Below are 56,371 nucleotides of genomic sequence, written 5' to 3'. Positions count from 1 at the left end.
CGTCACCGCCAGGGAGGACAGGAACTGCAGGTTGTAGCCCTGCGCGGCGACCGCGAGGGCGATCCCGACCGCGCCGACGGCCCCCACCGACCACCGCACCGCGCGCACCTCCGCGACCTGCGTCATCCGGCCCCGGCGCACCGCGCAGGCGGCCACGTCGTGGGCGAGCGCGGCCGCCGCCGCGAGCGTGATGCCCGCGACGACCGCCAGCACGGTGACGAACACCGCGCACGCGACGGCGGTGAACAGCGCGCCGCCCGCCGTCGTGCCCGTGCCGCCCTGCAGGTTGCCCGCGAGCAGCAGCAGGGCGGCCTGCCCGTTCGGGTCGACCGCCGAGATGAGCCGGCCGCCGAGCAGCGCGACGGCGCCCAGCCCGAGCACCACGACGGCCAGGCAGAACGCGCCGACCATGCCCACCGCGTGCCGGGTCGAGCGCCGGGCGGCGGCCCCGGTCGGCGAGGCGTTCACCCGCATGATCATGTGGGGCATGCAGGACGCGCCGAGGACCACGGTGAGGTGCAGGCCGACGAAGTTCAGCCAGCCCTCGGCGGAGTCGCCGAACCGCAGGCCCGGACGCAGGTAGGCGTCCGCTCGTCCGCTCCCCTTCGCGGCGGCGGCGAGCAGCGCGTCGACGTCCCAGTGGAAGCGCGCGAGCACCGACAGCACGACCACGAGGACGGTGCCGAGGGTCAGCACGACCTTGACGATCTGCACCAGGCTGGTGCCCTTCATGCCGCCGAGCACCGTGTAGCAGACCATCAGCATACCGACCAGCACGGTGCAGAACTGCTGCACGCCGCTGTGGGTGAGCCCGAGCATGAGCGCGGTGGCCGTGCCCGCGCTGGAGAGCTGCACGACCAGGAACGGCAGCGAGACGGCGAGCGTCACCACGGCCGCGGCGATCCTCGGCGCGGCGCCGTCCGCGCGCAGGGCGAGGACGTCGCCGAGGGTGTAGCGGCCGGCGTTGCGCAGCGGCTGGGCGAGCAGGAGCAGGACGCCCAGCGAGAGGGCGGTGCTGAGGGCGAGGGTGACCCCGTCGTAGCCGTTCACCGCGACGATCCCGGTGGTGCCGAGCAGGGTGGCGGCCGAGATGTAGTCGCCGGAGAGGGCGAGGCCGTTCTGGAACGGTGTCAGCGTGCGGTTGGCGGTGTAGAAGTCGGCCGTCTCGTCGCCCTCCGGGCCGACCAGCACGCACAGCAGCAGTGTCACGCCGACGAAGACCAGGAAGGCGATGAGCACCATCGTCTGGGTGCCGGCGCCCGGGGTGGCGGGGTTCATCGGGCCTCCGTCCGGTGGCCCGCGCGCAGGCGCTCGGCCTCCGCGTCGCACCGCGCGGCCGCGCGGCGGTCGAAGCGGGCGGCCGTCCACAGCAGCAGGGTGCCCTGCACGACGCCGAGCAGCATGCCCACGGTGAACTGCCCGAGCACCTTCGTCCCCAGCAACCCGCCGGCGGTGCACGCGAGCACCACCGTGAGCGCGAGGGGCACGCCGTTGAGCAGCGCGAAGCCGCGGGTGATCCGCAGGGTGCGGCGGCGCAGGACGGCCAGTTCCCGGGGGCTGACGGCCGGACGCGCGCCGGGCGGCGGGGTGCCGGCCGACCGGTGGCCGAAGAGTGAGGGCGACGAGGGCATGAGGGTGGTCCTGGCGTCCTTGCGTCGGTGTGTGGGCGGGCGGGCTTCTCTGCTGGTCTGGTCGGCTGCGGGCGGGTTTCTCTGCAGACGGGCTGCGCGTAGTCCTCCATGATGGGGGCGCACCGGCGAGGTGACTCCTGTGCCGAACACAGAGTTCCGGGTCGGGAGTTGTCACGGATCACAAGTCGGATCACCGAGCAGGTCGCAAGGCGGATCACAGGGCGGCGTGCTCCAGCCGCCGGGTGTCCAGGGCGGCGAGCGCGGCGCTGAGCTTGATGCGGTCGCCGTGCTCGGCGGGGTTCAGGCCGGTCAGGGCGGCGATGCGGCGGATGCGGTAGTCGACCGTGTTCGGGTGGACGTGCTGCTGCGCGGCGACCTCGCGGCGGTTGAGGTTGCTCTGGAGGTAGAGCCGCAGGGTCGGCAGCAGGTCGGGCTTGTCGGCGATCGGGACGAGCAGCTCGGCGAGGTGGTCGCGGGCCGCGCCCGGGCGGGTGAGCTGGTGCTCGATGAGCAGGTCGTCCAGCAGGTAGGCGCCGGGCGGGCGCTGGAAGACGACGGCGGTGTCGCGCACCTCGGTCGCCAGGCGGACGGCGTCCGGCACCCGGTCGGGTGCGCAGATCGCGGCCCCGGCGGTGAGCGGCGCCCGCGCGGCGCGGCCGAGGTCCTCCATCGCGGCGGCCAGCCAGGGGCGGTGATCGGCCTCCGGCTCGGTGCGGGGCAGCAGGGCGACGCCCTCGGTGGCGGTCAGCTGGGCGAGGACGGGTCGGCCGGTGCGCCGGTCGAGTTCGGCGCGGATCCGCCGGATCTTCCGGCGGGCGGCGACGGCGGTGTCGACGTCCTCGCGCAGCTCGTCGCGGTGCGTGCCGATCGCCAGCGCGAGCACCAGGTAGGCGGGCGGCAGGGCGGTGCCGCTGTGGCGGGCCGCGGTGTGGATGTCGGTCCCGGTGAGCAGCGCCGACAGCATCGTGTGCCGGGCCGCGTCGCTCTCGCCGGCCTGCGCCTGGCGCTCCTCCAGGTACCCGGCGGTGACCTCGGAGACGGTGACCCGCAGGCCGGTGAGCAGCGTCCGGTAGGCGATGCCCACCTCGGCGGGCGGCAGGTAGCGGGCCAGGAAGTCGACGCACACCTGCGCGCCCAGGTAGTAGGCGTCGACCACGGCCTCGATCGGCACGCCCTCCTCCGCCCGGCGGGCGGCCGAGGCGCGCTGGTAGGCCCGCCACTTCGGCTCCAGCGGCCGGCCCGTCCGCAGCGACTGGGCGATGCCGCGGATGCTCTGCTCGGTGACGCGGCTGACGTCGTGCTCCAACTGCTCGGCGGGCAGCCGCCCGTACACCGGTTGCTCGGCCAGCAACCGCGCGGTTATCTCCGCCTTCAGCCGCGGCAGGTCGGCCAGCAGCCCCTCCGCCATGACCTCCCCGGTCGCCGGGTCACACGCGCTGTCATCCGTCACAACCACGCCTTCCGCTCGCCCGTCACGCACACCCTCCCCCGCACCGGCGGGAGTTGGCCGACCTGCATGCTAGGCGCGCGGCCGGACATCGGACCGTGTGACGCGTGGCACGGTCACGAAATCGGCACTCTCGGAGGCGGCGAGTGCCGCTCCGGGCCGGCCGGCGCCATGACCCGTCACAATGCGTACCGCCGCTTCGGCCGCGTCCGGGGATCCGTGCGCCATGCTGGAGGCCGTGCTGCGACTCCTGATGACCTCGGACACCCACCTGCCCACGCGTGCCCGCCGGCTGCCGCCGGTGCTCCTCGACGCCATGGCGGACGCGGACGTCGTCTTCCACGCCGGCGACTGGGTGGACACGGACACGCTCGACCTCTTCGAGGCCCGCTCCGCCCGGCTGGTCGCCGTCCACGGCAACAACGACGGGGCCGCGCTGCGCGCGCGGCTGCCCGAGGTCGCCCGGGTCGAGCTGCAGGGCGTGCGCTTCGCCGTCGTCCACGAGACGGGGCCCGCCAAGGGCCGCGAGGAGCGGTGCGAGGCCCGGTTCCCGGATGCCGACGTGCTGGTCTTCGGGCACAGCCACATCCCGTGGGACAGCTCCGCCCCGGGCGGCCTGCGGCTGCTCAACCCCGGCTCCCCGACGGACCGGCGGCGGCAGCCCACGACGACGTACCTGACCGCTCTCGTGGGCGACGGCCGGTTGAGCGAGGTGCACCTGCACGACGTCCCGCGCCCTGTCTGAGGCGGTGCCTCAGTTCGGACAGTACGTCGTCGGCAGCTGCCACTCCGGCCCGACCAGCCGCCGCTCCAGGTCGTCGATCGTGATGCGGATGCCGACCGTCCCCGCGAGTCCGACCCGGAAGCGGCTGCGGGCCAACACGAGCAGCGCCGTCAGGCCGTACTTGTTGATCAGCGAGGTGCGGTAGCGCGCGGTGGCGTCCGCGTCGCAGACCCGCGCCCGGGCCGGGATCCGGCGGCCGGTCGGGCGCCCCTGGGCGTCGCAGGGGCCGACCAGCACCCTGGGGTGGCGCCGGATCCGCTCGGCTTCCCCGGATCGGGCGGGGGTCCAGATGCCGAGGGCCGGGCCGTCGGCGACCACCCAGATCTGCGACTCCAGGCGGCTGCCGTCGTCACCGAAGGTGGTGAGCAGGAGAAACCTGCTGTCGGAGAGCTGCTCGGTGCGGTCGTGCACGATGTCCTCCCTCTGGCCTCTAGCGCGACGGGCCGGGGCCGGGTCAGTGGCCGTGGCCGTGGCCGCTGGTGATCTCGTGGTGCTCCTCGGCGGTGGGCTTGGGGATCTGGCTGCCCTCGCCGTAGAAGCCGCGGGAGAGCTTGGCCCGGGTGCGGGTGAGGATGCCGACCTTGCGGGCCACGCCGTTCTCGTCCGTCCGGGCCGGCAGCCCGACCGGCCGGTTCTGCTCATGCGCGGTGAGCCGGTGCAGTTCCGTGGGCGTGAGCCCGGCGTGCACCTCGACGAACTCGCCGTGCGGCAGGCGCTTGATGACGCCGGTCTCGCGGCCGTGCAGCACCTTCTCCCGGTCCCGTCGCTGGAGGCCGAGGCACCAGCGCTTGGTGATGACGAACACGGCCACCGGGAGGACGAAGAAGCCGACGCGCACCGCGTAGGTGATCGCGTTCAGGGACAGGTGCAGGTGGGTCGCGATCAGGTCGTTGCCGCCGCCCGCGAGCATCACCAGGTAGACGCTGATCCAGGCGGCGCCGAGCGCGGTGCGGACGGGCGCGTTGCGCGGCCGGTCCAGCAGGTGGTGCTCCCGCCGGTCGTTCGTCACCCAGCCCTCGACGAACGGGTAGACCGCGATCGCGCCCAGGACCAGCGGGAAGAGCGTGAACGGGATGAGCACCCCGAGGTTGAGGGTGTGCCCCCAGAGCCCGACCTCCCAGCCGGGCATGACGCGGATCAGCCCCTCGGCGAAGCCCATGTACCAGTCCGGCTGGGCGTCGGTGGACACCTGGTCGGGCCGGTAGGGGCCGTACGACCAGATCGGGTTGATCGTGGCGACCGCCGACATCAGCGCGATGATGCCGAACACCAGGAAGAAGAAGCCACCGGCCTTCGCCATGTAGACCGGCATCAGCGGCATGCCGACGACGTTCTTCTCGTTCCTGCCGGGGCCCGCCCACTGGGTGTGCTTGTGGTAGAAGACCAGGATCAGGTGCGCCACCAGCAGGCCGAGCATGATGCCCGGGATCAGCAGCACGTGGATCGTGAAGAACCGCGGCACGATGTCGTGGCCGGGGAACTCCCCGCCGAACAGGAACATCTGGATGTACGTGCCCACCACCGGCACGGCCAGCAGCACACCCTCGATGAAGCGGATGCCGGTGCCCGACAGCAGGTCGTCCGGCAGCGAGTAGCCGAAGAAGCCGTCCAGCATGCCGAGGAAGAGCAGCAGGAAGCCGAAGACCCAGTTGATCTCACGCGGCTTGCGGAACGCGCCGGTGAAGAACACGCGCATCATGTGCACGAACATGGCCGCCACGAAGACCAGGGCCGCCCAGTGGTGGATCTGACGGATCAGCAGACCGCCGCGCACCTCGAAGCTGATGTTCACCGTCGACGCGTACGCCTCGGACATGCCGATGCCCTTGAGGGGCACGTACGAGCCGTTGTAGACGACCTCGGCCATCGACGGCTTGAAGAACAGCGTCAGGTACACGCCCGTCAGGATGATGATGACGAACGAGTAGAGGCAGATCTCGCCCAGCATGAAGGACCAGTGGTCCGGGAAGATCTTGCGCAGGTTGGCCCTGGCCAGGGTGTAGATCCCCAGCCGGCCGTCCGCCCAGTCGGCCGCCCGCTGCCCACGCCCCGGGCTCTGATTCCGCGTCATGTCCACGCACCTCGGTCGAAAGTGAAACGGGGACAACTCCCCGCATCAAGCCGAGGCCACAATAACCGGGGAGTGATCCCCGGTTCCAGGCGGGGTGGGCACGATCACAACGGTCGGCCACCCCGCCCGCGGACGGAGTGGCGCCCCTCACGCCTCCCAGAGGCGGTAGAAGGTGTCCTCCAGGTGCTCCGAGCCGACCGGCGCACCGGGCAGCGCGTGCGTCGCGCCGGCCGGACGGAAGGCGTCGATCAGGAGGGCGAGCGGCCGGCGCCAGCCGTCCGGGTGCTGCTCCGTCAGGGCGGGCATGGCGCGCACCAGCGGGCCCATGAGGATCAGCAGGTCCATGGTGGTCACGTCGCTGCGCACCGTGTGCTGCTCCTGGGCGCGGGCGACCAGGGTGGCGACCGTCGCGGCGTTGCTCTCGGAGAGCTCGGCGAGGAAGCGGGAGTCGCGGGCGGTCGCGGTGACCAGGTCGTTGAGGCCGCGGTCGCCGGCGACCAGGGTGAAGATCCGCTCGAAGTAGCCGTGCAGCGCCCGCCAGCCGTCCGGCTCCGCAAGGGCGTCGGCGGCGGCCTGATCGAACACGGTGCGCGTATCGGCGAAGATCTCCTCGATCAGGGCCTCGCGCGTGGGGAAGTGCCGGTAGAGGGTGGCGTTGCCGACGCCCGCGGCCTTGGCAATGCGGTCCAGCGGCACGTTCAGACCCTCCCGGGCGAACAGCTTGCGGGCGGCGGCGGCCAGGATCTCGCGATTGCGGGCGGCGTCCCGGCGGCGGGAGGCGGCCGGCACCGGGCCGGCGGGAGAGTCGTTCGGGGTGGCAGGCATGACGGCGGCCTCGGTGATCGTCGCGGGCGGGCGGAAGGCGGGACAACGGGAGGAAACGGGCGCCCATCAGCCTAACCGGGCCACAGCGCCGGCCCGGGTGCCACCGACGCGCCCCGCACCCCGGGCCGTGGTGGCCCGGGGCGCGGGGGTCAGTGGAGGGTCAACGGCCCTGGAGGGACTTGACGTTGTCGCCGAAGGTCCAGCCCTTCGAGCCGTCCCAGTTGAGGGACCACGTCATGAGGCCCTTCAGCGAGCCGCCGAAGGCGTTCCAGGACTGGCCGACGAGGCCCGGGTCCAGGTAGCCGCCGCCCGCACCCGGCTGGGCGGGGAGGCCGGGGACCTGCTTGTCGTAGGGGACCTTGACCGTGGTGCCCTGGATGGTCAGGCCGTTGTTCAGGCAGGTCGTCTGGGCGGTGAAGCCCTGGACGGTGCCGGCCTGGTAGGAGTCGCCGGAGCAGCCGTACATGCTGCCGTTGTAGTACTGCATGTTGAGCCACCACAACTGGCCGTTGTCGGCGTACTTCTTGACGATCGGCAGGTAGGCGCCCCAGATCGAGCCGTAGGTGACGCTGCCGCCGGTGACGTACGCGGTCTCGGGGGCCATCGTCAGGCCGAAGCCGACGGGCATCTGGGCGAGCACGCCGTCGATGATGCGCTCCAGGTTGGCCTGGGAGGCGGAGAGCGTGTTGATGTCGCCGCCGCCGGACAGGCCGGTCTCGATGTCGATGTCGATCCCGTCGAAGTTGTACTTCTTCAGGATCGGGACGACGGTCGCCACGAAGCGGTCGGCGACGGTGCTGGAGCTCAGGTCGATGCCCGCGGCCGCGCCGCCGATGGACATCAGGATCGTCGCCCCGGCCGCCTTGGCCTGGCACATCTCGGCGGGGGTCGCGACCTTGACGTTGGTGTCCATGCCGTCCTGCCACTGGACGGTGCCGTCCGAGAGGATCACCGGGAAGGCCGCGTTGATGACGTTGTAGCCGTGGGCGGCGATCCGGCTGTCGGTGATGGGCACCCAGCCCATGCCGGGGTGGACGCCGTTCGCGGCGCCGTCCCAGTTCTCCCAGTAGCCCTGGAGGACCTTGCCGGACGGCTTGGGCTTCGTCGGGCAGGTGTCGCCGGGCGGCGGGGTGGTGGGCGGCGTGCTCGTGGGCGGGGCGCTCGTGGGCGGCGTGCTCGTGGGCGGCGGGGTGGTCGGCGGCGCGGTGGTGGGCGGCGCGGACGTGGGCGGCGCGCTGGTCGGCGTCGTGGCGGTGGGCGACGGGCTGCTGCCGCCGGGGCCGGTGAGCGACACGTCGTCCGCGTAGTACGCGGGCTGCCCGTACCAGCCGTGCAGGTAGACCGTCACCGAGGTGGTTCCGGGCCCGGTCGTGAAGCCGACGCTGAGCTGGCCGTACGACGCGTTGCCCGGTGTCCAGGTGGACGGGTCGCTGCCGCCGGTGCCGGTGGCGCCCAGGTAGACGTAGCTGCCCTGGACGTAGGCACTCAGCGTGTACTGGGAGTTGGGCTGCACGCTGACGGTCTGGCTGCACTGGGCGGTGTCCTGGCCGGTCGGCGTGGCTTGGAGCGCCGCGGCGCCGGAGTGGACCGGGCTGCCGACGGTCGCCCCGGAGCCGCCGGTGCAGGTCCAGCCGGAGAGGCCGTTCTCGAAGCCGGGGTTGGCCACCAGGTTGGTCGTGGCGGCCCCGGCGGTGACGGAGCCGACCGCGGCGAGGCCGGCGCCGATGACGGCGGCGGCGCTCACCCCGGCGAGGGACCGCCTCAGGAGGGTCGGCCCGTGCTCGACGCGGCTCGTGCGGTTCACCTGCGGTGCGCGTGCCACGACCGCGCGCTGCGGGCGTGGGCCGTGCGGCCTCCGATGGAACATGCGGTGCTCCCTTCCCGCCGAGCGTCATGGACATGACCGACGCGTGGGGGTGTGACGCCCGGCTCTGGGTGAGGTGGGGGGACATGTGGGGCTGTGCCGGTCCGGATCGTAGGAGGGGCGGCAAGGCCCGTCAATAGGTCTGGACCACTTGCGGAGCGGTCCGGCCGAACACGCCCCGGACACCGGCCGAATGATCCCGGGACTTCGCGGTCGGCTGCCCGCTATCCGAGGAATGACCCGATATGGTCGATCTGCCCCGACCCCGACTCGAAAGGCTCCCGCGTTGAAGGTGACCGAGATCATCCCCGGCTCCCCCTGCTGGGCACAGCTGAGCGTCACGGACATGGACGGCGCCAAGCGGTTCTACGGGGAACTGTTCGGCTGGACCGCCGAGACCGACCCGGACCCCCAGTACGGCGGCTACACGACCTTCTCCCTCGACGGCTCCCCCGCCGCGGGCGCCGCCCCGCTGATGAACCCCCAGCAGCCGGTGATGTGGCTGCTGTCGTTCGCCACCACCGACACCGACGCCACCTGCGAGACCGCCAAGGCCGCGGGCGCCCAGGTGTGGATGGGCCCGATGGAGATCGGCGACCTCGGCCGCTGGGCACTGCTCAGCGACCCGACCGGCGCCCCGTTCGCGGTCTGGCGGGCCCGGGCCTTCCAGGGCTTCGGCGTGGTGAACGAGCCGAACGCCTTCGGCTGGGCGGACCTGTCCACCAGGGACCGCAACGCCGCCGTGGACTTCTACAAGTCCGCCTTCGACTGGCAGGTCTGGCCGAACGACGTCTACCCGATGGTCGGACTGGCCGGCGAGATGTTCGGCGGGGTGATGGAGATGGGCGACCAGTTCCCGCCCGAGATCCCGTCCCACTGGATCCCGCACTTCCTCGTCGCCGACGTGGACGCGTCCGCGGCGACGGCGGGCCGCCTCGGGGCCGAAGTCCTGCACGGGCCCGTCGACGTGGAGATGGAGAACGGCCCGAGGATCGCGGTGATCCGCGACCCGCAGGGCGCCGCCTTCGGCGTCTTCGCGCCCCGCACCGGCGGCTGACCACGCCGCTGCGGCTGTCGAACCACCCCGTGCAGGCCCCGGCTGTCGGACAGCCGGGGCCTGCGCGTTCCCGCAGCCGTTGCGGCCGCGCTTCGACGACGCCGGTCGTACGTTCACAAATCATCGGCCCCAAGGGCACATTTTCCTCACTTGCCGTCAGGACGGCGCTCCGGTTGAATAAATTCCGTTGAACCGGACTTCGTGCGCGACCCGTTGAGCATTGAGGGGACGCGCTCCGCCCGTCCGACGGCCATTCGAGGCCGGCCCGCCCGTGCCCGCACCGCTGCACGGAAGTCACCGAAAATCACCTGGAGTTCGTCGCCATGACGCTTCAATCCCTCTCCCGCCACGCCAACTGCCAGGTCAGACCTCAACAGCCCCCGCGCAATGACCACTTCTTAACCCTGGGGTTACTGTGACTTCAAAGCACGTCTCCATTGCCATCGTGGGCGGCGGCCCGCGCGGACTCAGCATTCTGGAGCGGATCTGCGGAATACCACAGATCCCCTGGGAAAGCCTGTCGATCCATCTGATCGACCCGAATCACCCGGGTTCAGGGACTCATTACCCGAGCCAGCCGAACCACCTGCTCATGAACACCATCGCCGGCCAGGTCACGGTGTTCCGCACCGGTGACTCCAGCGCTCCCGGGCAGCCGGTCTCCGGCCCCGGCCTGGCCGAATGGGCCGGCGTCCCCGAGAACACCTACCTGTCGCGCGGCGTCCTCGGCCGCTACCTGGCCCACTCCTACCGGCTCCTGCGCCGACAGGCGCCCGACACGATCAGAGTCCACGAGCACCGGGCGACCGCGCACACGCTGCGGGCCCTGCGGGACCGGTCCTGGGTCCTCAACCTGTCGGACGGCGCGATCGTCGCCGCGGACTTCGTCTTCCTCACCACCGGCCACGGGACGAACCACCCGACGGAGGAGGACCAGGCGGTCCAGCAGTTCGTCGCCGACCACCACCGGGCCAACCCCCGGTTGCGGTACGTCCGCAACTGCTACCCGCTGCAGAAACTCGACACCATCGAAGCCGGCGCGCGCGTCGCGGTGCGCGGCATGGGGCTGTCGGCGATCGACGCGGTCGCCAGTCTGACCGTCGGCCGCGGCGGACGGTTCGTCACGGGGGCGGACGGGGAGCCCGTCTACCGTCCGAGCGGCGACGAACCCCGGATCCACGTCTACTCGCGCAGTGGCCGGGTCTTCTCTCCCCGGGCCGTCAACCAGAAGACCCCGGCGGACGCGCACCGGCCCTCGGTCCTGAGGGCGGACGAGCTGCGGAACCTGCGCCGGACCCACGGTCAGCTCGACTTCGAGAGCCACCTGCTCCCCCTGCTGCGGGCCGAACTGCGAGCGGCCGCCGAAGCCGTGGGAGGACCGGCGGACCTCCCGGAGGTCGACTCCCTGCTCCGCCGCCCCGAGCCGGGCCCGCCCAGAACGCTCGGCGCGTACCAGTCGGACCTCGTCGACTTCCTCGCGACGGACGAGCGCCGCGCCGCCGAAGGGAACCTGAAGAACCCGGTCAAGGCCGCCGCCGACGCCCTGCGCGACCTGCGCGACGAGCTCCGGCTGGCCGTCGAGCACCGGGGGCTGACCCCGGCCTCGCACCAGCGGTTCTGCCAGGTGTACGCCCCGATGCTGAACGCCGTGGCGGCCGGGCCGCCCGCCTCCAGGTCGCGCGAGTGGCGCGCCCTGTTCGCCGCCGGGGTCCTGCACCTCGGCGCGGGCCCCGGGGCGACGGCCCGACTCGATCCGGAGAGCGCCGAGTTCGTCCTCGACAGCGCCCTGCAGTCCTCACCGCCCACCCGCTTCGACGTGCTCGTCGGGGCGAGCGTCGACCCGTTCCTGCCCGAGCACGACGCCTCGCCGCTGACGCGGTCGCTGCTGTCGGCCGGCCACGCCCGTCCCTTCGCGAACGGCTGGTTCCGGCCGGGCGGCTTCGACGTCGACACCGCCGGACGGCTGATCGACGCGGAGGGCTCGGTCGTGCCGAACATCTGCGCGCTCGGCCACATCACCGAAGGCGCGCACTACTTCACCAACATGCTGCCGGCCCCCGGCGTCGACTCCCGGATCACCGCGGACGCCGCCGCGGCCGTCCAGGCCATGGTCGACCACCTGCTCGCGCCGCAGCGGTCCCCGCAGCAGGCCTGACGGCCGGGACCCTTCCTCAAGACCCTTGGAGACGACGATGACCACCACCCAGCAACGAGCCCCCTGGATAACGCCGTTCACGGTCAAGGGCGACCACGTGACGCTGGTCCCGCTCGAAGCCGGCCACGAGGCCGAGCTCGTCGACGCCGTCGAGGACGGCAAGGTGTGGGACACCTGGTTCGCCGCCGTGCCCTCCCCCGACGGCATGCGGCAGGAGATCGAGTGGCGCCTCGGGCTCGCCGAGGAGGGGCGGATGGTGCCCTTCACCGTGCTCGACGCCCAGGGCCGGATCGCGGGCATGACCGCCTACATGAACGTCGACGCCGCCAACCGCCGGCTGGAGATCGGGCACACCTGGTACCGCGGGAGCGTGCAGCGCACCTCGCTCAACACCGAGGCGAAGCTGCTGCTGCTCCGGCACGCGTTCGAGCAGCAGGACTGCATCGCGGTCGGCTTCCGGACCGCCTTCTTCAACCAGCCCAGCCGACGCGCGATCGAGCGGCTCGGGGCGAAGCTGGAGGGCGTCTGGCGCAACCACCTCATCCTGCCGGACGGGACCCTGCGGGACACCTGCTACTACAGCGTCATCAACGGCGAATGGCCCGCCGTGCAGCGGCACTTGACCTGGCTGCTCGCCCGCGCCGGGTCCGCCTCCGAGTCCGCGTAGTGCCGACTGATCCCGACGCCGCCGGGCCACTGGCCCTGAAGGCCCGGACGGCCGTCTTCCTGCTCGGCCTGTGCGCGCTGCTCAACATCTACTCCACCCAGCCGCTGCTGCCCGAGCTCGCCCCGGACCTCAACGTGCCCGTCGGGCAGGCCGCCTGGACCATCACCGCGACGACGCTGGGCGTCGCGGTGATGGCCCCCTTCGCCGGCTCCGTCTCCGACTTCCTGGGCCGCAAGCGGGTGATGGTGGCGGCGATCGGCGCGTCGCTCGCCGCCACCCTCGCCTGCGCGCTGGCCCGGGACTTCACCGCGATGCTGGTGTGCCGCTTCACCCAGGGCCTGTTCATCCCGTTCGTGTTCGCGGTCGCCGTCTCGTACGTCGCGGAGGAGTGCACCGGCGCGGCGGCGCAGGGGGCGAACGCCCTGTACGTCTCCGGCACGGCGTTCGGCGGGTTCTGCGGGCGCTTCCTCTCGGGCGCGGCGGCCACGCACTTCGGCTGGCGGTCGTCCTTCGTCGCGATGGCCCTCGTGCTGCTCGTCACCCTGGCGGTGACGGCGGCCTGGCTGCCCAGGGAGCGGCGGTTCCGGCGCTCGGAGTCGCTGCTGGCCAGCCTGCAGGGCATCGGGCGGCACTTCGGCAACGCGCGGCTGCTCGGCACCTGCTTCATCGGGGCGGCGATCCTGTTCCTCCAGGTCGGATCCTTCACCTACGCGGGGATGGTCCTGGAAGCCCCGCCGTTCGAGCTGAGCAGCTTCGAGATCGGCGCGGTGTTCGCCGTCTTCCTGGTCGCGGTGGTCGTCACGCCGCTCACCGGCCGCCTGATCGGCCGCATCGGCAGGCTCAGGACCTTCGTCCTGGTCAGCGTCGTCTCCCTGGCCGGTCTCGGCCTCACCCTCGTCCCGTCCACCCCCGCCGTGATCGTCGGCCTGGCGGCGTCGTCCACCGGGGTCTTCTCCGGCCAGGCCTGCGCCATCGGCTACGCCGCCGAGGCCGGCGGGCCCGCCAAGTCCAGCGCCGTCGGGCTGTACCTGACCTCCTACTACGCCGGCGGCAGCATCGGCGCCGTCGCACCGTCCCCGCTCTACACCGCCGCCGGCTGGGGCGCGACCGTCGGCCTGCTGGCCGCCGTGGTCGGCGTCAGCGTCCTGGTGGCGCTCGCCGCCTGGTCGGCCGGGGCCGGCCGACCCCATCGAATCGAGGAACCCGTTTCATGACCGACACGACCGACCTGAACAGCCGGGACACGTTCTTCTGGCTCTGCCGGCTGGACAAGGCCTCGACGGTGATGACCGTCGAGGAGGGCATCGCACCGCGCGAGGTCGGCGCCCGGACGGCGGCCGCGATCGCCAAGGTCGTCTCCGACGCCGAGGCACCCGGGGCCGACCGGCCGACCGACTACCTGCAGGTCGAGCCACTGGTCCGCAACCTGGTGGGGCCGGACAGCTCCCGCATCCACTCCGGGCGCAGCCGTCAGGACATGCTGCCCACCGTCTACCGGCTGCTCCTGCGCGACCGCCTCGTCCTCGTCCACCGCGCACTCGGCGAGCTGCGCACCGGACTGCTCGCGCTCGCCGAGCGGTACGGGACGGCGATCGTGCCCGCGTACACCAACGGCGTCCAGGCCCAGCCGACCACCTTCGGACACCTCCTCCTCGGCTACGAGGCGACCCTCCGGCGCTCGGCCCTGCGCCTGGCCGAGGCCTATCCGCGCGTCAACCGGTGCCCGCTCGGGGCGGCGGCCCTCGCGACGTCGAGCTTCCCCGTCAACCGGGTGCGGCTGGCCGAACTGCTCGGCTTCGACGAGCCCGTGCAGAACTCCTTCGACGCGGCCCAGCTCTCGCCGATCGACATCGGGTTCGAGGTGGCGGCGAACGCCATGACGCTGGCGCTGTCCCTCGGCACCTTCGTCCAGGACGTGCACGCGCAGTACCACCACTCGCGGCCGTGGATCACCCTGGACAACACCGACCTCCTCAGCCCAAGCACCCTGATGCCCCAGAAGCGCAACCCCGTCGCGCTCAACCGGGCCCGGCTGCTGGCCAGCGAGGTGATCGGCGACGGCGTCTCGACGGCACTCGCCGCGCACAACGTGTGCTCGGGCCTCACCGACTACAAGCGGGCCGAGGCACAGCGGACCCTCGACCGCACGCTCGCCCTGCTCGGGGAGGTGCACGCCATCGTGGGCGGCATGCGGCTGGACGAGGAGGCCGCGCTCGCCGAGGTGCGGTCCGACTACTCGACGACCTCGGAGCTGGCGAACGTCCTGCAGCGCGACTGCGACGTCCCGTTCCACATCGGCCACCGGTTCGCCTCCGCCCTCGTCACGTACGGGCGCGGCGGCGGGCTGACGGTGGAGCGGCTCGACTTCGCCGAGGCGCGGCGGCTCTACCGGGAGATCGCGGTGGAGTTCGACGGCGTCGACGGCGAACTCCCGTTGACCGAGGCGCAGTTCCGTGCCGCGCTGGACCCGGTGGACATGGTCGCGTCCTACCGGGGGCTCGGCGGCCCGCAGCCGGCCGAGTTCCGGCGGATGCTCGCGGAGGCCCAGGAGGCGGTGCGGGCCGACGCGTCGTGGCTCGACGCGGTGGCCGGCCGCCTGAGCTCGGCGGAGGCCGCACTGGAGGCGAGCTTCGGCGAACTGGCCGGGTAACCGGCCGCCGACCCGACCGGACAGGCCCGGACAGGAGTGGACAGTCGCCGCTCCTGCCGGGCCTGGATAGTGGACAGCGGCCCGCACGAGTCTGTGCGGCATGAACCTCCACCGCACTCAGCCGGGGCCGCCGACGCCCGGCCCCCGGCCGGCGGCCGTGCTCACGGTGCTCGCCGCCGCGCAGTTCACCGTCATGGTCGCGACCTCGATCGTGAACGTCGCGCTGCCGCAGATCCGCGCCGGGGTCGGCCTGTCGGACGGCGGCACCACGTGGGTGGTCAACGCCTACGGCCTGGCGTTCGGCGCGCTCCTCCTGGCGGGCGGACGGGCGGCCGATCTGTTCGGCCGCCGCCGGGTGCTGACCGCCGGACTCGCGCTGTTCGCGGGCGCCTCCCTGGCAGCGGGCCTGGCCACCTCCCCCGGCGTGCTGATCGCGGCACGCGTCGTCCAGGGCCTGGGCGCCGCCGCCATCGCCCCGGCCGCGCTCGCCCTGGCCATGGACCTGTACCCGCCCGGGCCCGCACGCGGCCGGGCGCTGGGGGTCTGGGGCGCCGTCTCCGGCGCGGGCGGGGCGGGCGGCGTGCTGCTGGGCGGTGCGCTCACCCAGGCGTGGGGCTGGCCGTGGATCTTCCACGCCGTCGCGCTCGGGACGGTGCTCGTCCTCGTCGCCGTCGCGGCCCTCCTCCCCCGCGCCGCCGGCCGCGGCGGCGGCGCGTTCGACCTGCTTGGCACGACCACCGTCACCCTCGCCCTGACCTGCCTGGTCTGGGGACTCACCACCGCGCGGGGCGCCGGCTGGACGGACGGCCGGGTGCTGGCCGCCCTCGGCTCCGCCGCCGCGCTGCTCGCCGTCTTCGCCGTCATCGAGCCGCGCCGCCCGAACGCGCTGATCCCGCCGCGCCTGTTCGCCACCGGCCGCGTCGCCGCGGGCAACCTGCTGATGGCCCTGCTCGGGTCCGTCTGGATCGCCCTCTTCTTCTTCCTGCCGCTCTACCAGCAGCAGGTCCTCGGCTCCGGCCCCCTGGCCACCGGCGCGGGCCAACTCCCGCTCGCCGCCGCCAACATGCTCGGCTCCACGCTCGCCCCGCGCATCTCCCGGCGGATCGGCGCCACCGCGACCGTGACCGCGGCCCTCCTCACCGAAGCCACGGGCCTGCTCTGGCTATCCCGGATCAGCGCCGACGGGAGCTACCTCGCCGACGTCCTCGCGCCGAGCGTCCTGGTCGGCCTCGGCCTGAGCGTCGCCTTCGTCCAGCTCACCGCGTTCGCCGTGGACGGCCTCCCGCCGCAGGACGCGGGCCTGGCCGGTGGGTTGGTGAACACCACCCGCCAGGTCGGCGGCGCGATCGGCCTCGCCGCCCTGGCCACCCTCGCCGGCTCCGTCACCGGCCGCGCCTCCGCCCACGCCCCGCACCTGGAAGCCCTCACGGCCGGCTACCGGGCCGCCTTCACGGTCTCGGCCGCCGTCCTGGCCGCGACGGCCGTCCTCGCGCTGCTCCTCGCCCGCTGCACCGGACCGCGCATCGCCGTCGAGCCCGCACGTCCGGCCGCCGAACCGCGCACCCTGCGAACCTCCCGTCCCTACTGAACAACACCCGTCATCGAGGAAGGAAGCCCACCCATGGCCACCATCGACGAGACCGCCCCCGTCATCGTCCGCCTGAGCACCACGATCGACGCCCCGCTCGCGACGGTCTGGGACGTCCACACCGACATCGCGGCCTGGCCCGCCTGGAACGCGGACGTCGACCGGGCCGCACCCGACGGCCCGCTGGCGCCCGGCAGCACCTTCCGCTGGCGGACCCACGGCCTGGACATCACCTCCACCGTCCTCGAACTCACCCCCGGCGAAAGGATCGTGTGGGGCGGTCCCGCGAACGGCATCGACGGCATCCATGTCTGGACGTTCGAGCAGGACGGCGACCACGTCACCGTCCGCACCGAGGAGTCCTGGGGCGGCGCCCCGGTCGAGGCCGCCGCCGACCAGCTCCGCAACGCCCTCCACGACTCCCTCGTGGACTGGCTCTCCCGCCTCAAGGCCCGCGCCGAGCAGTCCGCCTGACAACGCCGCACACCCTGACAACGCACCACACCCTGACGAGAAAGGCCCCTTCCATGACCACCGACAAGCCCTACCTGCTCGGCCACTACACCCCCGTCGCCGACGAGATCACCGCCACCGAACTCACCGTCGAGGGCGCCCTGCCCCCCGAGCTGACCGGCCGGCTGCTGCGCAACAGCCACAACCCCAAGCCCGGCGTCACCCCCGCCCACTGGTTCAAGGGCAGCGGCATGGTCCACGGCGTCCGCCTGCGCGAGGGCCGCGCCGAGTGGTACCGCAACCGCTGGGTCCGCACCCCCGCGCTCGACGGCGCCCCGTACCTGACCGAGCACGGCCCCGACCTGGCCGCCAGCACCGCCGGCACGCACGTCATCGAGCACGCCGGCCGGCTGCTCGCCCTGTGCGAGGCGAACCTGCCCTTCGAGCTCACCCGGGAGCTGGAGACGGTCGGCGCCTTCGACTTCGACGGCAAGCTGCGCACCGCGATGACGGCCCACCCCAAGCAGGACCCGGTGACGGGCGAGCTCCACTTCTTCGGGTCCTCGCCGTTCCCGCCCTTCCTCGTCTACCACGTCGCCGATGCCAAGGGCCGGATCGTCCGCAGCACCGAGATCCCGGGCGCGACCGCCTCGCTCAAGCACGACTTCGCCGTCACCCGCCGGCACGTGGTCTTCATCGAGGGCAACGTCACCTTCGACCCGGACGAGCATTCCGGCATCCCCTACGGCTGGAGCGACACCCAGCCCGCCCGGATCGGCGTCATGCCGCGCGGGGAGGACGGCACGCGGCACATCCGCTGGTTCTCCATCGAGCCGGGCAACATGCTGCACGTCGCCAACGCCTACGAGGACGGCCAGGGCCGCATCGTCCTGGAGGGCCCGACCGTCGACCGCGAGGGCTTCCGGCTCTCCTGGAACTGGTGGGTCGGCGCCCCCGGGCGCGGCACCGAGCCCAACGCCCGCTCCTACACCCGCCGTTGGGTGATCGACCTGGCGGCGGGCAGCGTCGACGAGCGGATCGTCGACGACCTCCCGGTGGAGTTCCCGACCCTCAACGAGGACTACCTCGGGGTCGAGAACCGCTACCAGTACGCCGTCTCCTTCCCCGACGAGAAGGGCTACGGCGGCTACGGCGTGGTCAAGTACGACCGCACCACCGGCGCCCGCCGCATCCACCGGGTCGGCGACGCCCGCCTGCCCAGCGAGGCCGTCTTCGTCCCCGCGGCCGGCGCCGTCCACGAGGACGACGGCTACCTGCTCACCGTCGTCTCCGACCTCAAGCAGGACGCCTCGCAACTCCTCGTCCTCGACGCGGCCGGCCTGGACCGGGTCGCCGCCGTCCACCTCCCCCGCCGGGTGACCGCGGGCATCCACGGCTCCTGGATCCCCGACACCGCCCTCGACGGCTCGGACGCCTGAAACGCCGCCGGCGCGCCCTCCCCCACGGCAGGGGGCGGGCGCGCCGGCGGTGTCGGCGGGGCTACTGCGGCGTCACGTACGCGCCGGAGATGCCACCGTCGACGAGGAAGGTGTTGGCGGTCATGAAGGAGGAGTCGTCAGAGGCGAGGAAGGCCACCGCGGCGGCGATCTCCTCGGGCTCGGCGAAGCGGCCCAGCGGGATGTGGACCAGGCGGCGGGCGGCCCGCTCCGGGTCCTTGGCGAAGAGCTCCTGGAGCAGCGGGGTGTTCACCGGCCCGGGGCACAGGGCGTTGACGCGGATGCCCTCGCGGGCGAACTGCACGCCCAGCTCGCGGGACATGGCCAGCACGCCGCCCTTGGAGGCGCTGTAGGAGATCTGCGAGGTGGCCGCGCCCATCACGGCGACGAACGACGCCGTGTTGATGATCGAGCCCTTGCCCTGGCGCTGCATGTGCGGGATCGCGTACTTGCAGCACAGGTAGACGCTGGTGAGGTTGACCTCCTGGACGCGCTTCCAGGCCTCCAGGCCGGTGGTGAGGATGGAGTCGTCGTCCGGCGGGGAGATGCCCGCGTTGTTGAAGGTGATGTCGAGGCGGCCGTACTCGTCGACGGCCCGCTGGAAGAGGTCGCGCACCGCGGCCTCGTCGGTGACGTCGGCCTGGATGAACAGGCCGCCGACCTCGTTGGCGGCCTTGGCGCCGGTCTCGGGGTCGAGGTCGACGCAGACCACCTTCGCGCCCTCGGCGGCGAAGCGGCGGGCGGTCGCCAGGCCGATGCCGCTGCCGGCGCCGGTGATGACGGCCACGCGGCCGTCGAGTCGCTGGGTCATGCTGATCATTCCTCCGTGGAGATGAAGACGTTCTTGGTCTGGGTGAAGGCGTCGAGGGCGTCCGGGCCGAGCTCGCGGCCGAGGCCGGACTGCTTGAAGCCGCCGAACGGCGTGGTGTAGCGCACCGAGGAGTGCGAGTTGACGGAGAGGTTGCCGGCGTCGACGCCGCGCGAGACCCGCAGGGCGCGGCCGAGGTCCCGGGTCCAGATGGAGCCGGACAGGCCGTACTCGGTGGCGTTGGCGATGCGCAGGGCGTCCTCCTCGTCGCGGAACGGGACGACGGCGACGACCGGGCCGAAGATCTCCTCGGTGAAGGCGCGGTCGTCGTGCCGCACGGGCGCGAGGACGGTCGGCGGGTACCAGAAGCCGGGCCCGTCGGGGGCGCTGCCGCGGAAGGCGACGGCCGACGCGTCCGGGACGTACGAGGAGACCCGCTCGCGGTGGGCGGCCGAGATCAGCGGGCCCATCTCGGTCTTCTCGTCGGTCGGGTCGCCGACCCGGACCCCGCGGACGGCCGGCTCCAGGAGCGCCATGAAGTCGTCGAACACGGAGGCCTCGACGAGGATCCGGGAGCGGGCGCAGCAGTCCTGGCCGGCGTTGTCGAACACGGCGTAGGGCGCGGTCGCGGCGGCCTTGGCGAGGTCGGCGTCGGCGAAGACGATGTTGGCGCTCTTGCCGCCGAGTTCGAGGGTGACGGGCTTCACCTGGGCGGCGCAGCCCGCCATGATCTCCTTGCCGACCCTGGTCGAGCCGGTGAACACGACCTTGCGCACGTCGGGGTGGGTGACGAAGCGCTGTCCGACGACCGGGCCGCGGCCGGGCAGGACCTGGAGCACGCCCTCGGGGATCCCGGCCGCCAGGGCGAGTTCGCCGAGGCGCAGCGCGGTGAGCGGGGTGAGCTCGGCCGGTTTGACGATGACGGTGTTGCCGGCGGCGAGTGCCGGGGCGAGGGCCCAGGCGGCGATCGGCATGGGGAAGTTCCAGGGCACGATGACGCCGACGACGCCGATCGGCTCCTGGAAGGTGACGTCGATGCCGCCGGCGACGGGGATCTGCCGGCCGAACAGGCGCTCGGGGGCGGCGGCGTAGTACTCGATGACGTCCCGCGCGTTGCCCGCCTCCCAGCGGGCGTTGCCGATGGTGTGGCCGGCGTTGGCGACCTCCAGGGCGGCGAGGTGCTCGCGGTCGGCGTCGACGGCGGCGGCGAAGGCGCGCAGCAGCCGGGCGCGGTCGGCGGGGGCCACCCGGCGCCAGGTGTCGAAGGCGGCGCGGGCGCGGGCGACGGCGGCGTCGGTCTCGGCGAGGCCGGCCAGTTCGACGGTGGTGATCACCTCCTCGGTGGCGGGGTTGACGACCTCGAAGAGGTCAGGTTCGGTCATCGGGCGGTCTCCCTCTGGCTGGCGGTGATGAACGCGTGGAACAGGCGCAGGTCGTCGGGGTCGGTCTCGGGGTGCCACTGGACGCCCAGGGCGAAGCGGTGGCCGGTGAGTTCGAGCGCCTCGACTGTGCCATCGGCACTGTGCGCGGTGGCCTGAAGGCCGCTGCCGAGCCGGTCGACGGCCTGGTGGTGGTAACAGGAGACCTCGGTGGCGGGCCCGAGGACGGCGGCGAGCCGGCTGCCGTCCGCGAGGCCGACGCGGTGGCGGACGAAGCGGGCGGGGACGATCTGGTGGCTGTCGTCGGGCAGGTGCTGGACGAGGGTGCCGCCGAGTTCGACGTTGAGCAGCTGCATGCCGCGGCAGACGCCGAGCAGCGGCAGGTCCCGGGCGAGGGCGGCGCCGAGGAGCCGGCTCTCCCAGTCGTCGCGGGCGTGGTGGGGCGGGCCGGTGCGCGGGTCGGGGGTCGCCGCGTAGCGGGCCGGGTCGACGTCCGGTCCGCCGGCGAGGACGAGTCCGTCGAGGGCGTCGAGCAGGTGGCCGGCGCCGCCCGGCTGGGGCGGCAGGAGCACCGGGGTGCCGCCCGCGCGGACGACGGCGTCGACGTACGTCTGGGGCACGAGGGAGGCGCGCTGGTTCCAGACGGACCAGGCGGCGTCGTCCTGGTAGCTGCTGATGCCGATGAGCGGTCGACGGCGGTCGTCGTGGGTCACAGCCGCTCGAATCCGCGGCGCCGCTCCCAGTCGGTCACCGCCCGCTCGTAGGAGGCGAGTTCGGTGCGCCCGGCGTGGGTGTAGTGCCGGACGACGTCCTTGCCGAAGGCCTCGGTGGCGACGGCGCTGCGCTCGAAGGCGTCGACCGCGTCGCGCAGGGTGGCGGGCACCCGGGGCGCGTCGGAGGCGTACGCGTTGCCAGTGAACTCCGGCTGGAGTTCGAGCTGTTGCTCGACGCCGTGCAGTCCGGCGGCGATCAGGGCGGCGACCGCGAGGTAGGGGTTGACGTCGCCGCCGGGGACGCGGTTCTCGAAGCGCAGCGACGGGCCGTGGCCGACGACGCGCAGGGCGCAGGTGCGGTTGTCGCGACCCCAGGCGATGGCGGTGGGCGCGAAGCTGCCGGGGACGTAGCGCTTGTAGGAGTTGACGGTGGGGGCGAACAGCAGGGCGAAGTCGGCGAGGCAGGCGAGCTGGCCCGCGAGGAAGTGCTCCATGGTGCGGGAGAAGCCGTGCGGGCGGTCGCCGGCGAACACCGGGGCGCCCTGCTCGTCGCGCAGGCTCAGGTGGATGTGGCAGGAGTTGCCCTCGCGTTCGTCGTACTTCGCCATGAACGTGAGGCTGCAGCCCTCCTGGGCGGCGATCTCCTTGGCGCCGGTCTTGTAGACGGCGTGGTTGTCGCAGGTGGTGAGGGCGTCGGCGTACTTGAAGGCGATCTCGTGCTGGCCGAGGTTGCACTCGCCCTTGGCGGACTCGACGGTGAGGCCGGCGCCGGCCATGCCGTTGCGCAGGCGGCGCAGGAGGGGTTCGATGCGTCCGGTGCCGAGGATGGAGTAGTCGACGTTGTACTGGTTGGCCGGGGTGAGCCGGGTGTAGTCCTTGTCCCAGGCCTGTTCGTAGCTGTCCCGGAAGACGATGAACTCCAGCTCGGTGGCGGCCTGGGCCTGCCAGCCGTAGCCGGCCAGGCGGTCCAGCTGGCGCTGGAGGACCTGGCGCGGGGAGACGGCGACCGGGGTGCCGTCGTGGTGGACGACGTCGCACTGGACCATGACGGTGGCGGGGTGCCAGGGGACGGACCGCAGGGTGGCGAGGTCGGGGCGCAGCGTCAGGTCGCCGTAGCCGTTCTCCCAGGAGGAGATCTCGTACCCGTCGACGGTGTTCATGTCGACGTCGACGGCCAGCAGGTAGCCGCAGCCCTCGGCGGCGCCGGGCACGACGTCGTCGAGGAAGTACTCGGCGGCGACGCGTTTGCCCTGGAGGCGCCCCTGCATGTCGGTCATGGCGAGCACGACGGTGTCGACGGACCCGTCGGCGACGCGGGTGCGCAGCTCGTCGAGGGTGAGCCGGGGGGTGGTCATCGGGTCTCCAGTTCGGTGTCCGGGGCGTCGGGCGCGGACGGCGTGGACGGCGTGGACGGCGTGGACGGTGCGGTCGGGGCGGCGCCGACGTGGGGCCCGGTGAACCAGTGCCGGGCGGAGGCCAGCCACCAGAGGCCGGCGAAGCCGACCACGACGGCCACGGCGACGGGGGTGTAGTTGAAGCTCTCGGCGTCGATCGGGCTGGCGGTGGGCAGCATGAACAGGACGGTGATCACCGCCGTCCAGGCGACGGCGACGATGCCTATCGGCCGGCTCCAGCGGCCCAGGTGCCAGGGGCCGCGCGGGAAGTCCTCGCCCTGGCGCAGCCGCAGGTACACCGGGATGACGTAGGAGATGTAGAGGCCGATGACGGAGATCGAGGTCACGGCCGTGTAGGCGGTGTTGTTCCAGAGCGCGGGCAGTCCGAGCAGCAGGGCGCCGCCGGTGGCCAGCCAGACCGCGTTGGTCGGGGTCTGGGTGCGCGGGGAGATGCGGTGCCACAGGCGGGAGCCGGGCAGCGCGCCGTCGCGGGAGAAGGCGTAGATCATGCGGGAGTTGGCGGTGACCGAGGCCATGCCGCAGAAGAACTGGGCGCCGATGACGATGATCAGCAGGAACTGGGCGCCGCCGGAGCCGATCGCGTCGATGAAGATCTGCGCGGGCGGGACCTGGGTGTCGCTGTTGAGCGCGCCGTCGTAGTCGCGGATCGCGAAGGTGATGCCGAGCAGCAGGATCCAGCCGGCGACCAGGGAGACGGTGATGGCGTTGACGATGCCGCGCGGGCCGGAGCGGGCGGCGTCCTGGGTCTCCTCGGTCATGTGCGCGGAGGCGTCGTAGCCGGTGAGGGTGTACTGGGCCATCAGCAGGCCGAGCATCGCGACGTAGAACTGGTTGTGGAACCCGGTCTGGTTGACGAACTCGGTGAGGACGAAGGACACGGAGGCGTGCCGCTCGGGGAGGAACGCGAGCGCGCCGACGATGATCGCGACGCCGACCAGGTGCCACCACACGGACACGCTGTTGAGGAGGGCGACCAGGCGCACCCCGAAGGTGTTGAGCAGGCCGTGCACCACCAGGATGACCGCGAAGATCTCCATGGTGTGCGCGGGGGTGGCCGCGACGCCGAAGCGGAGGTCGAGGAACGCGTTGGTGAAGAAGGCGGCGCCGTAGTCGACGCTGGCGGTCACCGCGACCTGGCCGAGGAAGTTGAACCAGCCGGTGAACCAGCTCCAGGCCGGGCCGCTCGTTCGACTCAGCTTGGCGGACCAGTAGTAGAGCCCGCCGGCCGTCGGGTAGCTGGAGCAGATCTCGGCCATCGCGAGGCCGACGCAGAGGGTCAGCAGGCCGACCACCGGCCAGCCCCAGATGATCAGGGCCGGGCCGCCGGTCTTCATCCCCGTCCCGTACAGGGTGAGGCAGCCGGAGAGGATCGAGACGATGGAGAAGGAGACGGCGAAGTTGGAGAAGCCCGACATCGAGCGGGCCAGCTCCTGGGTGTAGCCCAGCTCGCGGAGGCGTTGTTCGTCGGCGGAAACGGGGGAGGAGTCCACCGGAAACACGGCGGGGCCAGGGTGGTCGGGTGAGCGTGCGTCGGTCATGGGCACCCCTGGGGGTTGAGGGTGTGCCGGGGTGCGCGCGGCCACGACGGCGTGGCGCGGTCGCCCCGGCGGGTTCGACGGTCGGACGGCTCTTCAATGGTCTGGAATCAGTCCATTGGGTGGGTGAGCAGCATCGTTCCGGCTGGACGGGGGCCGCGTCAAGAGTGGGAGGGGAACGAGTACGGGAATCCCGTTCGTAGGTACGATTCCGGCGTGGACGTGGACGAAACACGTGAGCGGGCGCGGCTCGACTGGCAGGCCGGGGCAATCTTCCGCCCGGTGCGGACCGGCAACGCCTTCGAGGAGACCGTCGAACGGCTGCTCCAGGCGATCAAGCTCGGCGTCTTCGGCCCCGGCGACCGGCTGCCCGCCGAACGCGACCTCGCCGCCCGGCTCGGCGTCAGCCGCGACACCCTGCGCGAGGCGCTCCGCACGCTCCAGCAGGCCGACTGCGTCGAACCCCGCCGCGGCCGCTACGGCGGCACCTTCGTCACCTACCGGATGCCCGAACCGGACGTCGACGACCTGCGCCGCGCGGCCCGTGACCTCGGCGGCGCGCTGGAGGACGCGCTGACCTACCGCCAGGTCCTGGAGGTCGGCGCCGCCGAGGCCGCCGCCCGGCGCCCCCTCTCCCCCGAGCAGCGGGCCCACCTGGAGAGCCGGCTGGAGGAGCTGGAGGGGGCGCCGGCGGAGCAGTACCGCCAGCTGGACTCGCGCTTCCACCTCGCCATCGGCGAGCTCACCGGCTCCCCCACCCTCGCCGCGGCCATCGCCGAGGCCCGGATGCGGCTCAACGACCTGCTCAACGCGATCCCCATGCTGGACCGCAACATCGAGCACGCCGCCGAGCAGCACCGGGCGATGGTGCGGGCGATCCTCGACGGCGACGGCGACGGCGCCCGCCGCGCCACCGAGGAGCACCTCGCCGCGACGGCGGCGCTGCTGCGCGGCTTCCTGGCCTGAGGCCGCTACGACGCCGCGGACCGGTGGTGCAGCGTGTCGTCCAGCCAGTCGTACCTCACGAGGTCGGGCCGTGCAACTCCCGCTGCCACAGGGCCTCGCCGAGCAGGTCCAGGCCCTGGCGCAGGTGGCGCCGGTAGGTGCCGAAGGGCAGGCCGAGGCGGCGGGCGGCGGCCTCCTGGGTGGGCGCGCCGGAGAAGTAGCCCGCCGTCAGGGCGTCCCGGGCCCGCACGCCGCGCGGGTCCCGCGCGAGGTCGTCGACGGACCGGCGCAGCAGCGCGCGCAACTCCGCGACGGGATCGGCGAGGTCGGCCGCGAGACGGGCCCGCATCAGCGCGCAGGCGGCGAAGGCGCCCGGGTCGCGCCAGTGCGTCAGCGCCTCGCGCACGGCCTGGTCGAACGCGGAGCGCGAGACGGGCGACGGTCCCGACGAGACGGGCTCGTCGGTGGCCGTGATGAAGCGCTGGAGCCAGGCCTCCACGGGCACCTGACGCCAGTCGACGCCGAACACCCCGTAGGTGTGCTCACCGACGCGCGGCCGCGCACCGGTGTCGGCGAGGGTCCCCCTGACGCGCTCGGCCCACGTCTCGGCGTCCCGCCAGACGGCGAAGCCGTACGCACGGCCGCGGGCGCGGGCGGACTCCGCCTGGGCGCGGGAACTGCTCAGGTCGATGACGCGCGACGGGACCTGGTAGCGCTCCGGGTAGACCGTGAAGCGGCTGATCCCGATGTGCTCGCCCGGGCGGACCGGCACGGCGGCCTCGGTGTGCGCCCACGCCGCGGCGACGACGGGATCGGTGGCCAGGTCCTCGGGGTCGGGCGGGGCTGGCAGCGCGAGCCGGGCCGTGAACGCCACGACGCGGCCCGTGCCGACGAGGCGGTAGACGCTGAAGGCCTCCGGCTGGCGCTGCGCCCAGTAGCGGACCAGGTCGGCGGAGGCGGTGCCCTCGGCCTCCTCCGCCATGCGCAGCACGACGGCCAGGTCCTCCGGGTGCAGCGGGCGGTCGTGCACCTCGTCCTCGCGGTCCCAGGTCCGCAGCCGCGCCAGGGCCTTGCCCTCCCGGAAGAGGTAGAAGAGCTCGTCGGTGACGGTCCACGCCCGCTCCTCGGGTTCCTCGCGCAGGATCCGCAGGTACTCGTCCGCGAGGCGCCGGCGCATCGTCGCGAAGGCGTTGGGCGCCCGCCAGCGCAGGTCGGCGGCCAGCGTCTCGCGTGCGGCGTCGTGGGGATGGAGCCCCTGGTGCGTGGACTCCATGAACGGCAGGTCCCTCAGCCAGGAGAAGAGGACGTGGGCGTCCTCCTCGGGCAGCACCGCGGTGAGGAGCTCCTCCGAAGTCGAGAAGGCCTGGGCCGCCACCTCCAGGGCGCGCCGGTGGGCGGCGGTGGGCACCTCGCCGATCAGGCCGGTCAGCAGGGTGCGCAGGACGTCCGCCGAGGGGGCCCAGATCTCCTCCCGGCCGCAGCCCGCCGATCCCGCGGCCGCCGCGAGGGACAGCGCCAGCGGGTTGCCCCCGGCGAAGCGCAGCACGCGGTCCCGCAGTTCCGGGTGGATCCGCGCCGCCACGAGCAGGCCGCGGGCCTGCTCCTCGGAGAACGGCTCCAGCTCGGTCACGTGCAGGAGCCCGGACCAGGCGGGGTCGGCGGCCCACTGCGGCTGCGGCGCGAGCCGGCCGGCCAGCACGACCAGGGCGTCGTCCGCGGCGCGCGGCAGGAAGTGGTGCCACAGCCAGCTCTCCAGCCACTGGCAGTGCTCGAAGGAGTCCACGAACAGCACCGTGCCGGGGACGTCCAGGAACGCGGCGGCCGCACGCTCGAAGTCGGCCGGGTCCCGGCTGACGAAGCGGCCGTCGAGCTCGACGAGCGGCCGTCCCTCCGCGCGGGCGTCGTCGGCCAGACGCCGCAGCAGCGTCGACTTCCCGATGCCGCCCGGTCCGACCACGTAGAAGGCGAACGGCGCCTGCGGCCGCCCGGCCAGGGCGTCGCCGAAGCGCTCCAGTTGCTCGTCCCGGCCTATGAACGCCCGGACGCGCGCGCTGCTGAGCCTCTCCCCCACGGACACCACGGCGGCTCCCCTTCCCTCCGGTTTCAGCCGCCCATCCAACCAGACGCAACTCCTTCGCGTTAGTCTGGACCGCATGAATGCCCGACCGACCACACGCCCCGGCGGGCGCAGCGCCCGCGTCCAGCAGTCCGTCCACCAGGCCGTCCGCGATCTCGAAGCGGAACTGGGCCGGGACGCCCTCACCGTGCCCCTGATCGCCGCCCGTGCGGGCGTCACGCCGTCCACCGTCTACCGCCGCTGGGGGGACCTGCGGGAACTCCTGTCGGACGTGGCCGTGGAGCGGCTGCGCCCCGACGCCCCGCCGGCCGACCACGGGAGCCTGCGGGCGGACCTGGAGGCGTGGACGGCGCAGTTCGCCGAGGAGATGTCCTCGACGGCGGGCCTCGCGTACATCCGCGACGCACTGCTGGGCGATCCCGGGCACGGCAACGCGGCGCGCTGCTCCGACTACGCCGCCGAGCAGTTGAAGGCGGTCGGGGTGCGCGCGGCCGGGCGCGGGGAGGCCGTGCCCGACCTGGAGGGCCTGCTGGACGCCGTCGTCGCCCCCCTGATGTACCGGATCCTGTTCCGCCCCTCGGACCTGTCGGCCGCCTACACGGACCACCTGGTGGCGACGGCGCTGGGCCGGATCGCGCCGCCTCCCGCCCTCACGTAAAAGCTAAGGGTTTGCGTTTGAGGGACTGTGAGCCTAGAGTGCTTAACGCAAAGCATTCGCCTTAAGGCTCAGAGGTGCTTCCATGTCCAGCGTCATCGCCTTACTGTCCCGTCCCCCTCGCCTTCCCGTCCTGGGCCGCCGCGTCGCCTTCCCGCTCCACGCCTCGGTCCTGGTCGGCCTGCTGGCCGCCTCCAGCGCGCCGACCCCCGTCTACGCGCTCTACCAGGCCGCCTGGCACTTCTCGGCCATGACGCTCACCGTCGTCTTCAGCACCTACGCACTCGCCCTGCTGGTGGCGCTCCTGACCGCGGGAACGCTCTCGGACCACCTCGGCCGCCGTCCGGTCCTCGCCGGGGCGCTGGTCGCCGAAGCCGTCGCCATGGCCCTCTTCGCCACCGCCCAGGGCGTGCCGGCGCTGATCGCCGCCCGGATCCTGCAGGGCCTGGCCACCGGCGTGGCCACCAGCGCCGCCGGAGCCGCCCTGCTCGACTTCGAGGACCCCGACCGCCCCGGCCGGGCCACGGCCGCCAACGGCATCACCCCCGTGGCCGGCATGGCGGCCGGCGTCCTGGCCGCGACCGCCCTCGTGCAGTACGCCCCCGCCCCGACCCGGACGGTCTACCTGCTGCTGCTCGTCCTGTTCACCGCCCAGGCCGCCGCCGTCCTGCTCACCCCCGAGACCGCCCGCCCCCACCCCGGCGCCTGGCGCTCCCTGCGCCCCGCGGTCACCGTCTCCCCCGCCTCCCGCCCGGCCTTCGCCCTCGCCGCGCCCGGCATCGTCGCCGCGTGGGCCCTGGGCGGCTTCTACTCCTCCCTCGGCCCCTCGCTCGCCCGGCTCATCGCCCCGCACGCCACCCGCGCCACCGGCGGCCTGGTCTTCTTCACCATGACGGCCGCAGCGGGCCTCGCCGCCCACGCCGCCCGGGCGCTGCCCGCCCGCACCGTCAACCTCGCGGGCACCGCACTCCTGATCCCGGGCGCCCTGCTCACCCTGAGCAGCCCCCAACTGCACAGCCTGACCGCCCTGTTCGCGGGCACCGCCCTCGCCGGCGCGGGCTTCGGCGCCGTCACCCAGGGAGCCCTGCGCCTGCTGCTCCCCCCGGCCGCCCCCGACGAACGCGCCGGCACCCTCGCCGCCTACTACGTCCTCAGCTACCTCGCCATGAGCATCCCCGCCGTCCTCGCCGGACTGCTCACCAACCTCTACGGCCTGCAGACCGCCGTCGCCGTCTACGCCGCGACCGTCGTCCTGCTGGCCGCCACCGGCCTCACCCACGCCGCGCGGCAGCACCGCCCGGCCCCGCACCCCTCCGGAAGGACCCCCCGATGAACACCGGCTGGAACCTCGGCGACATCACCGTCCGCCGCGTCGACGAGATCGAACTGCCCCGCCAGACCGGCCCCTGGCTGCTGCCCGCCGCCACCAAGGAGGTGCTGGACGAAGCACCGTGGCTGCGCCCCGACTTCGCCGACGCCGACGTCCCCCGTCTGGCGAGCCACGGCTTCGCCCTGGAGGCCGGCGGACTGCGGATCGTCGTGGACACCGGCATCGGCAACGGCAAGACCCGCGCCAACCCGGCCTGGAACGGCCTCGACACCGACTTCCTGGACCGCCTGACGGCCGCCGGCTTCCCGCCCGAGAGCGTCGACCTCGTGATCACCACCCACCTGCACACCGACCACGTCGGCTGGAACACCCGCCTCGACGGCGAGGACTGGGTCCCCACCTTCCCCAACGCCCGCTACCTCACCAGCCGCACCGAATGGGACCACTGGGCCGCCACCGAGCTGGACGAGGCCCGCGCCCAGATGTTCCGCGACTCCGTCCACCCCGTCCACGACGCCGGGCTGTACCACCCCGTCGACGTCCCCGAGCAGGGCCGCGAAGTGGCCCCCGGCGTCCGCCTGGTCCCGGCCCCCGGCCACACCCCGGGCCAGGTCGCCGTGGAACTGCGCGGAGCCGACCGCCGCGCCCTGATCACCGGCGACAGCATCCACCACCCCGTCCAGCTCTCCCACCCCCACGTGCACAGCTGCGTCGACATCGACTCCGCCCAGGCGATCCGCACCCGCGCCGGGATGCTCGAAGCCCTCGCCGACACCGACGCCCTGCTCCTGGGCACGCACTTCCCGCACCCCACGGGCGGCACCGTCCGCCGCGAGAACGGCCACTACCGCCTCCACGCCGAGCCGGCCGGCCAACTCCCGCCCACGGCGGCCTGATCCAGGCGCCGGCCGCGGCTCACTCGGTGCGCTCGACGCTCCACCCCGGCAGGTACTCGAAGAACGTGACGGCCTCCTCCCGCCACCGCGGACGCCACCCGGCGGCCTCGGTGGCGGCCTCGCGTGCGCGGCGCCGCATGTCCGCCGTCATCTTCTCGGGGACGCCGTGGCGCTCGGCGATGTCCCGGATGGCGGCGATGGTGCCCTCGGTGCAGGCTCCGTCGCCGAGTGCGGACTCCACCAGGGCCCGTTCGGAGCCGGTCGCCACCGCCAGGAGGGCGCGGACGGTGTAGTTGCGGCGCCCTTCCCGGATGTCCGCGCCGGTGGGCTTGCCCATGGCGGCCGCGTCGCCGAAGAGGTCCAGGTAGTCGTCGCGCATCTGCCCGCAGATCCCCACCAGCCGGGCGTAGCGCCGCAGTTCCTCGTCGTGGCGGCCCGGTTCGGCGCCGGCGGCGAGCAGTCCCAGCTGGAGCGGCGCGAGGACGGAGTAGCGGGCGGTCTTGTACTCGGCCACGTCGTGCAGCAGGTCCTCGGCCGGGTCCGCGGTGAAGTCCCGTTCCAGGTCGGCGATCTGGCCGGCGAATGTGGCCGACGCCGCTCGCGTCTGCACCTCCACCATGGCCTGCCGCACCGCGAGCGGGGCCCGGGAGTCGAGGAGGACCCGGAGGGACAGGGCGAGGGCGAGGTCGCCGGCGAGGAGGGCGAGCCCGAGCGCGGCCTGCGGCCGGTCGGGGAACCGGGCGCGGTAGGCGTAGTAGGTGGAGGGACCGCCCCGGCGGGTGGGGCTGTCGTCGATGATGTCGTCGTGGATCAGCCCGTGGGCCTGGAGCAGTTCGATGCTCAGCGCGGCGTCGTCGAGCCCCTCCACGGAGTCTGCGGTCACCAGGCGGGCGGCTTCGAAGAGGAGGGCCACCCGCATCCGCTTGCCGCCGCGCAGTGACAGGTCCCGCAGGAGGCCGAGGCACTCCGGGGTGAACCGGCTGGACGTCGGGGCGTCGAAGTCGGCGGCCAGGTCCCGGAAGTACTGCTCGAACCGCGCGCCGAACCGCCGCTCGTACCCGGCGAGGCGGGCCCGGATCTGCTCGGTGAGGACGGCGGCATCGGTCACGGGACGGTCTTCCGTTCTAGGAGGGAACGTGCATCCGGCTTGCGCGGAGCGGCACGGACCAGGGCAGCGGTTCTCATGGCGGTGGTTCGGACACCATGCTCCCCCATCCGCAGCGCGGTCCGAGCAGCCGGTGGCCGGCCGACCCTCACCGCCCCAACGCCAAGACTTGGCAATGATTTCCATCTCAAACTACAAGCCCCTGGTTGTGAAAATCGTTTCCATCTAACGTGGAGGTGTCCACCGGAGCTGGACCCCGCCCACCGGCAGGGCCAGCGGGTTCGAAGGAGCAAGTCCCCATGCGTGCCGCCCCGTCCAGCAAGGCTCGTCCCCGCCCCTTCAGAGTCGTCCTCGGCGCCACCGCCGTCGTCGCCCTCGCCGCCACCAGCGCGTGCTCCACCAGTTCATCGGCGAGGACCGCGGCCGCGGCGGCCGCGGGGTCGAGCAGCGCCGGCGGCGGCTCGAAGGTGATCCAGGTCGCCGCCGCGGAGAACTTCTGGGGCTCGATCGCCGCCCAACTCGGCGGGGACCACGTCAAGGTGACGAGCATCATCACCAACCCGGACACCGACCCGCACTCCTACGAGCCCACCGCCGCCGACGGCCGCACCGTCGCGGGCGCGGACTACGTGATCGCCAACGGGATCGGCTACGACGCGTGGTCCGACAAGCTGCTCTCCGCGAACCCGGGGCCGAACCGGATGACGCTGAAGGTCGGTGACCTGGTGGGGAAGAAGGAGGGCGACAACCCCCATCAGTGGTACTCGCACGACAGCGTGTACAAGGTGATCGACCGGATCACCGCCGACTACCAGAAGGCGGACCCGGCCGACGCGGCCTACTTCGACCAGCAGAAGCAGACCTTCACCACCCGGACGCTGGCCACGTACAACCAGCTGGAAGCCGACATCAAGGCGAAGTACGCGGACACCCCGATCGGCGCCTCCGAGTCGATCGTCACCCCGCTCGCCGAGAGCGTCGGCCTGAAGATGCTCACCCCGGAGACGTTCCTCGACGCGGAGAGCGAGGGCACCGACCCGACCGCCGCCGACAAGGCCGCCATCGACCGCCAGATCTCCGGCAAGCAGATCAAGATCTACGTCTACAACTCCCAGAACTCCAACCCCGACGTCGTGGCGCAGGTCAACGCCGCCAAGGCGCAGGGCATCCCGGTCGCCCAGGTCACCGAGACCCTCGCCCCGGCCGACGCCACCTTCCAGGACTGGCAGACCCAGCAGTTGCAGGGCATCGCCGACGCGCTGAAGGCGGCCACGGGCAAGTGAGCGGGCGGAACGAGCCGGGCAAGTGAACAAGCGGAGGGAGACGGGCACATGAGCATCCATCCGATCGAGAAGGTCCGTACGGACATCGGGCACACCGCTCCCGCCGGGGAGCCGGTGCTGTCGCTGCGCGGCGCGGCCGTGCGCGTGGGCGGGCGGACCCTCTGGTCGGGGGTCGACCTGACCGTCGGGGCCGGGGAGTTCACCGCCGTCCTCGGCCCCAACGGGGTCGGCAAGTCCACCCTCGTCAAGGTCCTGCTGGGGGTCCTCCCGGCGGCGGCCGGCGAGGTGCGCGTCCTCGGCGGCGCGCCCGGCGAGCGCAACGCGGCCGTCGGGTACCTGCCGCAGCGCCGCACCTTCGACGCGGGCGTGCGCATCCGCGGGGTGGACGTGGTGCGGCTGGGCCTGGACGGGGATCAGTGGGGGATCCCCGTCCCGGGCCTGGGCCGGGCCAAGCGCCGGGCCGCCCGGGAAAGGGTCGAGCAGGCCGTCGAGCTGGTCGGCGCAGGCAGGTACGCGCACCGGCCGATCGGGCAGTGCTCGGGCGGCGAGCAGCAGCGGCTGCTGATCGCCCAGGCGCTGGTGCGGCGCCCGCGCGTGCTGCTGCTGGACGAGCCGCTGGACAGCCTGGACCTGCCCAACCAAGGTGCGATCGCCGGGCTGTTGGGCCGGATCTGTCACGAGGAGGGGGTGTCGGTGGTGATGGTCGCCCATGACGTCAACCCGATCCTCCACCACCTGGACCGGGTGGTGTACATCGCCGAGGGCGGCGCCGTCGCGGGCAGGCCCGCCGAGGTGATCACCTCCGAGACGCTCACCCGGCTGTACGGCACGCCCGTCGAGGTGCTGCGCACGAGCGACGGCCGCCCGGTCGTGGTCGGGCAGCCGGAGGCGCCGGCGCTCCACACCGACCGGCACGGGAGGGGGGACGCCGATGCCGCTCGCGACTGATGCGTGGTCACCACGCTTCTCCTGGAACCTGGTCGCCGACTTCCAGGACATGTGGTCCTACCTGTCCATGGTGAACGCCTTCCGGGCCGGGCTGATCGTGGCCGTCGTGTGCGCCGTGGTGGGCTGGTTCGTGGTCCTGCGCCGGCAGACCTTCGCCGCGCACACGCTGTCCGTCGCGGCGTTCCCCGGCGCCTCGCTGGCCGTCCTGGCCGGCTTCTCCACCTCGCTCGGCTACCTCGGGTTCTGCACCGCCGCGGCCCTGGTGATCGCGGCGCTGCAGCGCGGGGGCCGAGAGGGCGGGGCGGAGGAGTCCGCCGTCACCGGGACGGTCCAGGCGTTCGCGCTGGCCTGCGGCTTCCTCTTCATCAGCCTGTACAAGGGCCTGCTGGAAGGGCCGATGGCGCTGCTGTTCGGCGACTTCCTGGGCATCACCACCGGGCAGGTGGTGACCCTCGCGGTGATCGGCGCGGTGGTGCTCGCCGTGCTCGCGGTGATCGGACGCCCGCTGCTGTTCGCCTCGGTGGATCCGGAAGTGGCGGCCGGCCGGGGCGTGCCGGTGCGGCTGCTGGGCACGCTGTTCCTGGTCCTGCTGGGCGCGGCCACGGCCGAGGCGAGCCAGATCACCGGCACGCTGCTGGTGTTCGCACTGATGGTGATCCCCGCCGCGACCGCCCAGCAGCTCACCGCCCGGCCGGGGCTCGGCCTGGTGCTGTCGGTGCTCCTCGGCCTGACCGCCTGCTGGGCCGGACTGATCGCGGCCTACTACCAGCCGTACCCGCTGGGCTTCTTCGTGACGGGCTTCGCGTTCGCCGCCTTCGTCCTCGCCCACCTGGTCCGCCACACCCGCGAGGCCGTCGGCCGCCGCGCGCGGACACCACTCGCGACCGGAGGTGCCGCATGACGTCCGTCGTCACCCAGGCGTTCTTCCAGCACGCCCTGCTCGCCGGGACGTTCATCGCGCTCGCCTGCGGCCTGGTGGGCTACTTCCTGGTGCTGCGCGCCCAGATCTTCACCGGTGACGCGCTCAGCCACGTCGCGTTCACCGGCGCGATGGCCGCCCTGGCCGGCGGCTACGACCTGCGCCTCGGGCTGTTCGCCGCGACCATCGGCGTCGGCCTGCTGATCGGCGGCCTGGGCCGGCACGGGCGCGCGGACGACGTGGTGATCGGCAGCGTCTTCGCCTGGATCCTCGGCCTGGGCGCCTTCTTCCTCACCATCTACACGACCTCGCGCAGCGGCGCCCGGGGCGGCGCCGGCACCAGCGTCCTGTTCGGCTCGATCTTCGGCCTGCACGGGAACCAGACCGCCGTCGCGGTCGCCATCGCGGGTGCGGTGTGCCTGACCGTGCTGCTGATCGCCCGGCCGCTGCTGTTCGCCACGCTGGACGAGGCCGTGGCCGCCGCCCGCGGCGTGCCCGTGCGGCTGCTGGGATTCGCGTTCCTCGCACTGGCCGGCGCGTGCGCCGGCGAGGCCACCCAGGCCGTCGGATCGCTCCTCCTGCTCGGGCTGCTCGCCGCCCCGGCAGGCGCGGCGATCCGGCTCACCGACCGCCCGTTCCGCGCCCTCGCGCTGTCGGCCGCGCTCGCCGTCGCCGACATGTGGGGCGGCCTGCTGCTCAGCGCGGCGGCGCCGAAACTGCCGCCGAGCTTCGCGATCATGGCCGTCGCCACCGCCGTGTACGCCGCCACCTTCCTGGTCCGCCCGGCCCGGACCACCGGTCCGGCAACGGTCCGAACCGGGCCGTGAGCACGGAGGGTGAGCCGATGACCTCGACGCCGATGACCGAGACGCCGATAGCCGAGACGGAGAACACCGCGCTGACGGAGGCCTTCCGCCGAGCCGCCGCCCGCCGCCGGACCACGCGCGAACAGACCCGGGACGACGGCGGGTTCGGCCGCCTCACCCCGCAGCGCGCCGAGGTGCTGCGCGCCCTCGCCACGTGCGAGGACTTCGTCAGCGCCCAGCTCCTGCACGCCGGACTGCTCGCCGCCGGATCCCGGGTGGGCCTGAGCACCGTCTACCGCACCCTCACCGCGCTCGCTGCCGTCGGCCGCGCCGACGTCATCCGCGACACCAACGGCGAACGGCTGTTCCGCCACCGGCCGGGCACCGCCCACCGGCACTACCTCGTCTGCCGCGCGTGCGGCCTGAGCCGGTCCGTCGAGTCCGCCGCCGTCGAGGCGTGGGCCGACCACGTCGCCCGGACATCGGGCTTCGCGGACGTGCGGCACACCGTCGAACTCACCGGCACCTGCGCCACCTGCCTCGCGGCCGGCTGACCGTCCGCGGCCGCGCGGACGACCCGCCACTCCCAGGCCCTCCGCTCCCAGGCCCTCCGCGCGACCGGCCCACCGGGACCTCTAGATGAAGATGATTATCAACGCTACTCTATCCCCGCTCCCCACTTGACGGTGAGCAGACAGTTCTCGCCGTCCATCGGCGGCGAGCGGGCTGAGGGGCGGTCACCTTGGTGAAGACGAGTCTCGGCAGCGCCCGGCACCTCCCGGCGGAACCGGCGGTCACCCCGCCCCGCCGGAGGCCCGCGCTGCCGTTCGGGGTACTGGCGGCAGCGGTGGCCACCGTCGTCCTGGTGCCGGCGTGGGACGCGGGCGTCGTGCGGACCTGGCGGACCGTCATGGTCGCCATCGTGGTGCAGGGCGTGCCGTTCCTGGTGCTCGGCACCGTGGTCTCGGCGGCGCTCGGGGCGTTCGTCCCCGAGCGGGTCTTCACCCGGGTGCTGCCGCGCAACCCCGCCCTGGCCGTACCGGTGGCCGGGGTCGCCGGCGCCGTCCTGCCGGGGTGCGAGTGCGCGTCCGTCCCGGTGGCCGGAAGCCTGATGAGACGGGGAGTCGCCCCGGCGGCGGCCCTGGCGTTCCTGCTCTCCGCGCCGGCCATCAACCCGGTGGTGCTCGTCGCCACCGCGATCGCCTTCCCCGGAATGCCGGAGATGGTGCTGGCGCGCCTGGCCGCCTCGCTCCTGACGGCGGTCGTGATGGGCTGGCTCTGGGTGGCGTTCGGCCGGCCGGAATGGCTACGGCTCCCGAAGGGCCCGGCCGGTGACGGCGACGGCTCGCGCAACCCGCTGGAGGAGTTCCGGCGCGGCTTCCAGCACGACTTCCTCCAGGCCGGCGGCTTCTGGTGGTCGGCGCCGCGGCCGCCGCCACCTTCAACGTCCTCGTCCCGCCGTCGGTGCTGCGCGTCTTCGCCGACGAACCCTGGCTGGGCGTCCCGGTCCTGGCGTTCCTCGCCGTGGTGCTGGCGGTCTGCTCCGAAGCGGACGCCTTCGTCGCCGCCTCGCTGACCGGCTTCTCACCGGTCGCCAGGCTCGCCTTCATGGTCGTCGGCCCGATGGTCGACCTCAAACTCGTCGCGCTCCAGTCCGGGGCCTTCGGCCGCGCGTTCGCCGCCCGCTTCTCCTCCGCGACCTTCGTCGTGGCCGTCGGCACCAGCATCGTGATCGGAGGGCTCGCGCTGTGAAGGCCACGCTCCGGGGCCTCGCCCCGTCCCTGCTCGTCGCGCTCGTGGGCGCGGCACTGCTGCGGATCACCCTCGCCGGGGACGTGTTCCTCCAGTACGTCAAGGAGGGCCTGCGCCTTCCGCTCATCGGCTCAGGACTCGTCCTGGTCGGACTGGGCATCGCGGGCGTCGCACGCCGGCTGGCCGAGCGGCACCGGGAACCCGTGCTTCGCTTCGGCCGGGACGCCGAGGGCAACGCCGTCTGGCACCGGCCCGCCACGCACGAAGGGCACGACTCCGGGCACGGACACGGACACGACCACGACCACGGCCCGCGGGTGGCGTGGCTGCTGACCGTCCCCGCCCTCCTGCTGCTCTGCCTCGCCCCTCCCCCACTGGGCTCGTTCAGCGCCTCCCGCGACGGCACGGACGCCGTCGTCGACCAGGCCGGCTACGCCCAGCTGGCCACACCCGTGCCCGCCGGAACGCCCGGAGCCACCGGTGACACGTGGACGGACGTGGTCACCCCGATGTCGCTCACCGAGTTCATCGGCCGCAGCCACGACCCGCAGCGGAGCCTGGAGCACCGCAAGGTCCGGCTCACCGGCTTCGTCGCCCCCGGCGCGCAGCCGGGCGAGTGGTACCTCAACCGGCTGGTCGTCAGCTGCTGCGCGGCGGACGCCCGCCGCCTGCGCGTCCTGGTGCACGCCGACGGCCCGACCCCGGCCACCGACAGCTGGGTGGACCTCACCGGCGTCTGGCACCCCGCCCCCGGTACGTCGGCCACCGCCGCCCCGCGGATCGACGTCTCCGAACAGCACGGCGTCCCCCAGCCCCGCGCCCCGTACCGGGACGTCCCGCCTTCGGACGGGTAGCCGGACACCGCGCAGCGGCGCCGGGCCGCCTTTCGGGTTCGCCCGCCGGACGCGATGATGTCCGGCGGTCCGACTCGTCCGCGTGGCCACGGCCCTTGAGGAGAACACCCGTGAAGATCTTCATCTCGTCCGACATGGAAGGCGCCGCGGGGATCGTCGACTGGGAGCAGTGCCGGCCGACGGGCTCCCAGTACGGCTACTACCGGGAGTTGCTCGAACAGGAGGTCAACGCGGCGATCGAGGGCGCCGCCGCCGCGGGAGCCACCGAGTTCCTGGTCAACGACTCGCACGCCGCGATGTCCAACCTCCGGCCGGACCGCCTCGCGCGCCGCGCCCGCTACCTGTCGGGCCGGCACAAGCCCCTCTACATGATGCAGGGTCTCGACCCGTCGTTCGACGCGGTCTTCTTCGTCTCCTACCACGGCTCGATGTCCGGCGCGGCGTCCGCGCTGTCCCACACGTACAACCCGCGCGCGATCGCCGAAGTGCGGCTGAACGGCATCGCGGCCGGGGAGGCGGGCATCAACGCGCTGGTCGCGCTCGGGCACCGGGTGCCGGTCGTGCTGATCACCGGCGACGACGTCACCGCCGGGCAGTTCGAACCGTTCTGCCCCGCCGTCGAGGCGGTCGTCGTCAAGACGTCGGTCTCCCGGTTCGCCGCCGACAGCCTGCACCCGGAGCAGGCGAGGGAGTTGATCCGGGACGGCGCCAACACCGCCGTACGGAACCTCGGGGACGCCGCACCGCCCGCGATCGCCCTGCCCGCCACCCTCGCCGTCCGCTTCCGCAACGCCGACCTCGCCGAGATGGCGACCTGGATCACCGGCGTGATCCGCGCCGACGACCTCACCGTGCACATCACCGATGACGACCCCGTCCGCCTCTACCGCGCCTTCGTCACCGTCGTGTTGCTCACCCGGGGAATCGCCGAGTAGCCGTGTCGCGCGCCGCCTGCTCGAAGGGGCCGAGCAGGGCACGCGCGGCCCGCCCCGGGTCGGAGTGCCGGAAAACCGTTGGACGGACCGGGCGGGGAGTCGTCATGATCCGCAGTCGTGACGACTCCCGAACAATTCCTGGTCCGGGCCGCCGCCCGCAACAACGCCGAGTGGTGCGCAGCGATGGGCCGATCCCACGGCGTGGCGGGCCAGTTCGGCCCCCACGCCTGGTCCGCGCCGTCCCGCACGCCGGTCTACTACCCGGACGCGGTGACGCTGGCGCCGGGCGCCGACGAGGCCGCGCTGGTGTCGCGGATCGACACCGCCGCACCCGGCGCCTCCGTCAAGGACAGCTTCGCCGACCTCGATCTGACGGCGGCCGGCTTCCGGGTCCTGTTCGAGGCGCAGTGGATCCACCGCCCGGCCGGCGCCCCCGCCGTGGCCCCGGATCTCGCCTGGGACGTGGTGGCCGACCCGGACGCGTTGCGCGCCTGGGCACTCGCGTGGGACGACGGGGGCGGCGACGCGGACCTCTTCCGCCCCGAGTTGCTGGACGACCCCGCCACCTCGGTGCTCGCCGCCCGTTCGACCGACGGCCGGGTGGTCGCCGGGGCGGTGGCGAGCCGCAGCGACGAGGTGGTCGGAGTCTCCAACGTCTTCGCACCGAACGGCGGCCCCGACGCGGCCTGGCCATTCGTCCTGGACGCAATGACCCGGTTGTTCCCCACCCTGCCGGTGGTCGGCTACGAGCACGGCGACGACCTGGCGGCAGCCCTCCGCCACGGCTTCGAGCCGCTGGGCCCCTTGCGGATCTGGCTGCACGAGCGGTAGCCGATCTTTCTGCGCGAACGCGACGCTCACGCCTCGGCTCCAGCGTGGCCCGAGGTCGCTCAGCGGGCGGCTTCCCGAGCCGGATCGCGGAGGAGGGCGAGGCGGCTGGCGGTGCGGTCGAGGTCGCGCATGAGGGTGGAGCCGGTGGAGAGGCCGGCGAGCGGGTCGGCTCCGATCAGGACCAGGCGGACGTCGCGGTCGCAGCAGACGTCGACCAGGTTGGCGAAGCGCCGACGGCCGTCGGGGGACGCCTCGGTGAGCGGGATGACGCCGTCGAGGACGACGGTGGGGAAGCGGTCGGCGAGCGCGAGGTAGTCGGCGACGGCGGTGAGGCCCTCGCACAGGTCCTCGAAGCCGAACCACACGTGGTCGTCGCGAACCGCCCGGGCCGGCAGCTCACGGTGGTGGGCGGCGACCGGACCCGCTTCCTCGGGCCGGGGCGGGGTGAGGCCGGCCGACGTCTCGTCACCGGGGTGGAGACGGGCGCCGAGGGCGAAGCCGTGGCCGCCGTCCGCCCGGGGCCGCTGCCGGAAGTCGACGGGTCCGGAGACGTCCAGCACGTCCATCCGCTCCTCGATCAGCCTGATCGTCGGCTCGAAGAGGTGGTGGTACAGCGGGTCGGGCATCAGGCCGGCGGGCGGGTAGTTGGAGGTGGTGACGAGCGTGATCCGCCGCTCCAGCAGGGTGCGGAGGAGACGGGCGACCAGCATCGCGTCACCCGCGTCGTGGGCGTGGAACTCGTCGAAGACGAGGATCCGGCAGTCGCCGAGGAGCTCGTCGACGGCCCGGTCCACCGCCGCGCCGTCCGCGGGCCGGTTCTCCGTGCCGTAGGCCACGCCCTCGTGCAGCCGGCGGAAGAAGTCGTGGAAGTGCAGCCGCCGCTTGCGCGGGGTCGCCAGCCCGTCGAGGAAGGTGTTCACCAGCCAGCTCTTGCCGCGGCCGACCGGGCCCCAGAGGTAGAGGTGCCGCGGACTGCGGCGCAGCCGCCAGGCCGGGTGGGCCAGTTCGCCGGCCAGTCGGCTGAGTCGTTCGACCGGGAGTTCCTGGGCGGGGTCGAGCGTGAATCCGTGCTGCCCGGCGGCCCGCTGGAAGTGCCCACGCATCGCCTCGTACTGCTTCTGCACCCTGTCCGTCACGGGTCCGGACCCTAGCAGGGCACCGGTATCAGCAAGATCGTCGGCCACACCCCCATGGTCGTGGGGCGCGCTGCATGGACCGGGGGTGGGGGCGCTCCCACGCAATGCGCCGGGGCGCTCCCACGCAGTGCGCTCGGACGAACACGCCCTCACACGAACGACACCCGACCCCCGCAGAAGTCTCGCGTCGGCCGGGTGTCGCAAAGCGGTCCGGTCTGCGTACGCTCGCATCCCGATCCGATCCGGTCCGGCCTGTGGGCGGCATGGCAGTCACCGCCGGGATCCCGGTCATGCCGCGCCTACGGAAAAGATCCCATGAGTTACTGCACCCCCTGCCGACGCCACCTCAACGGCGCGCTCTCCTGCCCCGGCTGCGGCCGGGCCGCCGAGGCCACGACCGGGGATGGTGCGGGCCGGGAACCCACCCGGCCGGTCGAGGCTCCGTCCACCGCGCCGTCGCGCCAGTCGGCACGACGGTCGGCCCGGCGGCGGGCCGGCCGGGCGCGGGGCCGGGTCCTGGCGGTGTCGGCGGCCGGGGTGGTGGTCTGCGGGCTGGCCACCGTGCTGCTGGCCGGCGGCAACTCGGACGGTGCGGTGACCCCGGCCTCCGCCGGCACCGGGTCACCGTCGCAGAACAACGCGCCGATCCCGGCCGCACCGGCCGCACCGGCATCGGCCACCACGGCCGCGGCCACCGCCCGCCCGCAGCCGTCGGCTTCCAGCACCCGGCCGAAGCCGTCCAGCAGCACCACGTCCGCCGCGGCGTCCCCGTCCGGCCCGCCCACGTCCGCCGCCGTGCCCCCTCCCCCGGCGGACCCGCCCGCGAAGCCGGCCCCCAGCACGACCACGCCGAACACCGGCCCCGCTCCCCAGCCCTCCCCCACCCAGCACCCGACCACCCCGCCGGCCACACCTGGCTGCAAACCGTTCCTGTTCTGGTGCACCTGAGCGTTCTGGTGCACCTGAACGACAGCACGCCCGGGAGGTGTTCAGGCCCGGTACGTGAACCGGCCGAGGTAGTGCAGAGCGGTGCCGTGCGGGGTGGTGACGACGTTGGGGGCGAAGACGCAGATCGCGGCGTCGGCCGGCTCGGTGGACTCCACCTGTGACAGCCACTGGTCGGCGTACGAGGCCCCGCGCAGGAGCACCTCGGGCACGACGGGCGCGCAGTGGCCCTCGTCCCGGGCGTGAACGGCTTCGACGCACATCGGTTCGAGTTCGGCGATGCCGGCCTCCGCCATGAAGGCGGACGGCGTCGCGCCCTCGTTCTCCGACCACTCCGGGTCGACGTACTCGCGGATGTCCTCGAACGACGGAAACCGACCGCGGGAGAGGAAGACGTGGACGACGCCGGCTTCAGTCACCCGACGATTGTCGCCCACCGCCGACGGGTTCGCCGCGGTCACTTCCGTGGGTCGCCTGCTCCCGCCAGCGGGCCCGGTGGAAGATCGGCTCGACGGCGACCACGCAGAACGCGTGCATGGGCCGGTTCGTGCCCTCGGGGTCGAAGAAGCCGACCATGTCGCCGAGGAGGCTCTCGCCGTGCTGGTGGACGCGGCTGTCCCGGGCCACGCGGTCGCCGACGGCGGTGAGCCAGTCGCCCATCCAGAACAGGAGTTCCGCACGGGCGGTGATGACGATCGTCGCGGCGTGCTCGGTGAAGCGGGCGGGGTGACGATCGGCCCGGCGGCGGACGTCGTCGGGGCGGTCTGGAGGTCGCGCCGCCGGGGCGGTCACGCTCAAGGGCACCGGGGCGCGACGCATCCGGCGCCGTAGATCGGGCCAGTCGGAGGGCCGCAGTTCGGTGTCATCACGAGCCAGGAGCACCGGCAGCGGACGGGTGTCGCGGTCCCCGAAGGTCATCGGTCGGGCATCCGGCGGGACCGGGACGTGCACCGCGCTGTGCGGACTCGTCGCGGCGACGCGGAACAGGGCGCCGAGCCGGAGCAGATCGGCGCGGCTCGCGTTCAGGTACCCGACCTGGTGGTCGGGCGGGTACACGCACGTGTTGCGGAGCATCGGACCGGCGCTCAGGATCCGGCTGAGCCGGGTTCCGGGAGCGGCGACGGGATGGCTCGTCACCCGCAAGCGCATCCGGCCGTCGTCACCCCCCATGCGCCAAGTACAACACGCGCGGCGAGTGGCCTCACACTCCTTTTGCGGGCCCCGGGGGTGCCGCCGGCCTCCTCGGGCCTCCTGGCGGCGACGTGCCTGCACCGGGCTCAGCGCGCGCTCACCGGCACGGCCCGGAGCGGCACCAGGGTCGACGTCCCGAGGCTGGAGTTGGCGCGGCGGAACTGTTCGGCGACCCGTCCGCAGCCGGGGCACTCGCGCAGGTGGCGGGCCAGCTCGCGGCCCCGGCGGCGGCCCGGCCGGCGGGCGTCGCCGGTCAGCACCGACGTGAAGTACCGGCACTCCTTCCCGGCCCCCTCGCCCTCGTGCGCGCTCAGGTAGGCCTCGCGCAGTCCCGCGCGGGCGCGGGCCGCGAGGGAGCGCACACCGCTCGGGGTCATGCTCATCCGCTGGGCGACGGTGGCGGCCGACTCGCCCTCCACGACGAAGAACCACAGCAGCACCTGCCACCGCTCGGGCAGGGCGCGGTAGGCGCCGGCTATCAGGGCCGTCTCCTCGGCCGCGAGCAGCGCGTCGTCGGTCCCGGCCTCGTCGGCCAGGCACTCCGCCCACGTGTGGAAGTCGGCGGCCAGGACGATGCGGTCCCGGGTCTGGGCGCTCCACTCCATGGCGGTGCGCCGGACGCAGGCCTGGAGGTAGGGGCGCCAGGCGTGGCGCGGGCCGCGGCCGCGGGCCACGGACTGGTAGGTGCTGGCGTAGGCCTCGGCGGCGAGGTCCTGGGCCGTCTGCTGGTCGCGGCAGAAGCGGCGGGCGTAGGCGAGCACGGCGCCGTGGTGCCGGGTGAACACCTCGGCCATGACTTCCCTGATGCGCGAACCGCCGGCCGGGGCCGGCGCGGTGAGCACCTCCGCGAGTTCGGCGTCGCTCAGGTCGCTCAGTCCCGGTTCGCGGGTGCTGGTCAGCAGGGTCACCTGGTCCTCCTCGGCTGTGGCCTTCGTCCGGCGGGGATTCCGCGGGCCCGGCCGGTGTGGCGGCAGCAGGGGCCCGCACGGGGGAACCGCCCGGACGAAGGACGCGACGGCGGTCCGGTGCCGGGGCCGTCGGGACGGTGTGGCGGGAAGGGCCACAGCACACCAGTCCCACGGGTTTCCGGGCAACTGTCCGAAAACCTCCGCGCGGCCGGTGATTCCGGATCCGAATGGGGGAAATCCGTGTGCGGGGCGACGGACGCGCCCGGGGTGGCGCCGGAGCCGCCCCGATGACGCGCGGCGGCGCTCCCCGGCACCGTGGCGAGGTCTCGTCAAGCGCGGCGGCCACGGATAACAGAAAAGGTCATACGGCATTCGCATGAGTGAACGGGCCTGCCCCGACGGATTCATGACACTGTGCCAGTTGTCGTGCGCCGACTTCGACTTGGCACACGTGTCGAACCGGTGAACAACGGGGCGAGGGTCCCCACCGGCCCGACACCGGTGGGAACCCTCGCCCTGTCGTTCGCTGTTGTCGTCGGTCACCCACCTCCCGTGTGTGCGTGCCCGGTGTGGTCGGCGCCGTCGACGACCGTACCGCCGAGCAGCCCGTGCAGGAGGTCCGCGGTGGTGTCGGACAGCACGACCACCCACGCGTCGCCCACGAGGTACGAACCCCCGTACGCCTTGGCCTCCTCGATCCAGGCGTCCTTGGCGCGCGGCGTCGGGAAGGTGGCGATCCAGATCTCCTCGTCACCGGAGGTGCACAGGCCCTGGCGCAGGTCCGCCGCATCGGTGGTGATCTCGGCCGTGCAGCCGATCCGCCGGGCCAGGGCCTCCACGGAGTTCCCGCCGGGGCCGGCCGTCGGCGCCGACGGCACCGTCTGCGCGGCTCCGGCCAACCCGCCGTTGCCCCAGAGGAGTTCGACGGACCCGAGCGCGAGCAGGAGGATCAGCGCGGCCCACTGGAGCGCGGTGCGCACGCGCCGGCTGTTCCCGGCCGGCCCGAGGGCGACGCCCGGGATCCTCACTTGCCCGTCGCCGGCTTGCCCTGCGGGTTGATGGCCGTCCAGAGGCCCCCGGCCATGCCGTTGCCGAGGGCGTCGCCGTAGCCCTTGTCGCCCGAGTAGACGTACGCGGGCGTGCAGTTGATGCTCAGCTGCCAGGTGCCGTCCGGGCGCTGCATCTTGCCGACGAGCTTCGGGTCCACACCCTGGATCTTGGCCGGGTCCACGGGCGCCGCGGGCATCCACGTCTTCAGGCAGTCACCCTCGCAGTTGGAGCGCATGGGCCAGGCGGTGTCCTTCCCGAAGTGGTACAGGGTACGGCCGTTGGCGTCCACCATGATCGGGCCGAGCTGCGGGTGGGCGAAGATCGAGAGCTGCAGTCCGGCCGGGGGCTGCTGGGTCGGCTGCGGCATCGGGGCGGCGGTGGCGGTGGGCGCCGTCGTGGCCGTGGCCGTCGCCGACGGGGTCGCCTGAGCACCCGCGCCGGTGGCCTTCGACCCGTCCGGCGCCAGGGCGTGCCACGTGCCGCCCACGCCCTCGCCCTTGGTGTCGCCGGGCGCGGTGTCCTGCGCGTAGCGGTAGGCCGGCCAGCCGCCGACCGTCAGCTGGTGCGTGCCGTCGGCCCGGACGATCTCACCCAGCTTGGCCGAGTCGATGCCGGTGCCGGCCATGGTGCTCCCGTCCTTGATGACGGGCGGCCAGGTGGTGGCACACCCCCCGGAGCAGTTCGACATCGGCGGCCTGGCCGAGTCCTTGTCGAACCGGTAGAGCGTGAAGCCCTGGCCGTCCGTCAGGACGGAGCCCAGCTTCTCGTCCACCCGGACGGCCAACTGCCCGCCGGGCGAGCCGCTGCCGGCCGACGAGGGCGAGGCGGAGGCGGACGCCCCGTAGTCGCCGTAGGAGCCGTAGGCCCCGGCCGGAGCCGGCGCCGTCGCACCGGCCAGCTGCCCGGGGTCGGTGGGCCCGGCGGACGGGTAGGCGTTGCCGCTGCCGTTCCCGAAGGCCGCCATGAGCACGAGGCCGGCCAGGAGGAGGCAGAGCGCCACCAGGCCGTACCGCTTCGTTGTCGTCGTCAAGGTATTCCTTGCCTTTCCATCGGTGGAGCCTGGTGTTTCGGGGAATTGCGAGCCCGGAGCGCATGGGTCCGGGAGTGGCGGAGGCGCACGCGGGCCTCGGGCCCGGCGGCGGCTCACTGGATCCGCAGCGCCAGCGCGGGACACCGGTCGACCGCCCTGGCCGCCTGCTGCAGCAGCTGCGGCGGGACGGGCATCACGCCGGCGGCGGGGAATCCGTCCGCCTCCAGGCTGATGACCTCGGGCAGGACACTCGTGCACAGCCCGTGGGCCTCGCAGAGCGTCCAGTCCACGACGATGCTTCCGGCGCTCTCCACGGCCGGCATCGGGAGCACACCCTGGACGGGGCGGCCGCAGCCGTACCGGTGTGTGTGCAGTTGGAGGTCCTCGTCGAAGACCTCCAGGGCCGAGGCCACGAACCGGGAGGCGGCGTCGGGGTGACTGCACGCCCCCCGTCCGGTGACCGCCCGCATCCGGGTCTCGACCGCGTCCAGGGCGGCCCGGCCGCCCCGCACCACCTCCTCCAGTGCTCTGACCAGCGCGGGCAGCCCGAGGTAGCACGGCCCGCACTGGCCGGCCGTCTCGTCGGCCAGCCAGCGGGCGACCCGGAGCGCCTCGCCCAGCGGGCAGGTCGTGTGCGGCAGCGGCAGGATCGCGCCGGCGCCCAGGGCCCCGCCGAGGCTCCGGAGCGACTCGCGCGACACCTCGGCCGCGGCGGCGGCCACCGGGGTCAGCCACGTGCCGTGGTAACCGCCGGTCAGGACGCCCTGCCCGACGTCCAGGCCGAACATCGCGAGCAGCTCGCCGAGCGGGACGCCGGTGGGCGTCTCCACCACCCGGGAGCCGGCGAGGGTCAGCAGGACCGTCCCGGGCTCCGACGGCATGCCGACCTCGCGGTACGGCAGCGCCCCGAGGCGGGCCGCGACCGCGAGCTGCGCGTAGGTCTCGGCGTTGGACAGCAGGGTCGGCACTCCCCTGACGCCGCTGTCGCTGGTCCGGACGCCGCCGCCGCGCGGGAGGGCGATCCCGCTGGTGATGCCGCGGGCCAGCGCGCTCCCCTCCCCCGAGACGAACCGCTCGGGGAGCCGGGCGACGGAGACCGGCAGCCGGGTGGTCCGCCGCTCGGCCAGCGCCCTGCGCAGCGACTGCTCGGTGTCGGGCCGGGTGACGCCGACCGTCACCTGCTCCGCGTCCAGGGCCTCGGCCGCCAGCAGCGCCCCGTCCAGGACGAGGTGGGGCGTGCGCAGCAGGAGCGCGGCGTCCTTCAGGCAACTCGGTTCTCCTTCCGTGCCGTTGACGACCACGACCGGACGGGTGCGGCGGCGGGCGGCGGCCTTGACGACGGCCCGGAGCTTGCGGGCGAACGGGAAGCCGGCCCCGCCCCGTCCGCGCAGGTCGACGTTCTCGGCGAGGTCGGCCAGCTCGTCGGCCGGCAGCGCGGGCATCCCGCCGTGGACGACCAGGTGGGCGCGGTGGTCCAGGCGCTCGTCCCGCTCCAGGCCCGCGAACAGGACCGGCCGGCCGAGCCAGGCGATCGGTGCGCCGCTCATCCGTCCCGCCACCGCCGTCCGGCGCCGGCGCCGCCCTGCGGTCGGCCCGCCGCCCCCTCCGTCCGGCCGGGGCCGCCCGGACGGAGGGGACCGAGCGGACGGACGGGTGCGCCGGGCCTGCGCTTGCTGCCGCCGTCCCGGAAGACCAGCCGCAGCCCGAGGGCGATGATCACGCCCACCACGGCCACCCCGTAGAGGACGGAGACCCACGAGGCGGGCAGCCGGCCCGCGTGCAGTCCGTGGTAGAGCGCGGCGCCCCACGCCGGGTAGGCGCACATGTGGACGATCCGCCACCGGCGCGCCGCACCGGTCCTGGCCAGCAGCCCGCGGGCGGCCCCGGCGAGGGCGACGGCCAGCAGCAGGTAGCCGGCCAGGGCCCCCAGGCCCAGGACCACCGGCCGGTGCGGGTCGGCGAACGGGACGAAGGCCGCGAGCGCGCCGATCCGGTCCTGGATCAGGTTCATCCACACGTGCAGGACGAGGAACACGACGCCGGCGACGCCCATCGCCCGGTGGATCGTCTGGGCGGCCAGCCGGTGGACCGGGTACAGCAGCAGCCGGTCCGTCGCCGTGAGCCCCCACAGGACGGCGGAGGTGAAGGACACCAGGGTGATGACCCCGGCGGCCACGCCGAGGAACGCCTGCAGCGCGCCGTTCACCATCACGGCCGTCAGGCCGAGCCCCACCGCCAGCAGCGGGAGGAACCGCCACGCCCGGTGCGTGACCGGGCCACCGGGCTCGGGCCGGCCTTCGGCGGTCCCGTCCGGCGTCCGCTCCCCGACGGCGGCGCGGCGCGCCTGGCGCGTCCGGTCGGCGCGGCCCGTGCGGCTCGCGTGGCCCGAGCGGCCCGCGTGCCCCGCCCGGCGCGGCCGGCCCACCGGCGCCGGTCCGGCGGCCGAGTGCCAGGCCAGGCGGCCGTCCTCCGTCGACATTGCTGAGCCCTCCGGGCTGGTGTGGGTCATCCGCAGCGACGCCCCTCGTTGATGCAGGTCGCCATCTGGTCCAGCAGGTCCCGGGACATCACGTTGATGAAGTCCCCGTGGTCCGTGATCGGGTTGTGGAGCTGCTCGGGGAAGGTGTCGACGGCGAAGCGCACGCCGGTCGGCACGTCGTAGGCGATGCGCTGGGTCAGCCGGGGGATCGCCCGGAAGTTCCGCGGGCAGCTGCCGTCCGCCCGCGAAAAGGCGGTGTGGGTGCGGTGGTTGGCGCTGTCGGTGTTCCGGCCGTCCCAGCAGTCGGGGAACTTCAGGGTCCGGACGACCCGGCTGCCGTCCGGGCAGATCGGGTACTTGTCGGCGAGCTGGCGGTCCTCGAAGCCGGTGCAGCTCCACGAGGCGTGGGCGTTGGCCGGGCCGTTGGTGAGCGCCTTGGCGTCGCCGGTGATGATCCGCAGGAAGCGGGTCATCGGCTGGACCCTGTTCCCGGCGGCGGAGTCGTACGTGATCCCGACCTCGGCGGGCTGGAGGATGCGTCCGACGTTGCGGTCCTTCCCGCCGCCCGGCGCCCTCGCGTCCTTCTCCGCCTGACCGTCGAGGACCCGCAGCACCGGCCAGTAGTAGGCCGACTGGTCCCCGTTGGAGCAGGTGGTGCCGGCGTTGGCGAGCCTGCCGTTGGTGGAGAACGCGTCCGTGACGAGGTTCCCGACGTAGTCGTGCATGTGGTGGGCGCCGTTGCTGACACCGGGGGCCACGATCACGTTGTCGGGGTTGAGGTGGCGGTTCTCGTTGAGCCCGCACTGCGAGGTGAAGGTGCCGGTGGCCGGCCCGGTGCGGGTGGGCCTGGCGGTGTTCGGGGTGACGGTCCTGATGTCGACGAAACCGCGCCCCAGGGCGGACCGTCCGCCGCTCGACAGGTTCCTCGGCCCGGCCGCGCCGTTCTGCCCGGTGACGCCGTTCTGTCCGGCCGCGCCGTTCTGCCCGGTGACGCCGTTCTGTCCGGCCGCGCCGTTCTGCCCGGTGACGCCGTTCTGTCCGGCCGCGCCGTTCTGCCCGCCGTCGCCGCTCCCGCCGTCGGGGGCGTAGTCCTGTGCGGAGGAATCGACCACCAGGTCGCGCCGGATCGCGCAGGTCGCCAGTCCGGAGACGTCCTCGGGCAGGCCGGAGTCCGGGCCCGCGCTCGCGACGAGCTTCTGCAGGGTCGCCGTCCGCTTCCCGGCCAGCTCGCCCATGACCTGCTGCTCACCGCCGCCGGAGCCCGGCTCGGCGAGGCTGCGGTACGCGTCCGCCACCTGGACGTCGAGGTCGGCGAGGTCCTGGTCGACGTCCTGCTGCGCGCTCTCCGGCACCGAGGCCAGGGCCGTGCCGACGTCCGCGCAGGCGACCGTGCCCGGCCGGGCCCCGGCCTGCTGGGCAGCGGCCCCCTGCGACCGCGACGGCCGCTGCCCGGCGAACGCGGCCGCCGCGAGCGCCGAGGCGCCGGTGACCGCCAATATCCCGGCCAGCAGGAGGGCGAACGCCTTCCGCCTGGCCTTGCCGCGTTTGTGAATCCTCATGTCGCATCCTCGAAACGGGATCGGGCCTGCCTGGCAGGCCGTGGAAAGCCTTGTGCTGCCGCGGTGTCCGGGCAGGGTTTCTAGTGCTGCGTCGCCGGCCCGGAACTCGGCGCCGGGCTCGGGCCCTGGCTCGGGCCCTGGCTCGGGCCCTGACTCGGAGCGGACGTGCCGGACGGCGGTCCGGAAAGGTCGCCGAATTTCACCAGCCCGGTGTTCTCCAGGACCGTCATGTGGTCGAGCACGGTGGAATTCGCCGTGGTCGCGAGATCGCGGACGGTGGAATTCTGGGTCCCGGCGCGCACCTGGGCGACCACCGCGAAGACCTGGCCGTGGGCGTTGCGCACGATGTTCGCGAACAGCCGGTCGAAATCGGGCCCCTGGGCGTCGTCCAGCTGTTTCAGCCACGCCTTCTGCTGGTCGGAGGGCTCGTCGGGCAGGCCCAGGCCGAGGGTCCTGGCGACGTCCACCACGGCCCGGTCCAGATCCGTGTGCCCGTCGATCAGGTGCTGTCCCGCGGTCCTGACCTCGGGCGTGCCGCCCTTGGCGACGGCCATCCGGCCTGCGGGGATCTCCCACAGCCCGGCCAGCCGGACCCGTTTGACGAAGTCCCGGTCGAGCGGTGTCAGCGGCCCGGACGCCGTCTGCAGGGTCGCCACCGCGACCGGGGACGGGTCCGCCCGCGCAGCGGTGCGGTACGAGCCCGCCGATCGCACGATCGGAACCGCCAGGGCCGTGCCCGTGAACAGCACGGCCACGATCACGAGCAGGGTGGCGAACCACCGCGGAAGTCTGGTCGCCCCGGGTATTCCGTAAACCGCCGTTCCGGGTTCGCGTTTCTTCCTCGAAGATGACATCGGCTTCCTCATCGCGCCGGGATTCCGTTCACCGTCACCGGGCGGACGGTTCGGCGGCGACCGCACCGCGGAACCTCCCGGGAACCACCGGCCGCTTGCGGGCCGGTCACCGTGGAAAGAGGCCGAACCCGGGGATCCGTCCCGCGACTTTGCTCATCCTTTACCCAGAGCGCGCCGGGACGCCGCACCGGAGCGCCATTCCCGACGCTTGTTCGACAATCCGTCAGCATGTGCGAACCATGTGCGGAAGGCCACTGTGGCGCGGGGCCCGGGAGGCGGTAGATTGCCGTACCGGTCGGTACCCCAGGGCGCCGCACCGGCCCTGGTGTCCCCCCTTTCCGTCCGGACGCGAGCGAGGCCATGTGCGACTGAACCTCAATCAACTGGCGGTGTTCGCCAAGGTCATCGAATGCGGCGGCTTCTCGGCGGCGAGCCAGGTCCTGTTCCTGAGCCAGTCGTCCGTCTCGAAACAGGTGCAGAACCTGGAAATAGCCCTGCGCACCCAGCTGGTCGACCGGTCCGGCCCGAAGATCCGCCCGACGCTGGCCGGTGAGGTCCTGCTCGCGCAGTCCAAGGAGGTGCTCGCGCTCGCCGACCAAGCCGTCGCGGCCGTCCAGGCCGCGGCACTCCTGTTGGAGGACCCGCTGGTGATCGGCAGCACGAGCACCATCGCCGCGCACTTCCTGCCGTCCGTCCTGCTCGAACTGCGGCACCGGGCGCCCGAGGTGCGCTTCGGCCTCGTCGTCGACGGCGCCGACCGGCTGGCGACCGCACTGGAGGAGGGCCGGATCGGCGTCGCGCTGAGCGGCGGCCCGCTGCCTCCCGGGCGCTACCGGTCGGAGCGCCTCGCCGACGACGACATGCTGCTCGCCTGCCCGGCCGGTCATCCGCTGGCCGGACGGGACGTCACGCCCGCCGACCTGGCGGACGAAACGTTCCTGCTGCGCGAGGCCGGCTCGGACACCCGCCGTCAGCTGACGGACCTCCTGCACGCCTGGGAACTGTCCGGCGCCCGGACGCTGGACCTCTGGGGCACCGAGGGCATCAAGGAGGCCGTACGGATCGGCCTGGGGGTCGGGCTGGTGGCGCGCCGGTCCGTCCGACTGGAGCTCCGGCACGGTGTCCTGGCCGAACTGCGGATCCACCCGGCGCCCGGGCACCGGACCGTGACGGCCGGCTCGACCCTGGCCCGGCCCCTCACCGCGTACGAGCAGATGCTGTTGCTGGTCCTGCGGGACAGCGCTGCTCGGGCGACCGCGGAGGCGTGATCCCCCTCGATCACACGCGCGGCGGATTCCGCTGCAGGTAGCGGAGGCCCTGCTTGAGGTAGGCCCGCGGGTTGGTGTCCAGATGCCGGGCCCAGGCGGGCTTGCTCTCGCCGCGCCGGTAGGCGTAGCAGGCCAGGGCGTAGCCGAGCATCCGCTCGCTCAGGTAGCCGAGCCGCGAGGACGACCAGCCCTGCTTGCCCTGCCGGAAGTCGAACGCGGAGTTGGCCGTGAAGACGCCGAGGCCGAAGTGCACCGTCAGCAGGTCGGTGAGCGGCTCGTGGTCGCGCCGTTCGGTGGAGACGCGCCGCTCGTCGAGGAGGCGGACGTGCCCCAGCTCGTGCGCGATGGTGGCGACCAGCGCGACCGGACGGGCGGCCTGGCGCTGCGCGACGGCGATCACCGGCCGCCCGTTCTCCCGCCGGTAGTGCCCGGCGGCCGAGCGCGACCTGTGGGCGAGCCCGAGGCCGGCGACCATGGCGCCCTCGCCGTCGTCCGGCTCGATCTCGATCGTCAGCCGGTTGGGCGCCACGTCCAGGTACCCGCAGAGCTGGGCGATCAGGCCCCGGATGTCGGCGTCGGAGCCCGCGTACGGCCCCGGGAAGTACTCGGCGGTCGGCAGCACCGGAGCACGCTCCAGCACCCCGCGCCCGAACTCGGCCGCCAGCCAGGCCATGGACTCCTCGATCCAGACCCGCTCGTCCGGCCCGACCGGGCACTTCTGCGGGAACAGCGCCATGACACCCCCCAGTGATCATGGCCATCATGCACCACGACGCGGGCGGCGTCGGCTACCGGGCCGCGGTGAAACGGACCGAGCCGACGCCGCCTCCGGCGCTGGCACCACCCGGCCCGACGGTGTCGACCGCGTCCTGGCAGCCGGCGTCGCCGAACACGGTCGCCTCCGCGTCGGTGTCGTTGTACAGCTCGGTGACGTCGCCGCCGAGCTCGTAGCACCGGCCGTTGCCCGGGTTGTCCAGGTAGTGCTCCTGGTTGTCGCTGATGTAGGTGAACGTCCCGTCCGTAGCTTGGGCGTTGGCCGGGAATCCGATGCACAGGGCCACCGCGGCGGCGCCGGTGGCCAGCACCCTTCGGAAGTTCTTCACAGGACTCGTCTCCTTCTGAACGGTGAGCCTGAACGGTGAGCTCCCCCGGCTTCCAGCGCTGCCAGTCTCACCGTTCGGCTGCGCGAAGACGTGGGACCTCACTCGAACGGCCCGTCTCCGGCGCTTCCCGTCCCCCGGAAGGCGGTACGCCGGCACTACCCTCCCAAGGTCACACCCAGGACGGCGCCGGCCATGTCGAGCGGTTTTCAGGTGTCGTACAGTCCGTTCCAGGGCGCGCCGAATCCGAGCATGTCGGGCTCCAGTTCGGCGTGCGGGAAGCCGTACGCCTCGGTCTTGTCGAACAGCCCCCAGCTGTGGCCGCCGTGTTCGACGGAGAACGGACGGACGGCGATGTCGCCGAAGCAGCGGCCGGGCAGTTCGTCGACCAGCTCCCTGAGGCGGGCCATCGCGGCGTCCGTGTCCTCCTGCCCCGCCTCCTCCTCGGCGACTCCGATCCGCGAGCGCAGGTGGCGGCCGTCCCGGTCGAAGAGGTGCAGATAGGTGACGTCGTAGAAGCCGGCCAGGAATTGGCCTCCGTCCCAGCTGCCGGCGAGGTCCGTCCGGAAGCCCGGCTCGTGGGCGATGGGGATGCGCTGCGGGACGGGGAACCGCTGCATCCACGAGAAGGCCCACTCCCAGGCGTTCGCGCGAACCGCCCAGGCATGGAGAGCCTGGCCCGCCTCGGCGCTGCTGCCGCGCTCGGTATCCCCGGACCGCCCCTGACCGTCGTCGTGCATGACGAAACACGCGCCGCTCGGCAGCGGGCAGGCGATCGCGTACTGCGCGGAGTCCGCGATGCGCTCCACGCGCACCGATCCGTCGAGCGGCAGCGCGCTGATCAGCTCACCGAGTGCCCCCGCGGACGTGGCCTCGACCTCTTGCTCCGGCACGCCCGCCGCCGGACCGTGGCTCACCACCACGCGGTAGTCCTGTGTCATGGCAGGAATGATGCCGGACGGGTCCGACAGACCCCTGTCCCGGCTAGGGCGAGGTCACGCACCGTCACTATTTCCGTCCACAGAAAGTGACCGGACGGCCTGCCGGCCCCGTGGATTCGCAGGGCGACTGTCGGACCGCCGCCGTCAGCGGTCGGAGCGGAAGGGCCCGACAAACGCAACGCGTTTGCTTTAAGGCAGCGGGAGGGTCTACAGTCACTAACGCAAAACATTAGCTTTTGATGTGGGAGCGCTTCGCCGCCCCACCCGGCCAGGAGGAGCGTCCGCCATGCCCGCAGCCGAACTCACACCACCGGAGGCGGCCCGCTGGGCCGATCGTGCCGGGCTGCCGCTGCCCGCCGACCGTCACGCCGCGGTCGCGGCCACCGCAAACCACATCCACTCCGTCGTCGCAACCCTCCGGGAGCTCGACTTCGGGGACACCCCGCCGGCAGGCGCCTACCGCGCGGAAGGAGGGCGGCCCGATGCAGCCGTATGAGCTCTCCCTCACCGCTGCCGCGGACGCCATCCGGTCGCGCCGGCTGTCCCCCGTAGAGCTGGTGGACTCGGTCCTCGACCGCATCGAGCAGGTGGAGCCCGACCTCGGCGCCTACGTCACGGTCGCCGCGGAGCAGGCTCGCCGGGCGGCGCGCGAGGCCGAGCGCGAAGCGGTCCAGGGCCGCTACCGGGGGCCGTTGCACGGCATCCCCATGGGGCTCAAGGACCTGATCGACGTCGCGGGCATGGCCACCACGGCCAGCTCCCGGGTCCGCGCCGACCATCGCGCGCCGGCCGACAGCACGGTCGCCGCCCGGTTGACGGCGGCCGGCGCGGTGCTGGTCGGCAAGACCCACACGCACGAGTTCGCGTTCGGCCTGACCACCCCGCAGACCCGCAACGCCCGGGACCACGGCCGGGTCGCCGGCGGCTCCAGCGGCGGGTCCGCCGTCGCCGTCGCGTCGGGCGCGGCGACCTTCGCCCTGGGGACCGACACCGGCGGGTCGATCCGGGTGCCCGCCGCACTCAACGGGGTCGTCGGCCTCAAGCCGACCTACGGTCTCGTTCCCCGTCACGGCGTCACGTCCCTGTCCTGGTCGCTGGACCACGTCGGCCCGATCACCCGCACCGTCGAGGACGCGGCCCTGGTCCTGACCGCCCTCGCCGGGCACGACCCGCGCGACCCCGCCTCCCTGTCCCTGCCCGCCGAGGACTACCGGCCCGGCACGGGCACGGATCTGACGGGACTGCGCGTCGGCGTGCCGCGCACCTACTACTTCGACCACGTCGACCCGCAGGTGGAGACCGCCGTCCGGCACGCCGTCGAGCACCTGGAGGGCCTCGGCGCACGGCTCGTCGAGGTCGACATCCCGATGACCCGCTACATCCAGGCCACCCAGTGGGGCCTGATGGTGCCGGAGGCCGCCGTCTACCACGAGCGCACCCTGCGCACCGCACCGGAGTTGTACGGGGCGGACGTCCGCATCCTGCTGGAGGCGGGCGAGTTGATGAGCGCCGGGGACTACCTGCGGGCCCAGCGCGCCCGGACCATGATGCGGGAGGAATGGGCCGGCCTGCTGGAGACGGTCGACGTGATCGCCGCCCCGACGGTCCCGACGACCGCGGTGCGGGCCGGCCAGGAGACGGTCACCTGGCCCGACGGCACGGTCGAGAGCGTCTCCGACGCCTACGTGCGCCTCTCCGCCCCCGCCAACATCACCGGGGTGCCCGCCCTGACCGTCCCGGCCGGCCAGGACGCCGAGGGCCTGCCGATCGGCCTGCAACTGCTCGGCCGGCCCCTCGGGGAGCGCACGCTCCTGCGCGTCGGTCACGCCTACGAGCAGACGCAGCCCGTCCGGGGGCTCACCACGGTGTCCTGAGGGCGGCGTCCGGACCGGGCGGAGCTCCGCTCGACGCCGAGGCACCCCTTAAACGCAATCACTGAGCCTTAAGGGGTGCCCACGCGCCGCCGGCCGACAGCGCGCTCGGGCCTCGGGCACTTGGGCTCAGGGGGATCAGGCAGGGACAGCGCGACGGGGGGGGGGGGCGCGGGGGGGGGGCGCCCGGGCCGCCCGCGCGCC

Annotated in this window: 51 protein-coding genes and 3 pseudogenes (1 of these 54 cut by a window edge); 25 read left to right on the top strand and 29 right to left on the bottom strand. The window is 73.3% G+C overall.

All coding sequences use genetic code 11. The features are described 5' to 3' along the window. The 3 genes from ACFV4F_RS03920 to ACFV4F_RS03910 form a co-directional block, all read right to left on the bottom strand. Window positions 1-1,278, bottom strand: partial view of a cation acetate symporter gene (locus ACFV4F_RS03920; RefSeq protein ID WP_380500326.1) — the 5' portion only. Its footprint begins 327 nt before the window's first position; only the first 1,278 of its 1,605 coding nucleotides appear in the window; its start codon is at window positions 1,276-1,278; its stop codon lies off the left edge, out of view. Then, entirely contained in the window at window positions 1,275-1,631 is a 357-nt protein-coding gene (locus ACFV4F_RS03915; RefSeq protein WP_380448447.1) for a DUF485 domain-containing protein, read from the bottom strand. Before ACFV4F_RS03915 ends, ACFV4F_RS03920 begins: the two co-directional genes overlap by 4 nt. A 214-nt stretch (window positions 1,632-1,845) precedes the next feature. Beyond that, window positions 1,846-3,081 carry a PucR family transcriptional regulator gene (locus ACFV4F_RS03910; protein ID WP_380500325.1) on the bottom strand — a complete coding sequence of 412 codons (1,236 nt, stop codon included), beginning with the start codon at window positions 3,079-3,081 and terminating at the stop codon, window positions 1,846-1,848. Window positions 3,082-3,319: 238 nt separating this feature from the next. Here ACFV4F_RS03910 and ACFV4F_RS03905 point away from each other — a divergent pair, with 238 nt between their 5' ends. Beyond that, complete coding sequence (locus tag ACFV4F_RS03905) at window positions 3,320-3,823, top strand: metallophosphoesterase family protein (RefSeq protein ID WP_380448451.1); 504 nt, start codon at window positions 3,320-3,322, stop codon at window positions 3,821-3,823. Window positions 3,824-3,832: 9 nt separating this feature from the next. Here ACFV4F_RS03905 and ACFV4F_RS03900 read toward each other — a convergent pair whose 3' ends face one another. From ACFV4F_RS03900 to ACFV4F_RS03880, 5 genes and pseudogenes are all read right to left on the bottom strand, one after another. Beyond that, window positions 3,833-4,273 (bottom strand): PPOX class F420-dependent oxidoreductase, encoded by a 441-nt coding sequence (locus ACFV4F_RS03900; protein ID WP_380500324.1) that lies wholly within the window; start codon window positions 4,271-4,273, stop codon window positions 3,833-3,835. A gap of 43 nt (window positions 4,274-4,316) precedes the next feature. Then, the gene (locus ACFV4F_RS03895; RefSeq protein WP_380500323.1) at window positions 4,317-5,933 is read right to left on the bottom strand and encodes a cytochrome bc complex cytochrome b subunit; all 1,617 of its coding nucleotides are present in this window, start codon (window positions 5,931-5,933) and stop codon (window positions 4,317-4,319) included. 147 nt (window positions 5,934-6,080) lie between these two features. After that, a complete protein-coding gene (locus tag ACFV4F_RS03890; protein WP_380500322.1) occupies window positions 6,081-6,758 on the bottom strand; it encodes a TetR/AcrR family transcriptional regulator in 678 nt (225 codons plus the stop codon). Between the two features lie 160 nt (window positions 6,759-6,918). Further along, window positions 6,919-7,872 (bottom strand): annotated as a pseudogene (locus tag ACFV4F_RS03885) (chitinase); the annotation flags it as partial. Between the two features lie 222 nt (window positions 7,873-8,094). Further along, window positions 8,095-8,625, bottom strand: a pseudogene (locus ACFV4F_RS03880) (carbohydrate binding domain-containing protein); the annotation flags it as partial. 289 nt (window positions 8,626-8,914) lie between these two features. On the opposite strand from ACFV4F_RS03880, the gene ACFV4F_RS03875 reads away from it, so the two are divergent. The 8 genes from ACFV4F_RS03875 (at window position 8,915) to ACFV4F_RS03840 (ending at window position 18,631) form a co-directional block, all read left to right on the top strand. Next, on the top strand, window positions 8,915-9,679 hold the full coding sequence (locus ACFV4F_RS03875) for a VOC family protein (protein WP_380437689.1): 765 nt from the start codon (window positions 8,915-8,917) through the stop codon (window positions 9,677-9,679). Between the two features lie 415 nt (window positions 9,680-10,094). Then, on the top strand, window positions 10,095-11,834 hold the full coding sequence (locus tag ACFV4F_RS03870; protein WP_380500321.1) for an FAD/NAD(P)-binding protein: 1,740 nt from the start codon (window positions 10,095-10,097) through the stop codon (window positions 11,832-11,834). 37 nt (window positions 11,835-11,871) lie between these two features. Then, complete coding sequence (locus ACFV4F_RS03865; RefSeq protein ID WP_380437691.1) at window positions 11,872-12,501, top strand: GNAT family N-acetyltransferase; 630 nt, start codon at window positions 11,872-11,874, stop codon at window positions 12,499-12,501. Then, on the top strand, window positions 12,501-13,715 hold the full coding sequence (locus ACFV4F_RS03860) for an MFS transporter (RefSeq protein ID WP_380500320.1): 1,215 nt from the start codon (window positions 12,501-12,503) through the stop codon (window positions 13,713-13,715). Before ACFV4F_RS03865 ends, ACFV4F_RS03860 begins: the two co-directional genes overlap by 1 nt. Continuing rightward, the gene (locus tag ACFV4F_RS03855) at window positions 13,712-15,151 is read left to right on the top strand and encodes a lyase family protein (protein ID WP_380500319.1); all 1,440 of its coding nucleotides are present in this window, start codon (window positions 13,712-13,714) and stop codon (window positions 15,149-15,151) included. The genes ACFV4F_RS03860 and ACFV4F_RS03855 overlap by 4 nt, the downstream gene beginning before the upstream one ends. A gap of 100 nt (window positions 15,152-15,251) precedes the next feature. Beyond that, a complete protein-coding gene (locus ACFV4F_RS03850; protein ID WP_380500318.1) occupies window positions 15,252-16,739 on the top strand; it encodes an MFS transporter in 1,488 nt (495 codons plus the stop codon). 33 nt (window positions 16,740-16,772) lie between these two features. Next, complete coding sequence (locus tag ACFV4F_RS03845; protein WP_380500317.1) at window positions 16,773-17,213, top strand: SRPBCC family protein; 441 nt, start codon at window positions 16,773-16,775, stop codon at window positions 17,211-17,213. Between the two features lie 53 nt (window positions 17,214-17,266). Further along, window positions 17,267-18,631, top strand: coding sequence for a carotenoid oxygenase family protein (locus ACFV4F_RS03840; RefSeq protein WP_380500316.1), 1,365 nt, complete (start codon window positions 17,267-17,269; stop codon window positions 18,629-18,631). A 61-nt stretch (window positions 18,632-18,692) separates the two neighbouring features. Here ACFV4F_RS03840 and ACFV4F_RS03835 read toward each other — a convergent pair whose 3' ends face one another. Genes ACFV4F_RS03835 through ACFV4F_RS03815 form a run of 5 tightly spaced genes read right to left on the bottom strand, consistent with a single transcriptional unit; the run spans window position 18,693 to window position 24,502 of the window. Beyond that, complete coding sequence (locus ACFV4F_RS03835) at window positions 18,693-19,460, bottom strand: 3-oxoacyl-ACP reductase (RefSeq protein ID WP_030557237.1); 768 nt, start codon at window positions 19,458-19,460, stop codon at window positions 18,693-18,695. Between the two features lie 5 nt (window positions 19,461-19,465). Next, window positions 19,466-20,839 carry an aldehyde dehydrogenase family protein gene (locus tag ACFV4F_RS03830; protein ID WP_380437700.1) on the bottom strand — a complete coding sequence of 458 codons (1,374 nt, stop codon included), beginning with the start codon at window positions 20,837-20,839 and terminating at the stop codon, window positions 19,466-19,468. Then, window positions 20,836-21,549, bottom strand: a complete 714-nt coding sequence (locus tag ACFV4F_RS03825; protein ID WP_380500315.1) for a gamma-glutamyl-gamma-aminobutyrate hydrolase family protein — start codon at window positions 21,547-21,549, stop codon at window positions 20,836-20,838. The genes ACFV4F_RS03830 and ACFV4F_RS03825 overlap by 4 nt, the downstream gene beginning before the upstream one ends. Beyond that, the gene (locus ACFV4F_RS03820) at window positions 21,546-22,904 is read right to left on the bottom strand and encodes a glutamine synthetase family protein (protein WP_380437704.1); all 1,359 of its coding nucleotides are present in this window, start codon (window positions 22,902-22,904) and stop codon (window positions 21,546-21,548) included. The genes ACFV4F_RS03825 and ACFV4F_RS03820 overlap by 4 nt, the downstream gene beginning before the upstream one ends. After that, window positions 22,901-24,502, bottom strand: a complete 1,602-nt coding sequence (locus ACFV4F_RS03815) for an amino acid permease (RefSeq protein WP_380500314.1) — start codon at window positions 24,500-24,502, stop codon at window positions 22,901-22,903. The genes ACFV4F_RS03820 and ACFV4F_RS03815 overlap by 4 nt, the downstream gene beginning before the upstream one ends. Window positions 24,503-24,721: 219 nt before the next feature. Between ACFV4F_RS03815 and ACFV4F_RS03810 the strand changes: the two genes are divergently transcribed. Then, on the top strand, window positions 24,722-25,465 hold the full coding sequence (locus ACFV4F_RS03810) for a FadR/GntR family transcriptional regulator (protein WP_380437767.1): 744 nt from the start codon (window positions 24,722-24,724) through the stop codon (window positions 25,463-25,465). Window positions 25,466-25,520: 55 nt separating this feature from the next. On the opposite strand, the gene ACFV4F_RS03805 is transcribed toward ACFV4F_RS03810, so the two are convergent. Next, on the bottom strand, window positions 25,521-27,521 hold the full coding sequence (locus ACFV4F_RS03805) for an AAA family ATPase (protein WP_380500313.1): 2,001 nt from the start codon (window positions 27,519-27,521) through the stop codon (window positions 25,521-25,523). 76 nt (window positions 27,522-27,597) lie between these two features. On the opposite strand from ACFV4F_RS03805, the gene ACFV4F_RS03800 reads away from it, so the two are divergent. The 3 genes from ACFV4F_RS03800 to ACFV4F_RS03790 all read left to right on the top strand — a co-directional run bounded on the left by ACFV4F_RS03800 (window position 27,598) and on the right by ACFV4F_RS03790 (window position 30,402). Next, the gene (locus tag ACFV4F_RS03800) at window positions 27,598-28,179 is read left to right on the top strand and encodes a TetR/AcrR family transcriptional regulator (protein ID WP_380500312.1); all 582 of its coding nucleotides are present in this window, start codon (window positions 27,598-27,600) and stop codon (window positions 28,177-28,179) included. 82 nt (window positions 28,180-28,261) lie between these two features. Beyond that, window positions 28,262-29,509: an MFS transporter gene (locus ACFV4F_RS03795; RefSeq protein WP_380500311.1), complete on the top strand. Its 1,248-nt coding sequence runs from the start codon at window positions 28,262-28,264 to the stop codon at window positions 29,507-29,509. Further along, the gene (locus tag ACFV4F_RS03790; protein WP_380500310.1) at window positions 29,506-30,402 is read left to right on the top strand and encodes an MBL fold metallo-hydrolase; all 897 of its coding nucleotides are present in this window, start codon (window positions 29,506-29,508) and stop codon (window positions 30,400-30,402) included. The genes ACFV4F_RS03795 and ACFV4F_RS03790 overlap by 4 nt, the downstream gene beginning before the upstream one ends. Window positions 30,403-30,421: 19 nt before the next feature. On the opposite strand, the gene ACFV4F_RS03785 is transcribed toward ACFV4F_RS03790, so the two are convergent. Next, the gene (locus ACFV4F_RS03785) at window positions 30,422-31,510 is read right to left on the bottom strand and encodes a polyprenyl synthetase family protein (RefSeq protein WP_380500309.1); all 1,089 of its coding nucleotides are present in this window, start codon (window positions 31,508-31,510) and stop codon (window positions 30,422-30,424) included. A 296-nt stretch (window positions 31,511-31,806) separates the two neighbouring features. Here ACFV4F_RS03785 and ACFV4F_RS03780 point away from each other — a divergent pair, with 296 nt between their 5' ends. The 9 genes and pseudogenes from ACFV4F_RS03780 to ACFV4F_RS03740 all read left to right on the top strand — a co-directional run bounded on the left by ACFV4F_RS03780 (window position 31,807) and on the right by ACFV4F_RS03740 (window position 39,835). Beyond that, complete coding sequence (locus ACFV4F_RS03780; protein WP_380500308.1) at window positions 31,807-32,790, top strand: metal ABC transporter solute-binding protein, Zn/Mn family; 984 nt, start codon at window positions 31,807-31,809, stop codon at window positions 32,788-32,790. 48 nt (window positions 32,791-32,838) lie between these two features. Beyond that, entirely contained in the window at window positions 32,839-33,738 is a 900-nt protein-coding gene (locus tag ACFV4F_RS03775) for a metal ABC transporter ATP-binding protein (protein WP_380500307.1), read from the top strand. Next, window positions 33,722-34,639 (top strand): metal ABC transporter permease, encoded by a 918-nt coding sequence (locus ACFV4F_RS03770; protein ID WP_380500306.1) that lies wholly within the window; start codon window positions 33,722-33,724, stop codon window positions 34,637-34,639. Before ACFV4F_RS03775 ends, ACFV4F_RS03770 begins: the two co-directional genes overlap by 17 nt. Further along, window positions 34,636-35,484 carry a metal ABC transporter permease gene (locus ACFV4F_RS03765; protein WP_380500305.1) on the top strand — a complete coding sequence of 283 codons (849 nt, stop codon included), beginning with the start codon at window positions 34,636-34,638 and terminating at the stop codon, window positions 35,482-35,484. The genes ACFV4F_RS03770 and ACFV4F_RS03765 overlap by 4 nt, the downstream gene beginning before the upstream one ends. Window positions 35,485-35,501: 17 nt before the next feature. Continuing rightward, window positions 35,502-36,017 carry a Fur family transcriptional regulator gene (locus ACFV4F_RS03760; protein ID WP_380500304.1) on the top strand — a complete coding sequence of 172 codons (516 nt, stop codon included), beginning with the start codon at window positions 35,502-35,504 and terminating at the stop codon, window positions 36,015-36,017. 188 nt (window positions 36,018-36,205) lie between these two features. Beyond that, a pseudogene (locus tag ACFV4F_RS03755) lies at window positions 36,206-37,215 on the top strand (permease). Beyond that, window positions 37,212-38,069 (top strand): TIGR03943 family putative permease subunit, encoded by an 858-nt coding sequence (locus ACFV4F_RS03750; protein ID WP_380500303.1) that lies wholly within the window; start codon window positions 37,212-37,214, stop codon window positions 38,067-38,069. The pseudogene ACFV4F_RS03755 and the gene ACFV4F_RS03750 overlap by 4 nt, the downstream one beginning before the upstream one ends. A gap of 110 nt (window positions 38,070-38,179) precedes the next feature. After that, window positions 38,180-39,004 carry a M55 family metallopeptidase gene (locus ACFV4F_RS03745; RefSeq protein WP_380500302.1) on the top strand — a complete coding sequence of 275 codons (825 nt, stop codon included), beginning with the start codon at window positions 38,180-38,182 and terminating at the stop codon, window positions 39,002-39,004. A 117-nt stretch (window positions 39,005-39,121) separates the two neighbouring features. After that, a complete protein-coding gene (locus ACFV4F_RS03740; protein WP_380500301.1) occupies window positions 39,122-39,835 on the top strand; it encodes a hypothetical protein in 714 nt (237 codons plus the stop codon). A 59-nt stretch (window positions 39,836-39,894) separates the two neighbouring features. On the opposite strand, the gene zapE is transcribed toward ACFV4F_RS03740, so the two are convergent. The 11 genes from zapE to ACFV4F_RS03685 form a co-directional block, all read right to left on the bottom strand. Beyond that, on the bottom strand, window positions 39,895-40,971 hold the full coding sequence (zapE, locus tag ACFV4F_RS03735) for a cell division protein ZapE (RefSeq protein ID WP_380500300.1): 1,077 nt from the start codon (window positions 40,969-40,971) through the stop codon (window positions 39,895-39,897). A 320-nt stretch (window positions 40,972-41,291) separates the two neighbouring features. Continuing rightward, a complete protein-coding gene (locus ACFV4F_RS03730; RefSeq protein WP_380500299.1) occupies window positions 41,292-41,915 on the bottom strand; it encodes a hypothetical protein in 624 nt (207 codons plus the stop codon). A gap of 45 nt (window positions 41,916-41,960) precedes the next feature. Further along, complete coding sequence (locus ACFV4F_RS03725) at window positions 41,961-42,335, bottom strand: hypothetical protein (protein WP_380500298.1); 375 nt, start codon at window positions 42,333-42,335, stop codon at window positions 41,961-41,963. Next, window positions 42,328-42,990, bottom strand: a complete 663-nt coding sequence (locus tag ACFV4F_RS03720; protein ID WP_380500297.1) for a hypothetical protein — start codon at window positions 42,988-42,990, stop codon at window positions 42,328-42,330. Before ACFV4F_RS03720 ends, ACFV4F_RS03725 begins: the two co-directional genes overlap by 8 nt. Window positions 42,991-43,193: 203 nt before the next feature. Further along, window positions 43,194-44,015, bottom strand: a complete 822-nt coding sequence (locus tag ACFV4F_RS03715) for an RNA polymerase sigma factor (protein WP_380437739.1) — start codon at window positions 44,013-44,015, stop codon at window positions 43,194-43,196. Between the two features lie 539 nt (window positions 44,016-44,554). Beyond that, on the bottom strand, window positions 44,555-44,995 hold the full coding sequence (locus ACFV4F_RS03710; RefSeq protein ID WP_380492984.1) for a hypothetical protein: 441 nt from the start codon (window positions 44,993-44,995) through the stop codon (window positions 44,555-44,557). Between the two features lie 44 nt (window positions 44,996-45,039). Further along, complete coding sequence (locus tag ACFV4F_RS03705) at window positions 45,040-46,095, bottom strand: SCO0930 family lipoprotein (protein WP_380500296.1); 1,056 nt, start codon at window positions 46,093-46,095, stop codon at window positions 45,040-45,042. 113 nt (window positions 46,096-46,208) lie between these two features. Then, window positions 46,209-47,642, bottom strand: a complete 1,434-nt coding sequence (locus tag ACFV4F_RS03700) for an NADH-ubiquinone oxidoreductase-F iron-sulfur binding region domain-containing protein (protein WP_380500295.1) — start codon at window positions 47,640-47,642, stop codon at window positions 46,209-46,211. After that, entirely contained in the window at window positions 47,639-48,574 is a 936-nt protein-coding gene (locus ACFV4F_RS03695; protein WP_380500294.1) for a hypothetical protein, read from the bottom strand. The genes ACFV4F_RS03700 and ACFV4F_RS03695 overlap by 4 nt, the downstream gene beginning before the upstream one ends. A 26-nt stretch (window positions 48,575-48,600) precedes the next feature. Continuing rightward, a complete protein-coding gene (locus tag ACFV4F_RS03690; protein WP_380500293.1) occupies window positions 48,601-50,133 on the bottom strand; it encodes a DUF1996 domain-containing protein in 1,533 nt (510 codons plus the stop codon). Window positions 50,134-50,213: 80 nt separating this feature from the next. Continuing rightward, a complete protein-coding gene (locus ACFV4F_RS03685; RefSeq protein ID WP_380500292.1) occupies window positions 50,214-50,888 on the bottom strand; it encodes a DUF4142 domain-containing protein in 675 nt (224 codons plus the stop codon). Between the two features lie 461 nt (window positions 50,889-51,349). Between ACFV4F_RS03685 and ACFV4F_RS03680 the strand changes: the two genes are divergently transcribed. Continuing rightward, window positions 51,350-52,255, top strand: a complete 906-nt coding sequence (locus ACFV4F_RS03680) for a LysR family transcriptional regulator (protein WP_380500291.1) — start codon at window positions 51,350-51,352, stop codon at window positions 52,253-52,255. Between the two features lie 10 nt (window positions 52,256-52,265). Here ACFV4F_RS03680 and ACFV4F_RS03675 read toward each other — a convergent pair whose 3' ends face one another. The 3 genes from ACFV4F_RS03675 to ACFV4F_RS03665 all read right to left on the bottom strand — a co-directional run bounded on the left by ACFV4F_RS03675 (window position 52,266) and on the right by ACFV4F_RS03665 (window position 54,296). Then, on the bottom strand, window positions 52,266-52,991 hold the full coding sequence (locus ACFV4F_RS03675; protein WP_380437753.1) for a hypothetical protein: 726 nt from the start codon (window positions 52,989-52,991) through the stop codon (window positions 52,266-52,268). Window positions 52,992-53,043: 52 nt separating this feature from the next. Continuing rightward, the gene (locus ACFV4F_RS03670) at window positions 53,044-53,358 is read right to left on the bottom strand and encodes a hypothetical protein (RefSeq protein WP_380437755.1); all 315 of its coding nucleotides are present in this window, start codon (window positions 53,356-53,358) and stop codon (window positions 53,044-53,046) included. A 206-nt stretch (window positions 53,359-53,564) separates the two neighbouring features. Next, window positions 53,565-54,296, bottom strand: coding sequence for a hypothetical protein (locus tag ACFV4F_RS03665; RefSeq protein WP_380500290.1), 732 nt, complete (start codon window positions 54,294-54,296; stop codon window positions 53,565-53,567). 286 nt (window positions 54,297-54,582) lie between these two features. Here ACFV4F_RS03665 and ACFV4F_RS03660 point away from each other — a divergent pair, with 286 nt between their 5' ends. Further along, a complete protein-coding gene (locus ACFV4F_RS03660) occupies window positions 54,583-54,792 on the top strand; it encodes a hypothetical protein (RefSeq protein ID WP_380437759.1) in 210 nt (69 codons plus the stop codon). Further along, window positions 54,779-56,170 carry an amidase gene (locus ACFV4F_RS03655; protein WP_380500289.1) on the top strand — a complete coding sequence of 464 codons (1,392 nt, stop codon included), beginning with the start codon at window positions 54,779-54,781 and terminating at the stop codon, window positions 56,168-56,170. Before ACFV4F_RS03660 ends, ACFV4F_RS03655 begins: the two co-directional genes overlap by 14 nt. Window positions 56,171-56,371 lie beyond the last annotated feature (201 nt).

It is taken from the genome of Kitasatospora sp. NPDC059722 (assembly GCF_042733235.1).
Taxonomy (GTDB): Bacteria; Actinomycetota; Actinomycetes; order Streptomycetales; family Streptomycetaceae; genus Kitasatospora.
The sequence above is the reverse complement of the archived record's forward strand: the minus strand, read 5'-3'. Positions and strand labels throughout refer to the sequence as shown.

Excerpts from the sequence above, each read along its gene's own strand:
- ACFV4F_RS03835 (WP_030557237.1), bottom strand. The coding sequence starts at position 19,460 with ATGACCCAGCGACTCGACGGCCGCGTGGCCGTCATCACCGGCGCCGGC.
- ACFV4F_RS03850 (WP_380500318.1), top strand. The coding sequence starts at position 15,252 with ATGAACCTCCACCGCACTCAGCCGGGGCCGCCGACGCCCGGCCCCCGG.
- ACFV4F_RS03845 (WP_380500317.1), top strand. The coding sequence starts at position 16,773 with ATGGCCACCATCGACGAGACCGCCCCCGTCATCGTCCGCCTGAGCACC.
- ACFV4F_RS03695 (WP_380500294.1), bottom strand. The coding sequence starts at position 48,574 with ATGTCGACGGAGGACGGCCGCCTGGCCTGGCACTCGGCCGCCGGACCG.
- ACFV4F_RS03720 (WP_380500297.1), bottom strand. The coding sequence starts at position 42,990 with ATGCTCCGCAACACGTGCGTGTACCCGCCCGACCACCAGGTCGGGTAC.
- ACFV4F_RS03660 (WP_380437759.1), top strand. The coding sequence starts at position 54,583 with ATGCCCGCAGCCGAACTCACACCACCGGAGGCGGCCCGCTGGGCCGAT.
- ACFV4F_RS03895 (WP_380500323.1), bottom strand. The coding sequence starts at position 5,933 with ATGACGCGGAATCAGAGCCCGGGGCGTGGGCAGCGGGCGGCCGACTGG.
- ACFV4F_RS03665 (WP_380500290.1), bottom strand. The coding sequence starts at position 54,296 with ATGACACAGGACTACCGCGTGGTGGTGAGCCACGGTCCGGCGGCGGGC.
- ACFV4F_RS03775 (WP_380500307.1), top strand. The coding sequence starts at position 32,839 with ATGAGCATCCATCCGATCGAGAAGGTCCGTACGGACATCGGGCACACC.
- ACFV4F_RS03830 (WP_380437700.1), bottom strand. The coding sequence starts at position 20,839 with ATGACCGAACCTGACCTCTTCGAGGTCGTCAACCCCGCCACCGAGGAG.
- ACFV4F_RS03790 (WP_380500310.1), top strand. The coding sequence starts at position 29,506 with ATGAACACCGGCTGGAACCTCGGCGACATCACCGTCCGCCGCGTCGAC.
- ACFV4F_RS03840 (WP_380500316.1), top strand. The coding sequence starts at position 17,267 with ATGACCACCGACAAGCCCTACCTGCTCGGCCACTACACCCCCGTCGCC.
- ACFV4F_RS03795 (WP_380500311.1), top strand. The coding sequence starts at position 28,262 with ATGTCCAGCGTCATCGCCTTACTGTCCCGTCCCCCTCGCCTTCCCGTC.
- ACFV4F_RS03655 (WP_380500289.1), top strand. The coding sequence starts at position 54,779 with ATGCAGCCGTATGAGCTCTCCCTCACCGCTGCCGCGGACGCCATCCGG.
- ACFV4F_RS03815 (WP_380500314.1), bottom strand. The coding sequence starts at position 24,502 with ATGACCGACGCACGCTCACCCGACCACCCTGGCCCCGCCGTGTTTCCG.
- ACFV4F_RS03690 (WP_380500293.1), bottom strand. The coding sequence starts at position 50,133 with ATGAGGATTCACAAACGCGGCAAGGCCAGGCGGAAGGCGTTCGCCCTC.
- ACFV4F_RS03865 (WP_380437691.1), top strand. The coding sequence starts at position 11,872 with ATGACCACCACCCAGCAACGAGCCCCCTGGATAACGCCGTTCACGGTC.
- ACFV4F_RS03770 (WP_380500306.1), top strand. The coding sequence starts at position 33,722 with ATGCCGCTCGCGACTGATGCGTGGTCACCACGCTTCTCCTGGAACCTG.
- ACFV4F_RS03800 (WP_380500312.1), top strand. The coding sequence starts at position 27,598 with ATGAATGCCCGACCGACCACACGCCCCGGCGGGCGCAGCGCCCGCGTC.
- ACFV4F_RS03820 (WP_380437704.1), bottom strand. The coding sequence starts at position 22,904 with ATGACCACCCCCCGGCTCACCCTCGACGAGCTGCGCACCCGCGTCGCC.
- ACFV4F_RS03890 (WP_380500322.1), bottom strand. The coding sequence starts at position 6,758 with ATGCCTGCCACCCCGAACGACTCTCCCGCCGGCCCGGTGCCGGCCGCC.
- ACFV4F_RS03760 (WP_380500304.1), top strand. The coding sequence starts at position 35,502 with ATGACCTCGACGCCGATGACCGAGACGCCGATAGCCGAGACGGAGAAC.
- ACFV4F_RS03855 (WP_380500319.1), top strand. The coding sequence starts at position 13,712 with ATGACCGACACGACCGACCTGAACAGCCGGGACACGTTCTTCTGGCTC.
- ACFV4F_RS03915 (WP_380448447.1), bottom strand. The coding sequence starts at position 1,631 with ATGCCCTCGTCGCCCTCACTCTTCGGCCACCGGTCGGCCGGCACCCCG.
- ACFV4F_RS03765 (WP_380500305.1), top strand. The coding sequence starts at position 34,636 with ATGACGTCCGTCGTCACCCAGGCGTTCTTCCAGCACGCCCTGCTCGCC.
- ACFV4F_RS03675 (WP_380437753.1), bottom strand. The coding sequence starts at position 52,991 with ATGGCGCTGTTCCCGCAGAAGTGCCCGGTCGGGCCGGACGAGCGGGTC.
- ACFV4F_RS03780 (WP_380500308.1), top strand. The coding sequence starts at position 31,807 with ATGCGTGCCGCCCCGTCCAGCAAGGCTCGTCCCCGCCCCTTCAGAGTC.
- ACFV4F_RS03700 (WP_380500295.1), bottom strand. The coding sequence starts at position 47,642 with ATGAGCGGCGCACCGATCGCCTGGCTCGGCCGGCCGGTCCTGTTCGCG.